The 57,671-nt window shown below is 33.5% G+C and carries 40 protein-coding genes and 1 other RNA gene (1 of these 41 cut by a window edge); 25 read left to right on the top strand and 16 right to left on the bottom strand.

Annotation, left to right across the window (positions count from 1 at the left end):
- A protein-coding gene (locus tag HM986_RS00970) for a sigma-54-dependent transcriptional regulator (RefSeq protein WP_179333216.1) crosses the window boundary here: on the bottom strand, positions 1 to 607 show its start. 746 nt of this gene lie to the left of the window's left edge; 607 of the gene's 1,353 nt are visible here — the first part of the coding sequence; the start codon lies at positions 605 to 607; the stop codon falls past the left edge of the window.
- 207 nt (positions 608 to 814) lie between these two features.
- On the opposite strand from HM986_RS00970, the gene HM986_RS00965 reads away from it, so the two are divergent.
- The 8 genes from HM986_RS00965 (at position 815) to HM986_RS00930 (ending at position 13,737) form a co-directional block, all read left to right on the top strand.
- Positions 815 to 2,065 carry an efflux RND transporter periplasmic adaptor subunit gene (locus tag HM986_RS00965; protein WP_179333215.1) on the top strand — a complete coding sequence of 417 codons (1,251 nt, stop codon included), beginning with the start codon at positions 815 to 817 and terminating at the stop codon, positions 2,063 to 2,065.
- Between the two features lie 88 nt (positions 2,066 to 2,153).
- Positions 2,154 to 2,831, top strand: a complete 678-nt coding sequence (locus tag HM986_RS00960) for an ABC transporter ATP-binding protein (protein WP_179333214.1) — start codon at positions 2,154 to 2,156, stop codon at positions 2,829 to 2,831.
- 153 nt (positions 2,832 to 2,984) lie between these two features.
- Entirely contained in the window at positions 2,985 to 5,402 is a 2,418-nt protein-coding gene (locus tag HM986_RS00955; protein ID WP_179333213.1) for an FtsX-like permease family protein, read from the top strand.
- A 58-nt stretch (positions 5,403 to 5,460) separates the two neighbouring features.
- The gene (locus HM986_RS00950) at positions 5,461 to 7,908 is read left to right on the top strand and encodes an ABC transporter permease (protein WP_179333212.1); all 2,448 of its coding nucleotides are present in this window, start codon (positions 5,461 to 5,463) and stop codon (positions 7,906 to 7,908) included.
- 149 nt (positions 7,909 to 8,057) lie between these two features.
- The gene (locus HM986_RS00945) at positions 8,058 to 10,409 is read left to right on the top strand and encodes an ABC transporter permease (RefSeq protein WP_179333211.1); all 2,352 of its coding nucleotides are present in this window, start codon (positions 8,058 to 8,060) and stop codon (positions 10,407 to 10,409) included.
- A gap of 18 nt (positions 10,410 to 10,427) precedes the next feature.
- Positions 10,428 to 11,099 (top strand): ABC transporter ATP-binding protein, encoded by a 672-nt coding sequence (locus HM986_RS00940; protein WP_179333210.1) that lies wholly within the window; start codon positions 10,428 to 10,430, stop codon positions 11,097 to 11,099.
- 110 nt (positions 11,100 to 11,209) lie between these two features.
- Positions 11,210 to 12,634 (top strand): TolC family protein, encoded by a 1,425-nt coding sequence (locus HM986_RS00935; RefSeq protein WP_179333209.1) that lies wholly within the window; start codon positions 11,210 to 11,212, stop codon positions 12,632 to 12,634.
- 119 nt (positions 12,635 to 12,753) lie between these two features.
- Positions 12,754 to 13,737, top strand: a complete 984-nt coding sequence (locus tag HM986_RS00930) for a DNA topoisomerase IB (protein WP_179333208.1) — start codon at positions 12,754 to 12,756, stop codon at positions 13,735 to 13,737.
- Positions 13,738 to 13,741: 4 nt separating this feature from the next.
- On the opposite strand, the gene HM986_RS00925 is transcribed toward HM986_RS00930, so the two are convergent.
- The 6 genes from HM986_RS00925 to HM986_RS00900 all read right to left on the bottom strand — a co-directional run bounded on the left by HM986_RS00925 (position 13,742) and on the right by HM986_RS00900 (position 16,852).
- Positions 13,742 to 14,698, bottom strand: a complete 957-nt coding sequence (locus HM986_RS00925; RefSeq protein ID WP_179333207.1) for an aldo/keto reductase — start codon at positions 14,696 to 14,698, stop codon at positions 13,742 to 13,744.
- Between the two features lie 12 nt (positions 14,699 to 14,710).
- On the bottom strand, positions 14,711 to 15,232 hold the full coding sequence (locus HM986_RS00920) for a peptide-methionine (S)-S-oxide reductase (protein ID WP_179333206.1): 522 nt from the start codon (positions 15,230 to 15,232) through the stop codon (positions 14,711 to 14,713).
- Positions 15,211 to 15,465 carry a glutaredoxin family protein gene (locus HM986_RS00915; RefSeq protein ID WP_179333205.1) on the bottom strand — a complete coding sequence of 85 codons (255 nt, stop codon included), beginning with the start codon at positions 15,463 to 15,465 and terminating at the stop codon, positions 15,211 to 15,213. The genes HM986_RS00920 and HM986_RS00915 overlap by 22 nt, the downstream gene beginning before the upstream one ends.
- 72 nt (positions 15,466 to 15,537) lie before the next feature.
- On the bottom strand, positions 15,538 to 16,083 hold the full coding sequence (gene msrA / locus HM986_RS00910; RefSeq protein WP_179333204.1) for a peptide-methionine (S)-S-oxide reductase MsrA: 546 nt from the start codon (positions 16,081 to 16,083) through the stop codon (positions 15,538 to 15,540).
- Positions 16,083 to 16,535, bottom strand: coding sequence for a peptide-methionine (R)-S-oxide reductase MsrB (gene msrB / locus HM986_RS00905; RefSeq protein WP_179333203.1), 453 nt, complete (start codon positions 16,533 to 16,535; stop codon positions 16,083 to 16,085). The genes msrA and msrB overlap by 1 nt, the downstream gene beginning before the upstream one ends.
- 77 nt (positions 16,536 to 16,612) lie before the next feature.
- Positions 16,613 to 16,852 (bottom strand): DUF7218 family protein, encoded by a 240-nt coding sequence (locus tag HM986_RS00900; protein WP_179333202.1) that lies wholly within the window; start codon positions 16,850 to 16,852, stop codon positions 16,613 to 16,615.
- Positions 16,853 to 17,161: 309 nt separating this feature from the next.
- Here HM986_RS00900 and HM986_RS00895 point away from each other — a divergent pair, with 309 nt between their 5' ends.
- A complete protein-coding gene (locus tag HM986_RS00895) occupies positions 17,162 to 17,590 on the top strand; it encodes an FKBP-type peptidyl-prolyl cis-trans isomerase (protein WP_179334362.1) in 429 nt (142 codons plus the stop codon).
- Between the two features lie 138 nt (positions 17,591 to 17,728).
- Here HM986_RS00895 and HM986_RS00890 read toward each other — a convergent pair whose 3' ends face one another.
- A complete protein-coding gene (locus HM986_RS00890; RefSeq protein ID WP_179333201.1) occupies positions 17,729 to 19,228 on the bottom strand; it encodes a sulfatase family protein in 1,500 nt (499 codons plus the stop codon).
- Between the two features lie 28 nt (positions 19,229 to 19,256).
- Entirely contained in the window at positions 19,257 to 20,018 is a 762-nt protein-coding gene (locus HM986_RS00885) for a DeoR/GlpR family DNA-binding transcription regulator (RefSeq protein ID WP_179333200.1), read from the bottom strand.
- Positions 20,019 to 20,212: 194 nt separating this feature from the next.
- On the opposite strand from HM986_RS00885, the gene HM986_RS00880 reads away from it, so the two are divergent.
- The 9 genes from HM986_RS00880 to bglX all read left to right on the top strand — a co-directional run bounded on the left by HM986_RS00880 (position 20,213) and on the right by bglX (position 36,161).
- Positions 20,213 to 21,778: a glycerol-3-phosphate dehydrogenase/oxidase gene (locus HM986_RS00880; protein ID WP_179333199.1), complete on the top strand. Its 1,566-nt coding sequence runs from the start codon at positions 20,213 to 20,215 to the stop codon at positions 21,776 to 21,778.
- 54 nt (positions 21,779 to 21,832) lie between these two features.
- Positions 21,833 to 23,329: a glycerol kinase GlpK gene (glpK, locus tag HM986_RS00875; RefSeq protein ID WP_179333198.1), complete on the top strand. Its 1,497-nt coding sequence runs from the start codon at positions 21,833 to 21,835 to the stop codon at positions 23,327 to 23,329.
- 22 nt (positions 23,330 to 23,351) lie between these two features.
- Positions 23,352 to 24,080: an MIP/aquaporin family protein gene (locus tag HM986_RS00870; protein WP_179333197.1), complete on the top strand. Its 729-nt coding sequence runs from the start codon at positions 23,352 to 23,354 to the stop codon at positions 24,078 to 24,080.
- A 91-nt stretch (positions 24,081 to 24,171) separates the two neighbouring features.
- Positions 24,172 to 26,943: a helix-turn-helix and ligand-binding sensor domain-containing protein gene (locus HM986_RS00865; RefSeq protein ID WP_179333196.1), complete on the top strand. Its 2,772-nt coding sequence runs from the start codon at positions 24,172 to 24,174 to the stop codon at positions 26,941 to 26,943.
- Between the two features lie 301 nt (positions 26,944 to 27,244).
- Positions 27,245 to 30,319, top strand: coding sequence for a SusC/RagA family TonB-linked outer membrane protein (locus tag HM986_RS00860; RefSeq protein WP_179333195.1), 3,075 nt, complete (start codon positions 27,245 to 27,247; stop codon positions 30,317 to 30,319).
- A 19-nt stretch (positions 30,320 to 30,338) separates the two neighbouring features.
- Positions 30,339 to 31,946, top strand: coding sequence for a RagB/SusD family nutrient uptake outer membrane protein (locus tag HM986_RS00855; RefSeq protein WP_218841374.1), 1,608 nt, complete (start codon positions 30,339 to 30,341; stop codon positions 31,944 to 31,946).
- A 102-nt stretch (positions 31,947 to 32,048) separates the two neighbouring features.
- Positions 32,049 to 32,852, top strand: a complete 804-nt coding sequence (locus tag HM986_RS00850) for a glycerophosphodiester phosphodiesterase (protein ID WP_179333193.1) — start codon at positions 32,049 to 32,051, stop codon at positions 32,850 to 32,852.
- A 77-nt stretch (positions 32,853 to 32,929) separates the two neighbouring features.
- The gene (locus HM986_RS00845) at positions 32,930 to 33,793 is read left to right on the top strand and encodes an endonuclease/exonuclease/phosphatase family protein (protein WP_179333192.1); all 864 of its coding nucleotides are present in this window, start codon (positions 32,930 to 32,932) and stop codon (positions 33,791 to 33,793) included.
- 10 nt (positions 33,794 to 33,803) lie between these two features.
- On the top strand, positions 33,804 to 36,161 hold the full coding sequence (gene bglX / locus HM986_RS00840; RefSeq protein ID WP_246288438.1) for a beta-glucosidase BglX: 2,358 nt from the start codon (positions 33,804 to 33,806) through the stop codon (positions 36,159 to 36,161).
- Between the two features lie 147 nt (positions 36,162 to 36,308).
- On the opposite strand, the gene HM986_RS00835 is transcribed toward bglX, so the two are convergent.
- From HM986_RS00835 to ssrA, 5 genes are all read right to left on the bottom strand, one after another.
- The gene (locus tag HM986_RS00835; protein ID WP_179333191.1) at positions 36,309 to 36,629 is read right to left on the bottom strand and encodes a hypothetical protein; all 321 of its coding nucleotides are present in this window, start codon (positions 36,627 to 36,629) and stop codon (positions 36,309 to 36,311) included.
- A 24-nt stretch (positions 36,630 to 36,653) separates the two neighbouring features.
- A complete protein-coding gene (locus HM986_RS00830; RefSeq protein WP_179333190.1) occupies positions 36,654 to 37,220 on the bottom strand; it encodes a hypothetical protein in 567 nt (188 codons plus the stop codon).
- 147 nt (positions 37,221 to 37,367) lie between these two features.
- The gene (locus HM986_RS00825) at positions 37,368 to 38,051 is read right to left on the bottom strand and encodes a permease prefix domain 1-containing protein (protein WP_179333189.1); all 684 of its coding nucleotides are present in this window, start codon (positions 38,049 to 38,051) and stop codon (positions 37,368 to 37,370) included.
- The gene (locus HM986_RS00820) at positions 38,024 to 38,368 is read right to left on the bottom strand and encodes a PadR family transcriptional regulator (RefSeq protein ID WP_179333188.1); all 345 of its coding nucleotides are present in this window, start codon (positions 38,366 to 38,368) and stop codon (positions 38,024 to 38,026) included. The genes HM986_RS00825 and HM986_RS00820 overlap by 28 nt, the downstream gene beginning before the upstream one ends.
- Positions 38,369 to 38,898: 530 nt before the next feature.
- Positions 38,899 to 39,292: a transfer-messenger RNA gene (gene ssrA / locus HM986_RS00815) on the bottom strand.
- Positions 39,293 to 39,834: 542 nt separating this feature from the next.
- Between ssrA and HM986_RS00810 the strand changes: the two genes are divergently transcribed.
- From HM986_RS00810 to HM986_RS00800, 3 genes are all read left to right on the top strand, one after another.
- Positions 39,835 to 40,719, top strand: a complete 885-nt coding sequence (locus HM986_RS00810) for a tetratricopeptide repeat protein (protein ID WP_179333187.1) — start codon at positions 39,835 to 39,837, stop codon at positions 40,717 to 40,719.
- A 4-nt stretch (positions 40,720 to 40,723) separates the two neighbouring features.
- On the top strand, positions 40,724 to 44,692 hold the full coding sequence (locus HM986_RS00805) for a choice-of-anchor D domain-containing protein (protein ID WP_179333186.1): 3,969 nt from the start codon (positions 40,724 to 40,726) through the stop codon (positions 44,690 to 44,692).
- Positions 44,693 to 44,821: 129 nt separating this feature from the next.
- Positions 44,822 to 46,711, top strand: a complete 1,890-nt coding sequence (locus HM986_RS00800; protein ID WP_179333185.1) for a cytochrome-c peroxidase — start codon at positions 44,822 to 44,824, stop codon at positions 46,709 to 46,711.
- Between the two features lie 28 nt (positions 46,712 to 46,739).
- On the opposite strand, the gene HM986_RS00795 is transcribed toward HM986_RS00800, so the two are convergent.
- The gene (locus tag HM986_RS00795; RefSeq protein ID WP_179333184.1) at positions 46,740 to 47,357 is read right to left on the bottom strand and encodes an RNA polymerase sigma factor; all 618 of its coding nucleotides are present in this window, start codon (positions 47,355 to 47,357) and stop codon (positions 46,740 to 46,742) included.
- Between the two features lie 94 nt (positions 47,358 to 47,451).
- Here HM986_RS00795 and HM986_RS00790 point away from each other — a divergent pair, with 94 nt between their 5' ends.
- The 4 genes from HM986_RS00790 to HM986_RS00775 all read left to right on the top strand — a co-directional run bounded on the left by HM986_RS00790 (position 47,452) and on the right by HM986_RS00775 (position 56,607).
- Positions 47,452 to 48,618 carry a FecR family protein gene (locus HM986_RS00790; RefSeq protein WP_179333183.1) on the top strand — a complete coding sequence of 389 codons (1,167 nt, stop codon included), beginning with the start codon at positions 47,452 to 47,454 and terminating at the stop codon, positions 48,616 to 48,618.
- Positions 48,619 to 48,792: 174 nt separating this feature from the next.
- Entirely contained in the window at positions 48,793 to 52,245 is a 3,453-nt protein-coding gene (locus HM986_RS00785; RefSeq protein WP_179333182.1) for a SusC/RagA family TonB-linked outer membrane protein, read from the top strand.
- A gap of 13 nt (positions 52,246 to 52,258) precedes the next feature.
- Positions 52,259 to 53,605 carry a RagB/SusD family nutrient uptake outer membrane protein gene (locus tag HM986_RS00780; RefSeq protein WP_179333181.1) on the top strand — a complete coding sequence of 449 codons (1,347 nt, stop codon included), beginning with the start codon at positions 52,259 to 52,261 and terminating at the stop codon, positions 53,603 to 53,605.
- 185 nt (positions 53,606 to 53,790) lie between these two features.
- Positions 53,791 to 56,607 (top strand): M16 family metallopeptidase, encoded by a 2,817-nt coding sequence (locus HM986_RS00775; RefSeq protein WP_179333180.1) that lies wholly within the window; start codon positions 53,791 to 53,793, stop codon positions 56,605 to 56,607.
- Positions 56,608 to 56,699: 92 nt separating this feature from the next.
- Here the strand turns inward: HM986_RS00775 and HM986_RS00770 are convergent, their stop codons facing one another.
- Positions 56,700 to 57,653: a T9SS type A sorting domain-containing protein gene (locus HM986_RS00770; protein ID WP_179333179.1), complete on the bottom strand. Its 954-nt coding sequence runs from the start codon at positions 57,651 to 57,653 to the stop codon at positions 56,700 to 56,702.
- Positions 57,654 to 57,671 lie beyond the last annotated feature (18 nt).

Here is a 57,671-nt window from a genome sequence, read left to right as displayed (position 1 = left end):
CATCTACTTTTACAAACGGTTGGTGTTTTCTATTAGAGTTATCATGAAGCGCACGAGCAATTAAATCTTTTCCAGTACCATTTTCACCAAGGATTAAAACATTAGCATCTGTTGGTGCTACTTTTTTTAGTTTGGTAAAGACATCAATCATAACATCGCTATCACCAATGATTTCAATAGAATTTGTGTTAAATTGCTTCTTTTTAGTGTTTTGAGAGGTCTTCTGACTTAGTATCGTAGTCATGGTTTCTACGATTTTTTCATTCTTCCAAGGTTTCATTAAAAAGTCGGAAGCGCCTTCTTTTAATCCGCGTATCGCTAAATCAATATCGGCATAAGCGGTCATTAAAATAACAGAGGTTTCAGGTTTTTGGTGTCGAATTTTATTTAGCCAAAAAATACCTTCATTACCTGTATTGACCAAACCATTAAAATTCATGTCTAGAACAATTATGTCGTAAGCAGTCTTCTCAATTTGAGATAGAATATTACTCGGATTCTTTTCGGTAACCACCTCTCTAACCAGTGGTTTTAAAAGTAAGCGTAATGCTGTTAATACATCAACATCATCGTCTATAACTAATATTGTAGCGTTTTTTAATACCATCCATACAATATTACGATATTAAATTCAGCTTATAAAAATTCAAAAAATAAAATTTCAGTAGTGTTTAAAAGTGTACATTTTCGAACATAAAGTGTATCGAAATCGGACACTTTTAGTTTTGATAAAAACAATAATGTATTGAAAATCAATATTTTGTGTTTTTGGCATCATCTTCACTATATAAAAAGTGTAAATAATAGATATATAATGGACGTTCCAATTCAAAAGAAGAAATTTTCAACTCAAAAAATAGGATTAGCTATAGGGATTATAGCAATATTAGCTTTGATCATATATGTTATTTTTCAAACCTCAGGTGGTTCTAAATTGAATGTGGATAGAGAGCGAATTTCAATTAGTACAGTAAGTGAAAATGTATTTCAAGAAAACATTCCGGTCAACGGTATTGTGCTTCCAATCACTACAATTTATTTAGATGCTTTGGAAGGTGGGCGAGTAGAAGAGAAGTTTGTTGAAGATGGTGCCATGTTGAAAAAAGGTGAACCAATTCTAAGGTTATCAAATACCGATTTGGAATTGAGTCTCATTAACCAGGAAACGTCAGTGTATAATTTATTAACCCAAATGCAGATTTCTCAAAATGCAGCGCGCCAAAATACGATTAACAGACAAAATCAATTTACTGATGTTGAAAATAATCTCATTGAAGCCGAACGTGTTTATAATTTAAACAAACGGTTATATGAAAAAGGTGCGATAGGAAGAATGGATTACGAGTCTTCTGAAAATAATTACAACTATCAGAAAGAACGTATGAAACTATCTAAGCAAGTATTATCTGAAGATACCATTTCTTCAAAATTGGAGGTTAACCAAGCTCGTAATTCTTATGCTAGAACGCAAAGTGCCTTAGAATTAATGCGAAAAAAAGTAGGAGATTTAGTGGTTAGAGCTCCAATTGATGGGCAATTAACATCTCTTGATGCTGAAATCGGACAGTCTATTAATAAAGGCACACGCTTAGGTCAGGTAGATGTGATCACTGGTTATAAAGTAAGAGTGGATATTGATGAACATTATATTTCGAGAATCTATAATGGTCAAACAGGAACGTTTACGTTGAATAATAAAACGTACACATTGGTCATTAAAAAAGTGTTTACACAAGTTACCAATGGTCGTTTTCAAGTGGATATGAAATTTCAGGGAGATGTGCCTGAAGGTATTAGAAGAGGTCAAAATCTTCAAATCAGAGTGGCATTAAGTGCAGAAAAAGAAGCGTTGTTAGTTGCGAAAGGTGGATTCTTTCAAAAAACAGGAGGGAACTGGATTTTTAAAGTCAGCGAAGATGGTAACACGGCCTATAAAGTCAACATAAGATTAGGAAGCCAGAATACAGAATATTATGAGGTGCTTGATGGTTTAAATCCTGGAGATAAAGTAGTGACATCGAGTTATGATTCCTTTGGAGATACGGAAGAGTTGATTTTGAAATAGAAACAAGAGAATAGAGAAATAATTAAGAGTTAACAACTAATAGCTAAAGGCTAACAGCTAAGGGCCAACAGCCAAAAAAACAAATATAATGATACAAATTACGGACTTAGAAAAATTCTATAAAACCGAAGAAGTACAAACCATAGCCTTAAACAAATTATCATTTAATGTTAAAGAAGGTGAGTTTGTGGCCATCATGGGACCTTCAGGATGTGGGAAATCGACCTTATTAAATATTTTGGGATTATTAGACGATCCTGATGGAGGTAGTTTTATGTTTAATGGAACAGAAGTCGCTGGTTATAATGAGCGAAAGCGTTCAGAATTACGCAAACACAATATTGGTTTTGTTTTTCAAAGTTTTAATCTCATTGATGAACTAACGGTGTTTGAAAACGTAGAATTACCCTTGATCTATACAGGTGTAAAACCAGCAGAACGTAAACAGCAAGTCGAAGCGGTTTTAGAGAAAATGCAAATTATGCACCGAAGAAATCACTTTCCACAACAGTTATCTGGTGGTCAGCAACAACGTGTGGCTGTGGCAAGAGCCGTTGTAAACAAACCCAAACTAATTCTTGCCGATGAGCCAACAGGAAATTTAGATAGTACTAATGGAAATGAGGTCATGGATTTATTAATAGATCTTAATGAAGCAGGAACAACCATTATTATGGTAACACACAGTGAACACGATGCAAAATACAGTCACAGAATTATAAGAATGTTAGACGGACAAAAAGTAACCGAAAATATATTGGCATAAATCGACTTTCATCAATCAATCAATCAATCAATCAATCAATCAATCAATCAATCAGGCGGGAAGCACTTTAGTAAATCATAAAACAATTCATCACATACTACTGAAGTGCCAAAGCCAAATCAATCAAAAAACGAACAGTAATTCTAATACATCATGTTTAAAAATTATATAAAAATAGCATTCAGAAACCTTTGGAAGAATAGAACGTTTACAGCGCTTAATGTCGTTGGACTTACGGCAGCATTTGGAGTGGCCATATTGTTGGCGATGTACGCCGTTTTTCAACTGTCTTTTGATCGCTTTCATGAGCATGGAGATGAAATCTATCAAGTGTATACAGAGGATAGTGGGTTAAATGGCATTGAAGCTAACATCTCAAAATCCGAACCTTTTGCGGCAGCACTTCGTGAAGAGGTTACAGGCGTAGAGAAAATTACACGTTATAATGGTTCTGGAGTCTTATTAACTTATCAGGATAAGCAACTCGGTATGGGCACTGCGTATGTAGATCCCGATTTTTTCGACATGTTTAGCTTTCCAATTATAAAGGGTGATAAGACAAATCCAATAACGTCAGAGTCTTCAGTTGCAATGACAGAGCAGGCTGCAAAACGCATATTTGGTGATGAGAATCCTATAGGGCAAACCGTTACGATTTTAAGAGATGAAGTAGAAGTGCCTTTTAATGTCACCGCGATTATTGAAGATTTTCCCAATACAAGTTCTATAGGTTTTGATATCGTACTCAATTTTAAAAGTCAAAATGAGCATGCTTATGCCAGAACTGTAGGACGTTGGGACATGGAGAATCATGAGGTGTATATGCAACTTTCTGAAGGTTTAAAACCTGAGCAATTTGAGAAAAGCACAGCAGATTTTACCCAATTACATTATAAAAATGAGATTGATAATGCCAAGCGAGATGGCCTTCAACCTAATGCAGATGGCCTTTACAGACAAATAAAAGTATTGCCGTTGGCAGATGTTCGCTTTGCGAATTTTAATCAAGGAGTTGTTAGTGTCAATCGTACCATGCCGTATTTAGTTTTGGGAATTTCTTTTTTAATTCTGTTTATAGCTTGTGTGAATTTTATAAATATGAGTATTGCTAAAAGTTCACAACGCTTGCGTGAGATTGGCATGCGAAAAACGCTTGGAGCCAATAAAAAACAGCTGTTCTTTCAGTTTTGGGGTGAAAGCATTTTAGTGTTTTTAATTTCCATAGGGCTAGGAATTTTATTAGCCGTGTTTTTACTACCATACTTTCAAACCTTATTTAAAACCCAAGCGTCATTGGCAACCTTACTAAACCCATCATTGTTGGTTGTGCTTGTTTTGAGTGTTTTGCTGATCACATTAATTGCAGGAGGTTATCCTGCGTTATTAATGAGTCGTCTTGGAACTTTACAAAGTTTAAAAGGAAAACTCGACGTCAATGGTAAAAACCATTTGCGAAATAGTTTAATGGTCTTACAATTCGGTATTGCTATTTTACTGATTAGTGGTACGCTTGTACTTTGGGATCAGGTGGAATTTATGAGGACTAAAGACTTAGGTTTCAACAAAGATCAGGTGATTGCTTTTCCACTGAATGGCCAACTTAACGATCAACAAGCAATAGAATTACTTCGAAATACGCTTCAAGATAAACTTAATATTGTAAGTGTTACAGCATCTAATAATATTTTAGGTTTAGGAAAAGATGGCTCGCGTTCGACTAGTATTTTAGGTTTTGAACACAAAGGTAGAGGCGTGGATACGCATATGTTAGTCGTTGATGCAGATTACGTTGAAACTTTAGATTTGAATATTATTGAAGGTCGTTCATTTCGAAAAAACTTAGCGAGTGATAGTCTTTCCGTTATTATCAATGAAGCTATGGCAAAGCAACTCAATGAAGATGATATTTTAGCCTCACAGATAGATTTAGATGATGCTGTATATTCTGTTGTAGGTGTTATTAAAGATTTCAATTTTCAGGAACTTGACCAGACGATTGCACCTATGACCTTATTTGCACTGCCTAACTGGAATTTAAGAAACGTCTATGTAAAAGTAGCTCCACAAAATTTAGAACAAGCTTATAACGATGTAAAAGCAGCCTGGAATACTATTGAGCCCAATGCCGAATTTCAAGGGTCTTTTTTAAATGAAAATATTGATAGAACCTTGCGAAATGAGCGCACTATGATTACCATGATTGGTAGTGGTTCAATACTCGCTATTATCTTAAGTTGTATCGGTTTATTTGCGATGTCATTGCTCATTGTAGCACAGCGTAAAAAGGAAATAGGAGTTCGTAAAATAGTCGGTGCGAGTGTCTCGGCCATTACAATATTACTGACTAAAGACTTTTTAAAATTAGTCGTTATCGCTTTTTTAATCGCGTCGCCAATAGCATGGTGGGCAATGCATAATTGGTTACAGAATTATGCGTATCATATAGATCTTAATATTTGGATGTTTTTAGGTGCAGGCGGCATAGCAGTAGTGATTGCCATGTTAACCATAGCTGTAAAAACAATAAAAGCGGCAACCTCTAATCCTGTAGAATCTTTAAGAACGGAATAATCATCATCAACCTGCAAGTGTTTGAAACCTTGTAAGTTTTGCTATAAAACAATACATCATGATTAGAAATTATTTCAAAATAGCATGGAGGAACCTCATGAAGCATAAGGTGTTTTCTCTAATTAATATTATTGGTCTTATCATTGGATTAAGTGCGTCGTTTGTCATTGGATTAATGATTTATTACGATGCTACCTTTGATACATTTCATAAAGATAAGGATCGTATTTATAGAGTAGTTACAGATTTAACGAGTCCTGAGGCTACTTTTTCTATTCCTGGAGTCACTTTAGCATTGGGGGATGCCATTACCGAGAATTCAAATTTTGAAACCGTTAGTGGGTTTTATATTGAACGGCCTTCAAAAGTTGAAAATAGAGAATTAAATTCCGAATTTAAATGGCCCAACTTCGTCATTTTTGCAGATGCTAATTATTTTAAGATTTTCGATTATAAATTTTTAGCTGGTAATACATCTGAAATTTTAGCGAGTCCTAATAATGTTATTCTTACTGAAAATCGAGCATCTGATTATTTTCCAAATACGAAACCGTCAGATATTATTGGAAAAACCCTAGTTTACAATGATTCACTTCATATAACGGTTACAGGAATTGTTGAGAATTTTAAAGAACGAACAGATTTTGTGTTTGAAGAATTTATCTCGCATTCTACAATTTTACAAACGCGATTAAGAGAGGATTTCCTCAATAAAAATTGGAATAACACTAACGATGCGTCTCAGCTTTTTGTAAAAGTGACTTCAAATGCGGATTTATCAGCGATACAAAATCGTTTGGATAATTTAGCAAAGGAGCACCAAGATGAAGAATCTAAAAAATATGGTGATGAACAACAATTTACGTTGCAACCATTAGGAGATATTCACTTCAACGAAAAGTATGGTATTTACGATTGGTCTAAAGGCCAGGCTAGTAAATCGCTGCTTACAAATCTCGCTTTGGTGGCTATATTTCTATTGGTGTTAGGTTGTATCAACTTTATAAATCTTAATACAGCGCAAGCTTCTCAGCGTGCTAAAGAAATAGGAATCCGTAAAACTTTAGGAAGTTCTAGAAAACAGCTTATCGGCCAATTTATGGGTGAAACATTTTTATTGGTTTTGGTGTCTGCTGTATTATCGCTATTGCTTTCTAGATGGTTGATTAATGTGTTTTCAGATTTTGTGCCAGAAGGTTTAAGTTATGAACTGATGAAATCACCTTTAATTATTCTTGGTATCGCTGTTCTATTACTTTTAGTGACATTTTTATCTGGCTTTTATCCCGCATTAGTACTTTCAAAATTTAACACGGTTTCAGTTTTAAAAAATCATTTAGCTGTCGGAAATAAAAAAGTGAAGCTCAGAAAATTCTTAACGGTTTTTCAGTTTTCCATTGCTCAAGTATTTGTAATTGCTACGTTATTAGTTGGTCAACAAATTAATTTTCTTTTAGAAACAGATATGGGTTTTAAAACGGATGCTATTGTGTCTGTTTATAGCCCAAGAGCGGAACGCGAAATTTCTAAAAAAGAGCTTTATGCCGAAAAATTAAGAGCTATTCCAGAAATTAAGTCGATTAGTATTGGAGGCCATGCACCTGCATCTATTTCTACTAATAGTTCTTCAGTCACTTATAATAATGGTGACAATGAGGTTAATTTAGACTTACAATTTATTTTTGGCGACGTCAATTACGCTAAGGTATTTGAGTTAGATCTTATAGCAGGACGAACCATCAGAAATGATACCGTAAAAGAGCTCGTGATTAATGAGACATGCAGAAAAAGACTTGGTTTTAAAAGTCCCGATGAAGCAATTGGTAAAACGGTTTTATTAGGTGATCAAAGTGTGCCTATAGTCGGAGTTATGGCAGATTTTTTCCAACGTTCCTTGCGAAGCGATATCAAACCCATGGCATATAGAGGAGATTGGTATCTACCAGATTGGAGTCAGTTTCAAGCTGTTCATATTGCTTTTCAAAATGAATCATCAGCAGATTTTAAAGGAACACTTTCAAAAATTGAAAATACTTATAAAACAGTCTATACTGAGACCGATGATTATCGCGTAGAGTTTTTAGACGAAACCATTCAGAAGTTTTATAATCGGGAGCAAAAGATGTCCAAACTTTTAAATTGGGCAACAGGTTTATCAATATTAATTAGCTGTTTAGGATTGCTCGGACTTGTGATTTATACCACCAACCGACGTGTAAAAGAAATTGGAGTGCGTAAGGTTCTAGGAGCGTCATTACTTCAAATTAACGCGCTCTTATGCAAAGAGTTTTTAATCTTGGTAGCGATTGCTTTTGTCATTGCGGCACCAATTGCGTATTACGGCATTAATAATTGGTTGCAAGATTTTGCATACAAAACAAGTATTAATTTTTGGGTGTTCTTAGTGAGTGGCTTGGCGATGATTGTCTTTGCCTTATTAGTCATCAGTGTAAAGACGCTTCAGGCGGCAAATGCCAATCCTGTGGATTCATTACGCTCAGAATAAACTGTTCATTTACGAACAAGAAGTGTATCAAATTCGAACAGTTTTAAATTCTTAATTAAACATAAAACACTGATATATAGTTGTTTGTGTTTTTGGCATCATCTTCACTATATAATGAGTAGAAGTAATCAATTAAGTCAAAAAATAGTATGATTTTAAATTATATAAAAATAGCCTTCCGGACTTTACGTAAAAATAAAGGGTATAGCTTTCTAAACATTTTCGGATTAGCCATAGGAATTACGTGTGCTAGTTTAATTTTTCTTTGGGTTGAGGATGAGGTAAGTTTTGATTCTGATTTTTCAAAACAAGATCAAGTTTACTATGTACCAACACATCAAGAATATGATGGTGAATGGAGAACGTTTAATTCTACTCCAGGACCATTTGCTGAAGCTATGAAAGCGGAAATTCCAGGAATAGTAAAAGCATCACGAACAAAGCATCGAGATTTTTTATTTGCTGTAAATGATAATGCCATCAATAGCGGTGGACGTTTTGTAGATGAAGATTTTATAACAATATTCAGTTTAAAGTTTGTAGAAGGCTATGCAAAAGAGGCTTTTAATAATCCTGAAGCAATCGTTATTACTCAAGAAACGGCAGAGCAGCTTTATGGCAAAAACACAAAAGTATTAGGCAAAGTACTTAAAGTAGACAATACAGATAATTACCTGATTACAGGAGTTATTGAGAATTTACCAAAGAACGTAACGTTTCCTATTAATTGGATTGCACCATTTGAACGTTGGAGTGGAGATAAAGAATGGACCAATGGTTATGGTAGTTTCTTCGCAGATACATTTGTTGAGTTGTCACCAGAAGCTGATTTTAATGCTGTAAATGATCAAGTCCTTGGATTACTTGAGAAAAAAACAGGAGACAGTGATTCAAAAGCATTTTTACATTCTATAAAAGATTGGCATTTAAGAGGTAATTTTGAAAATGGAAAGCAAGTTGGAGGACGCATAGATTCGGTTAGATTATTTACAATTATTGCTTTAATTATTTTGCTTATAGCTTGTATTAACTTCATGAATTTATCTACTGCACGAAGTGAGAAACGTGCGAATGAAGTTGGAGTAAGAAAAGCCATGGGTTCTGGTCGTTCACGATTAATTTTTCAATTTATATCGGAAGCTTTAATCCTTTCTTTTATCGCGACTTTGGTAAGTGTATTGTTGCTCTTTATTTTATTACCGCAATTTAACTTGCTTATTGAGAGGAATTTAGTTTTAGGATTAGCGGAACCACTACATATTATCTTTTTATTAGGAATTACGCTTGTTTGTGGAGTCTTCGCTGGCCTTTATCCAGCGTTCTACTTGTCTTCGTTTAATCCTGTTGAGGTCTTAAAAGGTTTAAAAGTCACTCAAGGATCTGCAACATTTATTAGAAAAGGATTAGTTGTTGGGCAGTTTACAATTTCAATTGTTTTTATTATTTGTACCATTTTGGTTTATCAACAAATTCAACATGTAAAAAACAGAGATTTAGGTTTTGATAAAGACCAGTTGATATCATTGAATGTCAATGGTACTATGATTGAAAAATTTGATGTCATCAAACAAGATTTAATACATACAGGAGCTGTTTCAAGCGTAGGTTTAAATAATTCAGGTATTTTAAATGGAGGCAACAATGGTTCTAACTTAACATGGACGGGCGGAACAGATACAGAAGATATACTGATTTTCTTTAGATATATCAGTTCGGATTTTTTAGAAACAGCAGGTATGAAACTTGCCGAAGGTCGTGGTTTTAGTGAAAATGTAGCAAAAGATAGTAGTAGTGTTTTAATTACCGAATCGTTTGCTAAGCTTATGGGAACTGGCAGTGCTATTGGTAAAAAAGTAATACGAGACGACACTTACACAGTAATAGGTGTTGTAAAAGATTATCTGTTCGAAGATATGTATGGACAAAGTGATCCTGTGTTATTTTTTAATTATCTGGGTGAATCTAGTTACATGTATCTAAAAACGAATCCTAATATTGAACCAAATGAGATGCTGTCTAAAGTTGAAGCGGTTATGAAAAAACATAATCCTGCGTTTCCTTTTGAGTACAGCTTTGTAGATGATGCTTTTAATGCCAAATTTAGAAGTGAACAACTCATTGGAAAACTCTCTCAACTATTTGCCTTACTAGCAATTCTTATTTCTTGCCTTGGGCTTTTTGGATTGGCCGCTTATACTGCAGAACAACGTAGTAAAGAAATTGGAGTAAGAAAAGTATTAGGTGCTAGTGTTGCAGGTATTGTGAAATTATTATCTAAAGACTTTTTGAAGTTGGTTGGTCTTTCCATTGTTATCGCAATTCCTATGGCTTGGTATGTTATAGATAATTGGCTTCAGAATTATGCGTATCGCATAGAAATTAATTGGTGGATTTTTGTAATAGCAGGATTTGTGGCTATTGTGATTGCGATGATTACGGTAAGTTTTCAAGCGATAAAAGCAGCATTGGCAAATCCTGTAGATAGTTTAAAAACAGAATAAATAAAATCAGCAATCAAAATGAAAACTATATTAGTTAGCTTAAACGAAGCCACTAGAACTGTAAACTCAGGTCGCCATAAAATTACATTACTAGATAATATCAATTTAAATGTTGAAGAGGGAGAATTCATTTCACTCATGGGACCTTCTGGTTCTGGGAAATCTACTTTGTTGAATTGTATTGGTATGTTAGATAATTTTACCGATGGAGGTTATACATTTCTTGGGGAACCAGTGCATAGCATGAAAGAAAAAAATCGTTCTAAACTCTACAAAGAATATATTGGTTTTGTGTTTCAGGCATATCATCTTATAGACGAATTAACAGTTTATGAAAATATAGAAACTCCATTGCTCTATAAAAATGTAAAATCATCGGAACGTAAAGCGATGGTAGCAGATATGTTAGATCGTTTTAATATCGTTGGTAAAAAAGATTTATTCCCAGTTCAATTAAGTGGAGGCCAACAACAATTAGTTGGTATTGCTAGAGCTTTAATCGGACAGCCAAAATTAATCTTAGCAGACGAGCCAACAGGGAATTTAAACTCGAAACAAAGTGAAGAAATTATGGAGCTCTTTGCGCAATTAAATAAAGAAGGCGTAACCATAATCCAAGCGACACATTCGGAAAGTAATGCCGCTTATGGTTCAAGAATTATTAATCTGCTTGATGGAAAAATAGTTTAGGAAAAAAAAGTTGATAATTCACTTAAGGCTCAATTTGCAATAATACATTGAATATTAGGACGTCCCCTTGAGGGGACTTTAGGGGTGTTTTATAAAATAATACAATAATCATGATACATAAACTCATACTATTTATCATCATTGTAATGATGAGTTGGGCTGGTTTTGCTCAAAATACAACGGACAAAAGTTATACTTTAGACGACTGTATCGCTATCGCTTTAGAGCATAATCTCGATTTAAAATCGACCAACTTACAAGCCAATTCAGCGAAAGTAAATTACCAACAATCAAAAGCCGATGTATTGCCAAGTCTTAATGGTAGTTTTAATTTAGGGGTTAATGATGGTCGAAGTATAGATCCATTTACCAACGCTTATATCAATCAGGAATTAACATTTTCTAACTTAGGATTGAGTTTAGATATGACCATCTTTAATGGCTTTCGGTTATTAAATTCTGCCAAACAAGAAAGATTGAATAAAAAAGCTTCAGAATTAGAAATTGAAGCAGCACAACAAGATTTAATTTTAAATGTAACCTTAGCCTATCTTCAAGTTTTAAATGCTAAAGATGTTTTAGAATTAACTAAAGCACGATTAGAAACGACTAAACAACAACTTAAAATTCAACAGGGTTTTTACGATAATGAATCAGGTAATCCAGCTGATTATGCAGATATTTTGGGACAAGTGGCGAGTGATGAAACAAGTGTTTTGGTATCTGAAAGCAGCTTAAATAATGCAAAATTAAGCCTAATGCAATTGATGAATTTAAAAGAGAATATTAATTTAGTTACCGATGGCTTACTTCTTGATTTTAATAAATATGAAGTTTCTGCCAATGCTGTTTTTGAAGAAGCTATTCGAAATTTAGCCACATTTAAAGCTAAGGAATTACGAATAGAAGCCGCAAAAAAAGGGGTGAGTGTTGCAAAATCTCAATTCACACCAGAAATATCACTTTTCGGAGGTATCAATACCAATTACTCTAGCGCAGCTGAGTTATTTTCTTTAACAGGAACAAGCATTGTTGGAACTGGGGATTTTGTAACGGTCGATGGTCAAGATTTACCAATTAGGACAGAGCAGACCAATTTTGATTCAAACGGTATTAATTACAAAGACCAATTAGATAATAATTTAAATACGGTTGTTGGTGTTCAAGTTTTTGTTCCATTATTTAATGGTTTTAGAGCTAAAAATAATGTGGCTTTAGAAAAAATTAAAGTTGAAGAATCTATCATTGAATTAGAACGTACATATGTTGACATTAAGAATGCGATTGCTCAGGTATATTTTGATATGGAAGCGGCTTATAAGCGTCATAAAAGTTTAGAGAAACAGGTGGAAGCCTACGAAGAGTCGTATCGCATTAATGATATTAGATTTAAAAACGGTGTATCTAATTTCTTAAATTATATTACAAGCAAAAACAATCTAGACAACGCCAAAGTGAATCTCTCCAATGCCAAATACGATTACTTACTACGTGTAAAAGTTTTAGATTATTATAGAGGGACTAATCTATTATGATTAGTTGAATTCGTTCAACTTTTTATCTTCAGAGTAAAGCAGATACATTTCATGGTTTTTGAGCTAATGCATTTGGTGTTAAAGAATTTACTTTATAGTTCATTAACAATAATGTCATCATGTACCAAAGAAAAAAGCATGGCAGAGGCTTTCGATATGTCGATAGTGCTGATAAAACGATAAAAGATAAAGATCTAAAAGAATGGTTTAAATCACTGGTTATTCCACCGGCTTGGACAGAGGTGGAAATTAATCCTAAAAAGTCAGCTAAGATTTTAGTGACTGGTAGAGACGATAAAAATAGAAAGCAATATATCTACAACCCTAAATATAGAGAAAAACAAGATCAAGAAAAGTTTAACCGTATCCTTAAATTTGCGGGTAAGTTAGAACGTATGCGACGCGTTACAGGTCAGCATCTACGCAAGCGTAAATTAGTTAAAGAAAAAGTGCTTGCCTGTATGGTTCGACTTTTGGAAGCGGCTTATTTTCGTCCTGGTAGTGACCGTTATTCTAAGGAAAATCACAGTTATGGATTAACTACCATAAGAAGTAAACATTTGCAAATTGAAAATGATGAACTCATATTTCAATATATAGGTAAATCTGGGAAAGAGCAAGAACGACATATTATTGATGCAAAATTAGCAAAAATAGTAAAAGAAATCGATGAGTTACCTGGTTATGAAATATTCAAATTCATTGATGAAGATGGCGTAAAACAAGACGTGAAGAGCGACCATCTTAATGAGTATATCAGAGAGGTTATGGGAGAGGAATTTTCGGCAAAGGATTTTAGAACTTGGGCTGGTACTGTAATTGCTGCTATGGCTTTAGATGAGATTGGTTATTCTAAAGAACAAGACCAAAAAGCACTTGATAGTAATATTCGTGAAGCAGTTATTAGGGTAAGCGAAAGGTTAGGGAATACGCCGTCGGTTGCACGCAGTTCTTACATTGATCCACGTGTTATTGATGAATATATTGATGGGAAAACCATTAATTATTTTCAAAAGGAAATTATACGACTTTTGAAAGTGAATGAAACTTTATCACGAGAGGAAATAGGAGTTTTATGTATGTTGAGAAAGAAATTAAAATAAGTGGTTAATTCCAACTAAGATTACTTCGTTCTTGCCAATAGTTCTCAGGATTTACAGCAAGTGATTTTAGCTGTTCAATATCGTTCGCATTTAATTTAAAATTTAAAGCTTTCAAATTTTGTTGAAGCTGATTACTGCTCGACGCACCACTTAAGATAACGCTTGGCTCTAAGCTATCCATAATAAAACGAATGGCTATGGCATCTGTACCAACGTGGTATTTCTTCGAAAGTTCTTCAAGAAGCTGATAAGAGGATTTATAAGCAGAAAATTTATCGTTCTTGAAAATTCTCCCATTTGCTAAAGCCTCTTTAATAATAATAGTTTTACCTTCTGCTAATAATTCTTTTAAAACCGAATACGTCGATTGCTCAAATATATTGAAGGTCACTTGATAGCTATCAAATAAATCCTTACCATCAAATTTAATTTTTCGAGCTTTATTAATGATTTTTATTTGTTCGGTTCCGCTTGAGGAAATTCCGATCTTTAATTGATGCGCTTCTTTTAATTCGTGCAGCCTAGAGAGTACAGCGTCATTTTTTAAAACACCACTATCTAATGTCGCTGAATGAATTTGATAAATTTTTAAATTAGGTAATAAAGCTTTTGAAACGTCCCATTGTTCGTTCAATTTGTCTATAGAATGCTCTTTAATTTCATGTTTTCCTGTAAACCCAATTTCCCAATTAGCTACATATGTGTAACCAAATTTTGTAGAGAGGTTAACATTTTTATGATTTCTAGAATCATTCCAATCTTGTAAAAACTGTTCTCCTAAACCATAAGATGGAGCCACATCAAAATCACGAATGCCAAGTGCGTAGCTTTCATCTAAAACTTTTAAAGCATTTGTTTTAAAGGCTTCAACAGATTTATTTAGTTCGGCTTCTGGTCTAATATTTATATAATCTGGTCTGCCTAAGGCGGCTAAGCCTAATCCAATTTTTGTACTGCTCATCGGTGACTGCTTTTATGTGATTTTTAAAGTTTTGGGAATAAAGTCTGAATTTATATGATTAGAAAAATCACTTAATAATAGCCTCAATTTAGGATTTATAAAGCGTTCGCAAAAGGGTTTATTAGGATTTTTTTGATAGTAATTTTGAATGGCTTCACGTGAAGCTTTAAATTTAGAAAACGGATATACTTTAGTGATTAATTGATGTTCAAATTTGGGTTGAAAGTTCTTTAGTAAAGTTTCTGCTTCTAAGTTCTGTTCGTCTGAAAACGAATAAATAGCAGAGCGATATTTTTCTCGCATGGAATGCGCAGAGGTGCTTTTATGTGTATGTAAATGAATTTCAATTAAAGTTTGAAGACTTATAATGTCTGCGTTATAATGTATAATTACGGCTTCAGAAAAGGAGCTGTTTTCATTAGTAGAAGCAACAAAACCTTGTTCTACTTTAGTCACACCATTCAACGATTGAAATACCGCTTCTGTACACCAATGACAACCTCCTCCAAATGCTATTTTAGTTTTTCTATCCATTTAATTAATTCAGAATCCGATGGGTTGCGTAATCTTTTGTTGCCTAATGTAATGGTTGGGAAGTTGAGTTTTTTATTAGTGTATAGATTTCTTAATTCTTCCGCAAAATTTTCATGTTTTATAACATCTAAAAACGAATAATCCAAACCGCTTTGGGTTAAAAAGTTCTTATAGTGTTGTGTTTTATGGCATTGGGCTGAGCCGTAGAGTTTAATTTTTAAAATTGAAGACATTACAAATTCGCTTTCTTACTTTGTAAAGCTAAAAAGCAACGCTCAAACGAAAGTTGCTCTTAGCATTTATTTTTAGTTTTGTTTCAATTTATCTGAATGCAATTTTCTAAGTTTTGCTAATTTCGGATCAATAACAAAACTACAATACCCATAATCAGGATTGTTTTCATAAAAATCTTGGTGCTCTTTCTCAGCTTCGTAAAATGTAGGAGCTTTAGATAATTCGGTAACTATAGGATCGTTGTAATATGGTATCATTTCCTTAAGCACTACTTCTGCAATTTCTTTCTGTTTTTCATTATGATAATAAATTACAGAACGGTATTGTGTACCACGATCTGCACCTTGTCTATTTAATGTGGTAGGATCGTGAGTGGTCATGAAAATGACTAAAATATCCTGATAACTAATTATATTAGCATCAAAGGTTACCTGTACAACTTCAGCATGACCAGTTAAACCAGAACATATTTCTCTATATGTAGGTCGTCCTGGAACTGTACCTCCGGAATAGCCTGAAAGAACTTGTTCTACACCTTCTACTTCCTGAAAAACCGCTTCTGTACACCAAAAGCAGCCACCACCAACTGTGGCAATTTGTAAATTATTTGTATTCATTAAGCAATTTCTGTATCTAAAATCATAGATTCTGAATTCACGCAATAGCGCAATCCGCTAGGTTCTGGGCCGTCTGGGAACACATGTCCTAAGTGGCCATCGCAGGTGTTACACATTACTTCTACACGCACCATACCGTAAGTTGTGTCTTTTTCGTACTTAATGGCATTTTCTTTGATGGGCTGTGTAAAACTTGGCCAACCTGTACCAGAGCTAAATTTTATAGTAGAATCAAACAATGGCGCATTACAGCAAACACAATTGTATTTGCCCGAGTCATAAGCTGTGCAAAGCTCACCACTGTGGGCGCGTTCTGTTCCTTTTTGTCTTGTAATTCTGAATTGATCAGGTGTTAATTGAGCTCTCCATTCGGCTTCAGATTTTTCAAGACGACGATCTGGAGTTGGATTTCCATTTACTGAAAAATTAATGATGTCTTTCCAAGTTAACATAAATGTGTTTTTAGATAAAAATAGTCGTAAACTTATGGAAATACTTACATAGTTTTCCTTTTTTGCGCTTCAGGATTTTAATTTGTTCTTAAAGATTGAATCAGCTCATCCTTTTTCATTTTGGACCTTCCTTCAATACCAACATTCTTAGCTTGTTTGTATAATTCATCTTTAGTCCAGTCTTCGTAAGGTTTTGCCTCGCCTCCTTTTTTACCAGCATTTGGTGTGTTCGCAATTCTTGCTGATTTTTCTTTACTGTAACCTTTATCTCGTAAGGCTTCATATTGTTCTTCATTTTTAATTCTTGAACGTTCCATAGCTTTTTATTTAAAATTTAAACTATAAGTTCTGAATTAAATGTAGTATGTTTTAATCCGATTGAAATAAAATTTAACTGTGTTAAAACAGTAATTATTTAGGTTTGTGATGTGAAGGTACAAGAAAAGCTCTTAGTTTTATTCCTAAATTGGATTAATTCAATTCTAAAACTTCGATTGTTTTAGATACTTAAAAGAAGTTTGAAGACGTTAAGTTTTTCTTAAATGGGCAGAAAACTTTCCTATGATTCTTTATTCTCTATAAGAAACAATAATTTTGCAGCTTATTATAATGAAAACAAGAAATTTATGAGTCAAGTAAAAGAAAATGATACTGTAAAAGTACATTATACAGGAAAATTAAAAAACGGACAAGTCTTTGATAGTTCTTTAGAGCGCGAGCCTTTAGAGTTTACATTAGGTCAAGGGATGTTGATTCCTGGTTTTGAAAGTGCGGTTATTGATATGAAAGTGAACGATAAAAAAACAGTGGATATTCCTGTAACCGAAGCTTATGGTGAGGTAAGACAAGAATTGTTTCATAAAGTTGAAAAAGCACAACTTCCTGAAGAAGTGAAGCCAGAAGTAGGTTTAGGTCTTGTATCAAAAGATGCAGAAGGAAATGAGCATCCATTTAGAATCGCAGAGGTTAATGATGATCATATTATTGTTGATGGAAACCATCCATTAGCAGGACAAGAGTTAGTATTTGATTTAGAATTAGTAGAGATCAAATAAGTGTCAGTATGTGTGCTGTCGAAGACGTGAAGATTACCTTCAGTCATAACTCTAACGCATTAGCATTATAGAATATAAAAAAACCTGTGAAGTTAAACTTTACAGGTTTTTTATTTAAGATAAAGGTAAAAAGACGATTTACTTCATGATATGTGTGTCGCACCAGGCGTCGTATGCGGTTTGAAGTTTTATTACGATCTCAGGGTGTTGAGCAGAAATATCATGGCGTTCCCCCGGATCAGCTTCAATATCAAATAATTTTAGGGTTAAATCATCTCTAATTGGAGCGATATATTGTTCAGATGGTTCACTCTTCCAATGATTTTCCTTAGCATTTGTTATTTTCCATTTTCCTTGTCGTGCGGCCCAAGTTTTTTGCCATTTCCAAACTAATAAACGCTCTTCTTTTGGTTCTAGTAGGCTAATACCATCCAAATCTTTGTCGGTGGTTGTAATGCCGGCAGCTTTTGTTAAAGTGGGTAGAATATCTAATGCAGAGACATAACGTTTTTCTATTTTGCCAGCCTTAACATGTCCTGGCCAACTTACAGCCATTGGTACTCTGATGCCACCTTCCCAAAGTGAATATTTCCCACCTGTTAGTGGCGCATTATTAGCACCTGTAAGTGGTGACCCTCCATTGTCTGAAACAAATACGATTAAGGTGTTTTTGTCTAGTCCGGTTTTGTTTAATGCATCTAAAACACGTCCAATATTATCATCTAAACAATTTAAATTGGCTAAGTAGTATTTTCGTAAGTCTTCTGTGTTTATGGCGCCGACTCTAGAGTATTTATCGTAGTATGCTGAGTAACTTCCTGGTTTATGATTTCCAAATTCTTCTAAGTTGTCTGGATCGTAATTAGGAATTTCTTTAGCATCAAACTTATCTAAATATTTTTTTGGGACTTCGTGAATTAAATGATGAACAGCACTGTAAGATAGTGTTAGAAAGAAAGGTTTATCGTGTTTACGATTTAAGTAGTCAATGGATTCGTCTGTTAAAATATCAGTAAGATAACCTTCGTCGTAACTTTTCTCACCCATATTGTGCATTAAAGGCCCTAATAGAGCACTTGTGCCATAAGGATCTGGTGTGCGATCCTTTATACTTTGAGAGTTAGCCCAATAATCATGTGCATGTGCTGAAAATCCTAAAAACTCATCATAACCATGCTGCAACGGGTATTCTCTAACATCATTTTTGTGAAAATTACGGCCTAAATCATTTTTGCCTATACGAGCGGTATGGTAGCCGGCTTCTTTTAAGTATTCAGGAATTGTTTTTACGTCGTCTGGTAATCCTGGTCCCCAACTTGCGGGCTTATCCCAACGAAACTGGTTTTTTCCTGTGATAATCCCTGCTCTAGAAGGGCTGCAAACTGGAGCTGTAACGTAAGCTTGAGCGTAAACTGTGCCTGATTTTCCTAATCGTGCGATATTTGCACTAGAAACAGAGGTGTCAAAATTATCAAAAGGAGCAAAGTCAGCATAGCCTTGGTCATCGATAACAATTAGAAGAATGTTTGGTTTTTCATTCTGCAGTGAGGCGGCCGTTATAGAAGTTTCGTTTTTCTTCTTTTCTGAATTACATGAAAATAATAAAGCAAAAACTAGTAATGCTGCGACGTGTTTCATTTTAAAAGCTGTTTAGGTTAATTCAAGTTTATAAGCCATCTACAATCGTGACTTTGATTTCTTTTTCTTCTAGTTTCTTTCTTTTTATATCAGAAATACCGCTGTCGGTTATAATTTCATCCACACGTGAAAGGTCACATATGCGAGCAAAACTCTTTTTTCCGAATTTTGAAGAATCCGCTAAAACAATCACTTTTTGAGCGGCATTTAGCATTTTCTTGTTTAATTCTGCTTCTTCTAGGTTTGTAGTGGAAAGGCCGTATTCTAAATCAATGCCATCAACACCTAAAAACAATTTACTACAAGACACATTTTGTAAAATATATTCCGCATAATTTCCAATAACAGAAGCAGAACTATGTCTTATATAGCCACCAAGTTGAAGGATTTCAATATTCTTGTCATGTATAAGGTGTAGCACCACATGAAGCGATGACGTAATAACGGTCAGCTTATTTTTTGGTTGAATGTATTTAGAAAAAGCCTGAACGGTTGTTCCTGAAGCTATTAAAATAGAGTCGTTTTCAACTATACGGCTTGCGGCCATTTGTGCAATACCATTTTTTTCCTCTACTGAGATTTTCTCTTTATCTAAAACCGTACGTTCATTAATGTATGGGTTTTCGAGAGAAGCGCCTCCATGAGTTCTGTGGAGTAGACCTTTTTGTTCCAAAAGTTTTAAATCTTTTCTAATGGTTACTGCAGAGACATTTAAAATCTCACATAAGTCTAAAACTTCAAGATGTTTTTCCTTTTCCAATCTTTTGAGTATGTCTTGATGTCTCTTCATTTAATGAATTTTGGTGCGATGCCTTTTTTTCGATGTTTTTAGGACTTATAAACAAACAAATATAATGAAACGAAACAAAATGAAGTTGATGTTTTTCATTAATCTTCATTATATACAAAATATAAGTTTCGTTTTGTTTCATTTAAGATTAATTTATTTATATTTGAAGCTAATTGTAATTCAAATACACTATTTTGTTCAAAAGAGAAACGTTATTAGGTCAATTAAAAACGATCGAAAATTGGGATGTTATCATTATCGGAGGAGGAGCAACAGGGCTGGGGATCGCTTTAGATTGCACGACTCGTGGTTATAAAACACTGCTTTTAGAGCAGGTCGATTTTGCTAAAGGAACATCGAGTAGAAGTACAAAATTAGTGCATGGTGGTGTTAGGTATCTTGCGCAAGGCAACATCGATTTGGTTCGCGAAGCACTATATGAGAGAGGTTTAATGTTGCAAAATGCATCACATTTAGTAAGTAACCAATCGTTTATAATTCCAAATTATAGATGGTGGGATAATTTTTTCTACACTGTAGGGCTGAAAGTCTATGATTTTTTATCCGGAAAATTAAGTTTTGGAAAGTCAATTAGAATAAAGAAGAGTGAAACCATTTCTAGGTTGTCTACTTTAAAAACAGATAAGTTAAAAGGTGGTGTCGTTTATCATGATGGTCAATTTGATGATTCTAGGTTAGCCGTAAACATTGCACAGAGTTGTATTGAAGAAGGTGCTACGGTTTTAAATCATTTTAAGGTAAAAAATCTTCAAAAAGACGACCACGGAATAGTTAATGGTGTTGTGGCTACAGATACCGAAACTCATGCCGAATATACTTTAAGTGCTAAAACGGTTATTAACGCTACTGGGGTTTTTTCTGATGAAGTTTTGCAAATGGATAATAAATCGGCAGAGAATAGTATTCGCCCAAGTCAAGGTATTCACTTGGTATTTGATAAGTCATTCTTACCAGGAAATGATGCAATAATGATTCCGAAAACCGATGATGGTCGTGTGTTGTTTTTAGTGCCATGGCATAATAGGGTTGTGGTTGGTACAACAGATACATTGTTGGATAGTCATAGTTTAGAGCCAAAACCTTTAGATAAAGAGATTGATTTTGTCTTAGAAACCGCAAATAGGTATCTCAACAAAAAGGCGAGCAAAGCCGATGTGTTAAGTATTTATGCCGGACTAAGACCTTTGGCGGCACCAAAAGATAAATCAGAAAAAACTAAAGAAATTTCTAGAAGTCATAAAATAATAGTTTCAGATTCAGAACTTATTACTATCACAGGTGGTAAATGGACTACCTACCGAAGAATGGCTCAGGACACCGTGGATAAGGTCATAGAATTAAAAAAGTTACCAAGTGCAAAATGCAAAACGCAAAACATAAAGATTCATGGATCTAATGGTACGGTAGATCGGGATAATCATCTTTATATTTATGGGACAGATCAAAAAGGTATTGCTCAGCTTGTTACAGAAAATCCTGAACTAGAAGAGCGTTTGCACCCGAGATTAGAGTTTACGAAAGCTGAGATAATTTGGGCTATACGACATGAAATGGCTAGGACGATAGAAGATGTGTTAGCTAGACGTGTTCGAATATTATTTTTAGACGCAAAAGCAGCTATAGAAATTGCTCCACTTGTGGGCGAATTATTACGCGTAGAATTAAATGAAACCGATGATTGGAGAGTTAATCAAATTTCAGATTTCGTACAAATTGCAGATCAATACATTATAAAATAATATTAATTTATTCCGAACTCTACTTCGGTAAACTGATAAATAAACTAATAAATTATGAGTAAATATATTCTGTCCTTAGATCAGGGTACAACCAGTTCTAGGGCAATTGTTTTTGATAAAAAAGGTCGTATTGTTTCAATAGCTCAAAAAGAGTTTACTCAATATTTTCCTAAGCCAGGTTGGGTAGAGCATAATCCGATTGAAATTTGGTCTTCACAAACTGGTGTTGCCGCAGAAGCCATTGCTGAAAATGGACTAGATGTAGAACACATAGCGGCGATTGGAATTACAAATCAGCGTGAAACCGTTGTGGTTTGGGATAAAAATACAGGGAAGCCTGTGTACAATGCTATTGTATGGCAAGATAAAAGAACTTCAGATTACTGCGATCAACTAAAAAGAGAAGGTAAAGCAGAGCTTATAAAAAATAAAACAGGCCTCGTAATAGATTCTTATTTCTCCGGAACTAAAGTAAAATGGATTTTAGATAATGTTGAAGGAGCAAGAGCTAAAGCTGAAGCAGGTGATTTAATTTTAGGAACCATTGATTGTTGGTTGGTTTGGAATTTTACAAAAGGTAAGCAACACGTCACCGATGTTACTAACGCTTCTAGAACATTAATGTTTAACATCAACACCATGGAATGGGATGATGAATTGTTAGAGTTATTGACCATTCCTAAAAGCATGCTTCCAGAAGTAAAAGCATCTAGTGAAGTTTATGGACATACCACATCTACATTTTACGATACTAAAATTCCTATAGCAGGAATTGCGGGTGATCAACAAGCTGCATTATTTGGACAAATGTGTACCAAGCCAGGAATGGTTAAAAACACCTATGGAACCGGTTGTTTTATGTTAATGAATATCGGTGAAAAGCCCATTGTTTCAAAAAACAACTTGTTAACTACTGTTGCTTGGAAAATTAATGGAAAAACAACTTATGCCTTAGAAGGTAGTGTTTTTATTGCAGGAGCTGTTGTACAATGGCTTCGCGATAGTTTAAAAATTATAAGAAATTCTTCAGATGTCGAAAGCTTAGCATCCTCTGTAGAAAGTTCGGACGGAGTTTATTTTGTACCAGCTTTCGCTGGTTTGGGTGCTCCGCATTGGAATCAGCATGCAAAAGGTACTATATTTGGTTTAACAAGAGGAAGTACAGATGCACATATTGCTAGAGCAGCTTTGGAGTCTATTGCTTTTCAAACTATGGATATTTTAAAAGCCATGGAAGCGGATTCCGAATTGTCAATTAAAGAATTGCGTGTAGATGGGGGAGCGACGATTAACAACATGTTAATGCAATTTCAATCAGACGTTTTAAATACAGTAACAGTTAGGCCAAAAGTAGTTGAAACGACAGCAATGGGAGCTGCGTTTTTAGCAGGATTAGCGGTAGGTTACTGGGAAAATCCAGAAGAAATTCAAGATATTTGGCAAACAGACAAGACGTTTAGTCCAAAAGAGGATAGAACAGAAATTGAAACTAATATTAAAGGTTGGTATAGAGCTATTGATGCTTTAGAATATTGGACTAAAAACAGTTAATCATTATTTATAATATTAAAATATGACACCATTTATAGCAGAAATCATTGGTACGGCAATTTTAATTTTACTCGGTGGGGGCGTTGTGGCCAATGTGGTACTCAATAAAACTATTGGTAACAATAGTGGTTGGATTGTAATTACTACCGGTTGGGCTTTGGCCGTTTATGTTGCCGTAGTCATTGCGGGGCCATATAGCGGAGCACATATTAATCCGGCGGTTACAGTTGCTTTGGCGATCGCAGGGAATTTTCCTTGGTCTGATGTCCCGTTGTATGTGGTAGCTCAAATGATTGGAGCTATGATCGGGTCTACTGCAGTTTGGTTAACCTATAAGAACCATTTTGATGAAACTGAAGATGCTAATTCTAAAAAAGCAGTTTTCTGTACAGCACCAGCGATTAGAAATACGTTTTCAAATTTTTTTAGTGAAATGATCGGCACTTTTGTCTTACTGTTAACCATATTTTATTTTACTGATGCAAGTATTTTGGATTCAGAAACAGTCATCGGTTTAGGGTCTTTGGGTGCTTTGCCTGTGGCATTTTTGGTTTGGTCTATTGGTCTGTCTTTAGGTGGTACCACAGGCTATGCTATTAATCCGGCAAGAGATTTAGGGCCGCGTATTATGCATGCAATTTTGCCTATTAAAAATAAAGCAACCAGTGATTGGTCTTATGCTTGGATTCCTGTATTAGGACCGTTAACAGGTGGAGCGTTAGCAGCTTTTTTAATGCTTGCGTTATCATAATCTAATATTTAAAGGTTATAATCTTAAATGTCAGTTCATAACGAGCTGGCATTTTGTTTGTTCATTATCTAAAACTATCTTTACAAAACAGATGAGACACTCCATATTTATATTATTTCTGCATGTATTCTTGATGATTCCTGCTCAAGAATTACCGCCTATTGAAAAATTTACAGCCTCAGATTACGGTGGTGATAATCAAAATTGGATGATTTCTCAGGGTGCGAATAATTATATATACGTCGCAAATAATAAAGGATTGTTAGAATTTAATGGTTCTAGTTGGGAGGCATATCCGTCTCCAAATAATACGATATTAAGAGCTGTAAATGTTATTGACGATAGAATTTATTCAGGCTGTTATGAAGATTTTGGGTATTGGGTAAAAGATGATAAAGGGTTACTGAACTATACCTCATTAATCCCGAAACTTAAAGAAGGTGGTATTAATGATGACCAGATTTGGAATATTTTAGACCTTGGTGAATGGGTGCTATTTCAATCGGGGCATGTTTTATATTTTTTTAACAAGGAAACAGAGGTTTTTAAAATTATTACGTCTCAACAGATTATTTATAAGGTATTTAATATTAATAATAACATTTATTATCATGTAGCAAATGAAGGGATTTATCTTATTAAGGATGGACAACCTAAATTAATAATAAGTGATGCTGTTGTTATAGAAGATAGGGTTATTAATATGTTTTTTGTCGATGACCTTCTGACGATTCTTACTCGGAATTCAGGTTTTTTTCAATGGAATAAAAATCAATTAGAACCATGGATGATTTCTGCAAATGAGCGTTTGAAACGATTAAATATTTTTAATAGTATTAAGCTTCAAGACAATAGTTTTGTTATTGGGACAATTTCAAATGGAATCGTAAAAATTAGTAATACTGGCGAATTTGAATATGTTATAAATCAGAAATTAGGATTAAGTAATAATACGGTTTTAACGTTGTTTGAAGATGTAAACCGTAATGTTTGGGCAGGGTTAGATAATGGTATCAATTGTGTAAATATTACGTCACCAATACAAACATTTATCGATTATGAAGGTGTTTTGGGAACTGTCTATGCTACAATTATTTACAAAGATTTACTCTATGTCGGTACAAATCAAGGTCTGTTTTACAGGCCGCTAAAATCCATTGATGAAACTTTTAGCTTTGTAAAAGGTACAGCTGGACAAGTGTGGAGCTTATATAATCATAACAATGAAAGTCTTATTTGTGGTCATCATTTAGGGACTTTTAGTATTAATGGGAATCAGGTTACAAAAATTAGTTCAGATTTAGGGGCTTGGAACTTTAAAAAAATTCCCAATCACAATAACCTGTTGCTTCAAGGAAATTATGATGGTTTATACGTTTTGGAGCATAAAAACAATGTTTGGAGGGTAAGAAACAAAATTGAAAATTTTAAAAACTCATCGCGTTTTTTCGAAATAAATAAAGCCAATCAAATCATGGTCAACCATGAGTATAAGGGAGTTTTTGTCTTAAACATGAGTTCTGATTTTACTAAGACTTTGGATATCGTTGATGTTTCAGAATTAACTATCGGAAATAGTTCTAGTTTAGAGAGCTACCAAGGGGATATATTGTATACGTCAAAAAATGGGATATTTAATTATGATGAAACGGAACATAAATTTGTTAAAAATAGTGCGTTAACTGATCTGATTGCGCCCAAAACTTTCACTTCAGGCAAAATGGTGGTTGATCAAACAGGTAAATTATGGCTATTCTTCAAAAATAACATTAGCTATATTACTAATGATAATCTTACCAATAAGCCACAAATTACGGATATCGCCATTCTTTCAAGTTATAGAAAAGGGGTCTTAGGTTTTGAAAATATACAACATATAGAGGGTGAAAAATATATTTTAGGAACTGTAAATGGTTATCTAACGCTCGATTTATCAAATATTGAAGCCCATACTCCCCATTCAATTCATTTTAATACTATAATGAAAAAGAATATTGATGGGAGTTCAAACTATTTGTCTCTAACAGAAAGTGGTTCATTTGAACATGAAACAGGTATTGTCTCATTTGGGTTTTCGGTTCCGGAATATAATAAGTTCTTAGATGTAAGATATAGTTATAAAATTGAAGGACTTTCAGACAAATGGAGTGACTGGTCGCATGCGTCGAGTGTGCAATTTGAGAATTTATCATTTGGTGATTACACGTTAGCGGTTAAAGGGAGAGTAGGGAATCAGCTTACGGAGAATACAATTGTATACCATTTTGAAGTGAATAGACCTTGGTATATTTCCAATTTAGCACTATTGACGTATGTTTTAATTTTAGTAGGTATTGCATTTTTAGTGAATAAGGTCTATAAGTTCTATTACGAGCGAATACTTAAGCACGAACATATAAAAAGTGAACGAGCACTCATTCAAATAAAGAATGAAAAATTAAATCAGGATATCGAAGGGAAAAATAGAGAGTTGGTGATTTCTACAATGAGTATCATTAAGAAAAATGAGCTGCTCAATAAAATAAAGAAGGAATTAAAACGAAATAGAAACAATAAAGATATCGAAAGTGCTATTGATTTAATTGATACCAATTTAAATAATAATAAGGATTGGAAATTCTTCAAAGAAGCGTTTAACAATGCCGATAAAGATTTTATGGATAAAATTAAGGCAGCACATCCAGATTTAACACCCAATGATTTAAAGTTTTGTGCGTACTTAAGGTTGAATTTATCCTCTAAAGAAATGGCTCCACTGCTTAATATATCCATTAAAAGCGTGGAGACTAAACGTTACAGATTAAGGAAAAGGTTACATTTAAATCACGATGACAGTTTAGTTAACTATATCTTAAAATTCTAACACCTCGACAATCACATTTTTTACCACGACTTTACCTCGACAAGCTTGTTTTTGGACTATTTTTTTGGTTTTTTTTAAGAAATTTCCAAATCGCGATGACACTAATGTTTATAACACTTAGCATGATTTTTAAAAGCTTAGTTTATAATGAATTTTGCGATGTTCGTTTTTTATCGAGGTGTAGATTGTCAAATTAGCAATTATTTGAGATTAAATTTACAAAACCTTAACATTGCATGTCATTTCTACAGATTCTGAAATGATAGTTTTGGACTTTAATTTTTAACTAAATAAATCATTCATGAAATTAAAATTTCAAAAATCGAGAATTGAAATATTCTTCTGTCTCTTTTTATTGTGCAGTTCGTTTTCGCTTATAGCGCAAACCACAATAAAAGGAAAAGTGCTTTCTACTTCAGATAATATGCCTTTACCAGGCGCATCTGTAATAGAAAAAGGAACTTCTAATGGAACGCAAACAGATTTTGATGGTGTGTTTACTTTAGATGTTTCAAATGAATCTGCTATCATAGTAGTATCTTATGTTGGGTTTAAGTCCAAAGAGGTGGTCTATAGTTCTGGAGAAATCACAGTGACGCTAGAAGAGGATAGCGCTTTAGAAGAGGTTATTGTTGTAGGGTATGGTACGCAAAAGAAAAGTGATATCGTAAATGCTGTGTCAACTACAGACCTAGAGAAAGCAACCTTATCACCAACATCAGACGTTAATGAAATGTTGAGAGGTAGAATTGCAGGCTTACAAGTTAATGTCGGCGGAGGTACATTACGGCCAGGTGGTACATCTGATATTATTTTTAGAGGACAAGGTTCTATAGAAGGTAATGTAAGTGCGATTTATGTTGTAGATGGTATTATTAGAGATGGAGGTATTGAGGATATTGACTCAGATGATATCAAATCTATTGAGTTTTTAAAAGATGCTTCTGCTCAGGCTATTTATGGCTCTAGAGGTGCGAATGGTGTTGTTTTAATAACGACTAAGCGCGGTTCTACAGGAAAAGTGAGTGTGAGCTATCACGGTTTTCTAACCACAAAAAGAATTGAGCGTAATTTTGATGTGTACAGCGGACAAGAATTAGCGCAATTAAGAAGAGAGGCCTGGAGATCAACAAGAGCAGATGATAGCTATCCTGATGATGTTGTCGATAATGTATTTACAGAAGTTGAATATGATAATCTTACAAACAATCGTTTCGTAAATTGGGAAGATGAATTAATGAGAAATGGTTTCGTTAATAGTCAGGCAATAAGCGTTAGTGGTGGTACGGAAATGACTAAGATATTTGGTAGTATTAATTACTTCAAAGAAGATGGTCTTATACCTTCATCTAGTTATACAAGAAAAACGTTACGTTTAAATGTAGATCAAAAAATATCGGATAAATTCTCTATAAATTTCGATATAAACCTTTTAAATGATGATACTGATAGAGCTGCAAATGTTAACGTAATTACCACATCTCCATTAGGTAGTGCTTATAACGCCGACGGAAGTATTACACGTTTTCCAAGTGGTGAAGAGTTGTCGGCTGTTAACCCACTGTGGAATTTAAGAGAACAAAATCACGAAGAAAAAGGTAATGATTATGTTGTTAATGTAACACCAATATGGCAGATTACTAATGATTTACAATACCAGTTAAAGGCTAATTTAACAAGAAGAACTTCAGAAAGAGGGCAATACCAATCTTCTTTAAGTTCTGCGGGTGATGATGTTAGAGGTATTGCTAGAATTGACAATCAATTACGTGAGTCGTATTTAATAGAGAATATTTTAACTTATGACAAAACCATAAATGCTAATAATAGTCTTAATGTAACCTTAGTGCAATCGACGCAAGAAAATGCATTCACAAGAACCTTTACCGAAGGTCAGGGTTTTGCTAATGAAGATTTAGGTTATAATGGTATTTCAAGTGCCATAGGTAATGTTACTGTAGAGCGCGATGGTGATCAATTTAGATATTTAGGGTATTTAGCCAGAGCACGATATTCATTATTAAATAAATATACTTTTGAAGGTACTGTGAGAGCTGATGGTGCCTCTTTAAATGGTGAAGGTAATAAATGGAGTTATAACCCAGCGGGTTCTTTTGCTTGGAAAATTCATAATGAAAACTTTTTAGAAGATGTAAGTTCTATACAAGAATTAAAATTTAGAGCAAGTTATGGTTCTTTAGTTAATGATTTAGGTCGCGCTTATACATCACTATTTACAGCAGATTTCCAACCTTATATATTTGACGAGGAAACTGGATCAGGATTCTCACCATCGACTATTTTACCTAATCCAGATTTGAAGTTCGAAAGAATCACCACTTTAAACCTTGGTTTAGATTTTTCAATATTCAATAGAACATTAGTAGGTAGTATTAACTGGTACGATGCAAGAACTACAGATTTATTATTAAGAAGAGGTGTGCCCCCAGTTACAGGATACACGTCAACATTCTTTAATGCAGGCGAAATGCAAAATACAGGTGTTGAACTTAGTTTAACAGCAAACATTTTTAATACTGAAGATTTTAAATGGTCAGTTTCTACAAATTGGTCTAATAATAAAAACGAAATATTAGATCTATATAATGATGGAGACGGTAATCCAATTACTGAAGATAATTCATTTAATTACTACGTTGGTCAGCCGGTTGGTGTTATTTATCAGTATGCGTTTGATGGGATATGGCAAGAGGGTGAAGATTTTGAAAATGCGCCTCAAGCTAATTCAGAATCGGCAAATCCTCAAACGGATTTAAGACCTGGTGACATCAAAATTAAAGATGTTAACGGAGTAGATGAGGACGGTAATATTATCGCTGGACCTGATGGTAAAATTACACAAGAAGACCGTGTGTTTATCGATCCTAATCCAGACTGGTTTGGATCATTGTCTACAACAGTATATTATAAAGGTTTTGATTTACTTGTAGATTTCTACGCTGTAGAAGGAGCTACAAAAGTGAATCCATTTTTAAATGAGTACAACAATGGTGGTACATTAAGAGGTGATTTAAATGGTGTTAAAGTAGATTATTACACGCCAGAAAATCCTTCAAATTCATTTCCACGTCCTAATAAAGATGCTGCTGATCAGTATTTAAATGCATTAGCGGTTAAGGATGCGTCTTACCTTAGATTAAGAACGGTGAGCTTAGGATATACTTTAGCAGAGGAGTTTACATCTAAATTAAATTTCGAACAGATTAAATTTTATGTGACTGCAACAAATTTATTTACAAACACAGATTATATAGGTTACAGTCCAGAGGTGAACATTAGATCTACCTTTTCAAATGCTGATACGGGTTATCCTGATGCAAAGTCATTCACGTTTGGAGTAAGAGTTAAATTTTAATTATAAAAAGAATAATATTATGAAAATGAAGTTTTTTTATTCAAAAATAAAAAGTGGATTTCTGCTAGCCACGGCGTTATTCTTTGTTGTTACTTCTTGTGAAGATTTCTTAGAAGAACAACCGAGTACCCTAATTGATGCGGATTATGTTTATACAACTGAAGGAGGTTTAAAATCTGGTGTAGTAAGTTTATATAAATTTGAAAGAGATCGTTACGATAATAGTACTGAGGATTTCATGGGGGCGGTACTTATGTCCTCTAGAGGTGATTTAACGTTTTCGAGATCTGGTTATACCGGTTTAATGGGAAGATACGAAAGAGGTACTTCTCCTGTAGATCAGGGAACTAATTTTGCGTCTTCATTGTTTTGGAAACATTTTTATAACATGGCTAATAAAGCTACCGCAATAATAAATGCTGCGGAAACTTTAGAGGGGCTAGATGACGATACAAGAGCGCAAATTATATCTGAAGCAAAGTTTTTTAGAGCACACTCGTATTTTTACTTATATAGAATGTATAATAATATTTATGTCACAACAGAAACTATTACTGTAGATAATGCTTTTGATGTTATTAATGATAAATCTACGGAGCAAGAAATTTTTGCACTTATTAATAGTGATTTAAATTATGCTATAGACAATTTAGATTGGTCAGATACATTTGGTCGTGTTACTAAAGGTACAGCAAAGCATGTAAAAGCCAAAGTTGCAATGTGGCAAGGGGACTGGACAGAAGCAAAAAATCAGGCGATATCTTTAATAGAAGAAGGGCCACATGGTTTGGTATCTAGTACTGCTGATGTATTTGCAGGTGATAGAAATAATGCTGAATCCTTATTTGTAATCCAATCTCAAGATGATTTACTTGGTGGTGGTAATACAACCATGATGAATGCAAATTATGTCACTCAATATTTTCAGATTTCTGGCATAGAATCTAATAATGATCAAGGTGGTAGAGGCTTTTCTAGAATATTGCCGAATTTATATCTATTGAATCTTTTAGCTGAAGATCCAAACGATACAAGAGATGATGATACGTATTTTAGATTAAAATATTATTACACGTCTGGAGACAGAATAGGTGAGCAGGTTGATGATTATGCGCCCATCACAGATTTAGATAACCCAAGTAGTAACTACACCACATATTACCAAAGAATGCACCCTTCTTGTATAAAATTTGCACAAGAAGATGGTAATGAAGAATCTTATTTAATAAGAGGTAATGTAACAGTTTACCGATTAGCTGAGACATATTTAATCGCGGCAGAAGCCATTATGAGATCTTCGGGTGATCCACTGCCTTATGTCAATGCTGTCAGAACTCGCGCAGGTGCTGCACCAGTAACGACTGTAAATCAACAAACAATTTTAGATGAGCGTGCTAGAGAATTAGCTTTTGAAGGGCAACGTTGGTTTACTTTAAAAAGAATGGGACAATCGGTTATTGATTTTCAAATGACCAACTACGCTGGTGATGGTGAATTTTTTCCAGCCAATTTAGGGTCTAAAGATCCTAGAGAAAACTGGTTGCCACATTTTATAAACTGGCCTATATCTCAAAACGATTTAGATCTTTTAGGTCCAGATTACCCTCAGAATAATGGTTACAATTAATAATTATTTGAATTAGTCATTCTATAGAAACAAAAGGGCAAGCGAGCTTGCCTTTTTGTTTTCTTAATATTTAGACGTTATATATTTAAAATACAATTACATATGAGATATTTAACTATTTTGTTGTGTATAGGACTTGTTTCATGCAATTCTAAGATTAAAGACACTCAAATTACCTTGGCAGATAATCCTGTGATTGCACACAGAGGCGCATGGAAAGCTAAAGATCTACCGAAAAATTCAATAGCGGCATTAAAAGAAGCGATAAGCTTAAAATGTACAGGTTCAGAGTTCGATATTCGCATGACGGCAGATGAAATTTTAGTCGTTACTCATGATGCTGATTATGAAGGTTTAGATATTGAATCTTCAACATATAAAGAACTCGCCAAGCATAAATTATCAAACGGCGAAACCTTACCAACTTTAAAGGATTTCATTACGGCAGGTATGACCAACAATACTACTACAGGTCTCGTTTGCGAAATTAAACCTTCCAAAATTGAAGGACGCAATATACTTATGGCAGATAAAGCTGTCGCTTTGGTTAAAGAGCTTAAGGCAGAAGCCTATGTGTCTTATTACATCAGTTTTAGTTATGAGGTTATTAAACACATAAAAAAAATTGAAGCTAATGCTAAGGTCTTATATCTCGATGGTTCAAAATCACCAGAAGACTTGCATAAGGATGGTATTACCGGACTCGATTATTTAGTTTGGAAATTAAAAAACAAACCACATTGGATTACAGAGGCTAAAGATTTAGGCTTAAAATTAAATGCATGGACAGCTAATAAGGAAGAAGATATTGATTGGTTATTAAGTCATGAGTTTGATTATATCACTACAGACGAACCAGAACTGGTGTTTAAGAGACTAAAAGTAACTTCTGATAGGCATGACTAAGCATTATAATTAGAGCTTTTGTTGCTCGGTATAATTTATTCTTAACAACTTATTTTCAAGATAGAAACAACAAATTAATGAAACGAATTAATTTATTTAGTATCGCTCTTATATTTTTAGGCTGTAATTCTAATAAAAGTAATCTGGAAGTTAATGATCATCCTTTAACATTAAAGGCAATGAGCTACAATATTCGTTTGGATATTGCTTCAGATGGAGAGAATGCATGGCCAAATCGCAAAGATTTTTTAAGTTCTCAAATTTTATTTTTGAGTCCAGATGTTTTTGGGGTTCAGGAGGCAAGACCCAATCAAATTGAAGATTTAAATTCCGCTTTATCAAATTACAAATTTATAGGAGAAGGACGAGATGGAAATGGAGAAGGCGAGTTTTCTGCGATTTATTACAATTCAAAAAGTTTAACGGTTGAAAAACAATCCACCTTTTGGTTATCCGATTCCCCCGATAAAGTATCTAAAGGTTGGGATGCTGCATATCCTAGAGTTTGCACTTATGGTTTGTTTTCTTCAAATAAAACGGATAAAAAGTTTTGGGTGTTTAATACCCATTTAGATCATGTTGGTGAAGAAGCGCAAAAAGAAGGTGTAAAACTTATTCTAAAAAAGATAGCTGCAGAAAATATGGAAAACTATCCTGTACTTCTTATGGGGGATTTTAATGTTGAACCAAATAGTGAGGTTGTAGCAGAGATTCTGCCAACCATGTCCGACTCAAAACAGAAGGCAATATCAAAGTTTGGCTCAGATGGGACCTTTAATGGTTTTCAATATAATAAACCAGTTACACGACGCATCGACTATATTTTTGTTTCAAAATCCTCTAATATAGAAGTGTCTAAATATGCGGTGTTATCTAGTGCAATTGATTTTAAATTTCCTTCAGATCATTTTCCTGTGTATACAGAAATTGAGTTAAAATGATTTTAGTATAATGATTAAAACTAAAAAAGCTTTCCTAGCAGGAGTCGTTATTTTAAAAGCTGCTGTTATACTAATGGTTACATATGCCACAGTAGACCGAAAAACATCAATAAATACTAATTCTGAATTTTTAAGAAACAAAACATCTTTAAGTGATAAGCAGACAGAACATAAAGTAGATTCTGTATTAACATTAATGACCATTGATGAAAAAATAGGTCAATTAATACAGTATAGTGGTAAATGGAATGCAACAGGCCCATCGACTTCAGAAAGAGATCAGTATAAGTATAATAAACTAAAGAAAGGTGAAGTTGGTTCTATGCTGAACGTAGCTTCTGTGGCTTCAATCCGAGAAACACAGCGGATTGTAATGGAAAATTCTCGATTAAAGATTCCGCTTATTTTTGCTTATGATGTTATCCATGGTTTTAAAACCATATTCCCTATTCCTTTAGGCGAAAGTGCGAGTTGGGATTTGGATGTTATAGAAAAATCGGCTGCAATTTCCGCTAAGGAAGCATCTGCATCTGGTTTAAATTGGACATTTGCACCAATGATCGACGTATCTAGAGATGCACGTTGGGGTAGAATAATGGAAGGTTCGGGTGAAGACACGTATTTAACCACTAAAATTGGAGTGGCGAGAATAAAAGGGTTTCAAGGAGATGACTTGTCGGCAACTCATACTATTGCTGCATGTGCAAAACATTTTGCTGGTTATGGTTTTGCAGAGGCTGGTAGAGACTACAATACGGTAAATATTGGTGAGTATGAACTTCATAACACCATCTTGCCACCTTTTAAAGCGGCTGCAGAAGCTGGAGTGGCTACATTTATGAATGCTTTTAATGATATTGATGGTGTGCCAGCAACCGGACATAAGTATTTGCAAAGAGATTTGCTAAAAAACGAGTGGAATTGGCCAGGTCTAATGGTTTCAGATTGGGGAAGTATAGGCGAAATGATTGCACATGGCTATGCTAAAGATTTAAAGCATGCTTCAGAAATTGCTATTAATGCCGGAAGCGACATGGATATGGAATCGTACGCCTACGAAGCTTCGTTAAAAACATTGTTAGATGAAGGTAAGGTTTCAATAGGTGTAATAGATGATGCTGTTAAGCGTGTATTGCGAGTTAAATTTCAGTTAGGATTGTTTGATGATCCTTATAAATATTGTGATGTAGAAAGAGAGAAAACTGAGGTTTATTCTGAAGAGAATTTGGTGATTGCTAGAGATGTCGCTAAGAAATCTATTGTATTACTTAAAAATGATAATCAAGTCTTACCTCTTTCAAAAGACATTAAAAGCATTGCTATTATTGGGCCATTAGCTAATGATAAAAATGCTCCCTTGGGGAATTGGAGAGCAGAAGGCGACTATAATTCTGCTGTGTCATTATTAGAAGGAATAAAACAGGCAGTGTCAAAGTCAGCAACTATATATTTTGAAAAAGGAATTGAGTTAACGATTCCAACAGTTAAGCCAGGTGAAAATCAATTTTTAAAACCTTTAGAGTTTAATACTACAGATAGATCTGGTATTAAAAAAGCCGTTGAAGCAGCTAAGAAAGCAGAAGTGGTTTTATTAGCTATAGGTGAAGATGCCTACCAAACTGGAGAAGGAAGAAGTCAGGCTGATATTGGATTTAAAGGTTTACAGTTAGAATTGTTAGAGGCTATTAAAAACGTAAATAAAAATATTGTAATTGTGCTTATGAACGGACGTCCAATGGATTTAACTCGTGCTTCGGAAATAGCTCCAACTATTTTAGAATGTTGGCATTTAGGGTCGGAATCCGGTAATGCCATAGCAGATGTTATTTTTGGAGATTATAATCCTTCTGGTAAATTGCCAGTGTCGTTTCCGCATCATGTAGGTCAAGAGCCATTGTATTACAATCAAAAAAATACAGGACGGCCTAACGGATTAAAACAAGTCACGTATTCTGCTTATAGAGATGCACCAAGATTTGCGTTGTATCCTTTTGGACACGGGTTAAGTTATACCACTTTTAAATATGATAATTTAACATTAGACCAAACTGAAATAAAAGCGACCGAGAAAATCAACGTTTCTGTCGCTGTAACAAACGTTGGAGATACAGATGGAGAAGAAGTTGTGCAATTATATATTAGAGATTTAGTAGGAAGTTTGGTTAGACCAATTAAAGAATTAAAAGGGTTTAAAAAACTAATGATAAAAGCAGGAGAAACGAAAACAGTCACCTTTACAATTAATGCAGAAATACTTCAGTTTTATACTATTAATAAAAAATGGGAAGTAGAGTCAGGTGATTTTAAGCTTTGGATTGGTGGAAGCTCTGTCGCAACGTTGCAAAAGGGGTTTAGTGTTATTGAGTAGTTTGGGTTTAGTTATATTGATAATCCTAGTTTTTAAGATGTTCAGCGAAGGATAGTGAGTTTTAAATTTACATCTCTATAGTTAACATTAATCGCGAAAACTACCTTTGTCCTTATTTTGGGTTACTTTTAGTTGAAATTTTTAAATTTAATCTTTAAAAGAGCCATATCCGATTAGGCTCCACATAATAAATAGTCCAATCAATCCTATCGTTGCGTATCCTAAAAACACTCCTGTTAAAAGTGCAAGGCTTATAATTAGTGTAAACATTTTCAGTGTGCCATTGGTTTTGCCTTTAGATTTATATCTGTCATAATGATAAGACTGATTTAGAAAAATTTCATCTGATTTTTTTAAATAATATTGAATTTCAGAATCATCAAAACCACGCTCTTTCATTTCCTTTTTTATATCTTTTGAGTCTAGACCTCTTTCTCTTAATGAGATACTGAAATCGAGTTTATTCATGTCAGTTGTAATAAAGTTAGATAATTAATTATGTGCAAAAGTGCCTATGATTTTTATTATTTTACTTTCAATATCATTAATTCTATCAGTCCAATATTCCACTGCTTTTTTTAAATCAGTATGTCTTTTCTTTTTAGTTCCAGTTGTAAATTCTCTAGGAAGGCTGAATAGAAAATGACTATTCTCATCCCAATCTTTACTTTTTTCACTTTCATTTTCTGGTTCTAATCTTGTCGTCCAAAACCTTAGATTCTCTACATAAATGACTTTTTTCTCATTGAGAAACTCAATCAATTTGTTTTTGTCTCTCGGAATATAGCCGGGACCAGTACAGCCACACGAATGAAAGGTAATCCCTGTTTCGTAAAGAGACTCCATGTGATTCCATGCTTTTGCGTCAGGCTTTTTTGGTGATTCAAAGTCAAATCCCATATTCGCGGTTATTCCGCCACATTCGGGACATTTATAAGATTGTTTTTCAAATTCTTTTGAATCTCTATCAATATCCTTCAGTAATCTTCTTTTGAAGGTCTTCCGACATTCAAAACAAGCGTAATGCGGTTTATATGTATTAATTCCGTATCGGCACATTTTCGTTTAAACGGTATTGTGTATGGTTAGTTGCGTGTTTAAGCAACTAATTTAGTAAACAAAAACGAACGCGAGAAAATTCCGAAGGAATTTTCTAAACAAGCACTTGCCAAAGCAATTAATTATACAGGGTGTTGTAGCCAGTACTTATTCGGAAATTTCTATCTTATTATCTTTTTTAGAATAATAATAAGTTAAACAAGAAAATGCTAATATAAATAGTGCAAACAAATATTTATAGACTTTTAAACTTATCTGTAAACTAGCAAAATTCATCATTCTACTTCCACTAGTTGAAATAATAATATCAGATAGTATTTTACTACCAACTATAATGGTAACCAATGTAGGAATATTTGTCAATTTTTGCATATTGAAATTTCCGGATTTATATTTTCGGTATGAGATTATTAACAAAGTAATAGTTAATAATATTAGAAAGACAATTGAAATATCATAAGTGTTAGTATTATTCAATCCAGTTTTTTCAGTAATTAGTATAATTAGGTTAGTCATTAAATCTATAATAGTAACAAATGCAAAAAACAACAAAATACCTTTTAGGTATGGAATTATTTTGTTTCTGAAATAAATTCCTTTATTTATTTTTCCAAATTCAGTACTTAAATCTTCTACGTTCCCAATTCGTTTTTCTGCTATTAGTAATGACTCTTCTGTATTTAGTCCAAGTAGTTTTAGTTCGTGAATTTCATCCCGTAAATGACTTTCTAATTCGTTAATATTATCTTTTGTCATATTTGACTTTTGGGATAATTCTGATTTCCAGATTTCGATATTTTTATTTAAGTTAAACTCGGTTCGATTTTCCATAATTTAGAGATTATTTGATTAATAGATGTCCAATTTTCTTTTTCTGCTAAAAGTTCTTTTTTTCCTTTGGTGCTAATTTTGTAATACTTTCTTTTTCTTCCATTATCAGCCGTTTTCCAATAAGATTCAATGAGTTCTTTTTTTTCTAATTTATGTAATACTGGATATAAAGTCCCATCTCCATATTCGATTTTTCCGTTAGAAATTTCTTTTACGTTTTGGATAATCTCATATCCATAAGATTCATTTTTTGAAAGTATTGATAGAATAATTGGTGTTGATGAAGCTCCAATTAATTCTTTAGATAATTTTTCCATAATAATGTTCTTTGAGAAAACAAATATACATAGAAGTTCGATGTAAAAAAATAAAAACGTAATTTTTTCACGTATTGGCTACAACAATTAAATATAAACAATAGTCCGTATCTAAATCACAGCAATTTACATAATAATTCTTTTACTTTATTCGCGTTATTTGCAAACTGTAAATATAAAACTCTGTAAGATAGAAACTTACGGGGTTTAAAAGTGGAGTCGGAGAGATTAACTGCGTTGTTCTCTAGTGACTTCAAAGAAGCAAATACAGCTGCTTGACTTTGCAAGTCAGATGATTAAAAACAACAAAATCCGCTCAAGCAGGCTTGGCGGATTTTTTTTGTTTTCACTCAAAACACAGTTGTGAGTGTTGTGGAGTCGGAGAGATTAACGTCGTTGTTCTCTAGTGAATCCCATCCTGTAAATACAACTTTTTGTGCTTTCAGCCCAAGCGCTTTTAAACAACAAAGCTCAATCAAGTAAAACTTGTTGAGCTTTTTATGCTTAAATCACAACAAAGTTGTGCTTTATTGTGGAGTCGGAGAGAATCGAACTCTCGTCCAAACAAGTAACCAAAAGGCTTTCTACACGTTTATTCTTTTCTTGGGTTTTCGACTAAAAGCTGGTTAAAGACAACCCACTTTTAGCTTAGCTTCTTAATCTCGAAAAGGTATCAAAGCACTACCTAATCTAAGTCAATTTTTACGATGCCTAAAAAAGAACGCCATTAACTAAGGCTTTCTCGAGACATTTAGCACTCCTACCTAGTAGGACGAGGCTTAATCTTACTGTAATTCAGATTATGCAGCTAAAGCGTAGTTATTCTCGCCGTTTAAAATTTGGTCTAGCCTTTTACGTGTATCAATGCCATTACACGACGTGCTTACAATCTAATTAATCTCGCTGTCAAAACCAGTCGACCCCATTTGCCTGCAAAAGCAGGAATCTCATCAAATAGAGAACCTGAATCAGGGCTGCAAAATTACTAAAAATAATAATGCAAAGGCTATACCAAACTTGTTTTATAGTGTTATTCGGTACTATTGTCAGATTGTATGGCATCTAATAGTCGTAATGACGGCCTTCTTTTTCTATTTTTTGTAAGAATTTAGATTAAATTTTACACTTCATAAATAAAAATTCTTAAGTAAAAGTTTACCAAATTATATAGCTCATTTAGGAATGTATATAATCATCAGTCAGTATTTTAGAGCATTGCTAATTTGCTTTTTAGAAGTGCATCTTAACAATTAGAATACATTATTAACATTGTCATGGTGATCATTTAAAGCAATCTTAATAGAGTGCCTCAAGTTGTTCGTTATTAGGTTTTTATGAAAATTTAAAAAACACAAAAACTCACTTAATCGTTGTTTTATGTGTTTTGGCGAGTGCGTTGATTAGCCACAAAAAGCTAACTTCTCTGATAATTTCTACATTTGTTTTGAACTTAAAAAGAACTTGTTTTGAAAAATAAATTACGCTTGAAACGACTAAATCATACTGTATTTCTTAGCACAGTTTTATTAAAAATAATAGTATTTACTGTCGTGTTTACATGTTTGTCTTCAAAAGCATTTGCTCATGGTGATTTAACTAAGCAAATATTAAAAAAAACCGAAGAAATTTCAAAAAGTCCAAACAACTTTGAACTCTATTATCAAAGAGGGTTGTTATACCAACAGCATGTGGAATATTCAAAGGCAATGGAAGATTATTTAAAATCTCAAGCATTAGGTAATACAGATAGCGTGTTACAATACAGAATTGCGGAACTCAATTATCTATCTGAAGATTATTATAATGCTTTAAATAGTATAACTGATTATTTAGATATCATTCCTACAGATGTTAAGGCGAAAAAGCTAGAAGCTCAAATATTATTCCATTTAAAATCTTATCAAGAATCTTTAAGTGCCTATCAATATGTTATGGAGCATATGGAGGATATACGGCCAGAAGATATATTAGAGTTTACAGATATAATTTTAGCTGAGAATAATGATAATTATGCCGAAGCTATAGAGACAATAGAGGTTGGTTTAGATAAGCTTGGCTCAAATACAATAGCCCTTCAGCTTAAAAAATTAGAGTATCTAAAAGAAAGTGACGACATAGAGAAAGCATTACAGCAGTACGATTATTTCATTGTAGAATATAAAAGAAAGGAATTTTGGTATTACAAAAAAGCAAATTATTTAGTTAAACAAAATAGAGCTGAAGAGGCTAATATAGCATTAAAGCAAGCTACAATCGCTATTGACCAATTGGATGCCAAGTTTAAAAAAATGGAATCTATTATAGAATTAGAAGATAAAATAAAACATTTAGAAAATTCACTTAATAACTAAAATTATGATTAAGAAAAGTACTTTTATGATAATGATGCTCTTGATTACGGCGTATTCATTTTCTCAAACCGTATCGGTAGATATTCCCATTAATGGGAGTGCGGGTTCTGCTGAAGAAAATTTTAGTGGTAGTGGTGAAGTCTACACGGGTAGTTCGGATTTAGAATTATACCACGACGGAACGGATGAACAAGTTGTTGGTCTTTATTTTCAAAATATTGGACTTCCTCAGAATGCTGTAATAACAAATGCGTACATTCAATTTCAAGTAGATGAAAATGGCGCAGGAGATGTTATTGTAAATGTAACAGGAGATGATACAGATAATGCATCTAGTTTTGTTGGTAATGCGGCTTATGGTGTGTCTTCAAGACCCTCAACTACAGCAAATGTGGATTGGGCTATTGCAAGTTGGGATGGACAAATTGGTCAAGCATCAACAGATCAAAGAACACCAGATATCAGTGCTATACTTTCAGAGATTACCTCAAGAAGTGGTTGGGCAGAAGGAAATAGTATGGTTTTTAAATTTACAGGAGTTTCCAGATCAGATGGTGCTTGGAGAGAAGCTGAAAATAATTCAGGAGGAACACCTTCATTACATATTGAATACACAGCTGAGCCTTCAGAAGTTGTTATTTCTACAGTAAATATTACAGCTAATGAAGATGATGGTACGGCTGAAGAAGCGTTTAGCGGTAGTGGTTTTGTAAGTACTATTAGTTCCGATTTAGAATTATATTATGATGGAACTACAGAACAAGTTGTAGGGGTCCGTTTTGAAAATATTAATCTTCCACAAAATGCTGTGGTAACCAATGCTTATGTTCAGTTTGAAGTGGATGAAAACGGAAATGGAGATGTCACTGTAAATGTTACAGGAGATAATAGTGACGATGCTTCTGTGCTTGGATCTAATGGTAATTTTGGCCTTTCAACCAGAACAGCAACAACAGCAAATGTAGATTGGGCTATTGCGAGTTGGGTAGGGCAAATAGGTCAGGCTTCAACAGCGCAGAGAACACCAGATATCAGTGCTATTCTTTCTGAAATTACAGCAAGAAGTGGTTGGGAACCAGGGAATAGTATGGCATTTATGTTTACAGGAGTTTCGAGATCTGATGGAGCTTACAGAGAAGCTTCTAGTGCATCAGTTTTGTTACATATTGAATATGAAACACCACCAGTTGAAATCGATATTACAGGAAACTCTATTTCTATTGAAAATGGAGATACAACACCAGATCTTTCAGATTTTACACAATTTGAAAACACAGGAATTAATGAAACATTAACCAGAACGTTTTCTATTACAAATTTAGGGGAGCAAGATCTAAACTTAACAGGTTCACCATTAGTTTCTATAACTGGTGATGCTGAGTTTACTATTCTTACACAACCAAGTTCTTCTATTGTAAGTGCTGGCGGAAGTTTAGATTTTGTAGTGCAATATGCACCAACTGCAGCAGTAACTAATACGGCAACGATTTCAGTTGCTAGTGATGATGCTGATGAAAATCCTTATACGTTTAGTTTACAAGCTACTGGTGAAACTGCTGTTATCGATTTAGATGTTTTAGGAAACGGAACATTAATTTCTAATGGAGATACGACACCAGATGTTTTAGATCATACAGATTTTGGTCCTACTTTTATTTCTATAGGAACAACAAAAACTTATACAATAGCAAATACAGGAAATAGTGTAATTACAATAGCTTCTATAATTAGTGACAACCCAGAGTTTGTGATTACTAATTCAGAGTCGACTATTAATGGTGGAATGTCTTCTACTTTTAATATCACTTTTGTGCCTACAAGTTTAGCTTTATCTACAGCAACTATTACTATAGAGAGTAATGATACGGATGAAAATCCATTTACATTTAATGTGCAAGGTGAAGGAGAAGAGGCTTCTTTTCCTGCAACAATTACGGCTGGTGATGATTGGTTCTACTTAAATGATGGTAGCGATCAAGGTACAGTATGGAGAACCTTAACTTTTGATCAAAGTAATTGGGAAGAAGGAGCTACGGAAATTGGTTACGGAGATGGAGATGAAGTTACCGATTTAGGAGTGCCTGCTACACCAAGACCTGTTACAACCTATTTTAGAAAGTACATTGATATGGAAAATATAGGAATGTATAATAGTCTAGATTTAGAAGCTGTTAGAGATGATGGGATTGTGGTTTATGTCAATAATGTTGAGGTTTGGAGAAATAACATGCCAACGGAAGGTCCTATAGCATTCGATGATGAGGCAATCACAGGAATTAGTGGGTCTGATGAAGATTTTTGGAATACACAAAATGTAAATTCTTTCCCGTTAGTTGAAGGTATTAATATTATAGCCGTAGAAATTCACCAGAGTAGTGTAAATAGTGGAGATATTAGTTTTAATTTTAAACTAACACCTAGCACATCTATTGCACCAACTATTGAAGTAGAAAGAGGCCCTTATTTACAAAGTGGAACACCTACAAGTGTGGTTGTAAAATGGAGAACAGCAGTAGAAACGCAATCTGCGGTTAAATACGGAACAGCTTTAGATATGTTAACTTCGGTAGTTTCTAATTCAGAATTAACTACGGAACATGAAGTGACTTTAACGGGGTTAGATCCTAACACTACATATTACTATAATATTGGTAATGAAGATGAAGTACTTGCACAAAGCGAAACTGGAGATATGTTCATTAAAACAGCACCAGTTGCAGGAACAGATCAATTTGTAAGAGCATGGATTTTAGGAGATCCTGGAACAGGAAGTATTAATCAAAGAAATGTTAGAGATGCTTATTACAATTACGTTTCTACAGTAGAAACAAATACAGGTCAAACGGATATGATGTTGTTTTTAGGAGATAATGCTTACAGTAATGGTACTGATGCACAGCACCAAAGTTATTTCTTTAATGTGTATGACGACATGTTGAAAAAGGCAGTAGCTTGGTCTTGTTTAGGAAACCATGATGGATTTACTTCAGATTTAGAAACTCAGTCTGGTCCTTATTATGACATATTTACATTTCCAACGGCTGCTGAAGCTGGTGGAGTTGCATCAGGGACGGAAGCTTATTATTCTTTCGATTATGCAAATATTCACTTTATAGTATTAGACTCTCATCAATCAGGTAGAGAAGTAGGAGGTAGCCAATACCTTTGGGCTCAAAATGATATTCAGAATACAACACAAGATTGGATCGTCACTTTATTTCATCACCCAGCATATTCTAAAGGATCTCACGATTCGGATTGGGAAGATAGATTGATTGAAATGAGAGAAAATTTTATGCCAGTATTAGAAGCTAACGGTGTAGATTTAGTATTAAATGGGCATAGTCATTCTTATGAGCGTTCTTACTTTATCAATGGGCATCAAGGATTTGCAAACACTTTTAACATCGATAATATAACTAATGGAGGTCATATTGTTGGAGCAACAGGAGATGGAGATGGTAAAGTTGATGGCGATGGTGCATACCAAAAAACTAGCGATGCAACAGAAGGAGCTGTTTATATTACTGCAGGTTCATCAGGACAAATATCAGGAGGAGATTTAGATCATGAAGCCATGTTTTTATCTTTAAATCAACTTGGATCTTGTGTGATGGAAATTGAAAGTGATGGTAATGGTGGACAAAACTTAACGGTTAAGTTTGTAAGAGATACTGGTGCTATTGATGATTATTTTACCATCAGTAAAACTGGTGTAACACTTAGTGTTGATGATAACGAAACAGTAGAGAAAACGATAAAAGTTTTCCCTGTACCAGCTAACGATTTACTTAATATTAAAGTAAACCTTAATGAGCATGTTACAAATGTTAAATTTTATAACAGCACAGGAAAGTTAGTTAAGGAAAGTGATAACGAAACTATCAATGTAAGTAATATGGCAACAGGAATGTATGTTATTGAAATTGCTACAGATAAGAATACGTATTACAAGTCTATAATTATTGAATAATTTACCTAACTAAATTATTTATTAAACCTCAACACAATGCTGTTAATAGCAGATTGTAGTTGGGGTTTTTAATTTATCTATAAGTTGATAAAATTTAAAGGATTTCTAAGTTGAAAATCTAAATGTAAAATGAAAAAAATAATCTTTTTAATCATCTCTGTTTTAATTTGTTCTTTAGCATTGTCTGGAAAAGATGGTACAGAACCTTTTGAAACCAATGCTATTACAGAAAATATAGAAGTCTTATACGCTTCTAATTTTTATAAATTTCAAGCAGAAGTCAATAGCTTAGTGAAGTTGACTAGTAATTCTAATAGTTCGAGTGAATTAAAAGCAATTAAAACTCAAGTTGAAAAGACAAGATTAGTCTATAAAAAAATCGAATTTATTTTCGATTACTACCAAACCTTTTATAACGGGACTTATATAAACGGAGCACCTTTACCTAAAGTTAGTGAGTATTATGAAGAAGGAAAAATTATTGAACCTTCAGGATTACAAGCCTTAGATGAAGCTGTAAATGAAGAGGCTTCAATTGAAAATATAGAATATATAAAAAAATTAGCAACCGAACTTAAAGCACATGTAGATTATGCTTCTGAGATTCATTTGCCAATTCGTATAAAGTCAAGTCAGGTTATAGAATGTATGCGTTCTGGTATGGTTAGGATTTTTACATTAGGTGTTACAGGTTTTGATACACCAGGTTCTGTAAATGCTTTAAAAGAAAGTTATGTGAGTTTGCAAAGTATGGAAACTGCATTTTTATATTTTGAAGAAGACATACAACCCAAAGCTAAATCTAAGTTCAGATCTATAAAAAAACATTTTAAAAAAGGGAAAAAGATACTTAGTGATAATGTTAGCTTTAATGATTTTGATAGAATGACATTTCTAAAAGAAGTCATTAACCCTTTGTATGCAGAATTGTTAGCGTTTCAAAATTTAAATAAAATTACACTTGAACCTTATAAAAAACACGCTCAGAATTATAAAGCGGTTAACCTTTTTCAATCCGATTTTTTAGATACTAAGTTTTATTCAGAATTGGTGTATTTACCATTAGATAATCCTAAAACTATTCAGTTGGGTGCGTTGTTGTTTAAGGACACTAAGCTTTCTAATGGTAATATAATGTCTTGTGTTAGTTGTCACGATCCTAACAAAGGTTTTACAGATGGTTTACCAAAAAGTTTAGCCAATAAGAAAGGGTTTTATACATCTCGAAATTCACCCACCGTTATCAATTCAGGTTATGCGTCGCGTTATTTTTGGGATTTGCGATCTTATGATTTAGAACGACAAGTCGGTCATGTTATAGATAATGATCTAGAGTTTAATACCACTTTTAAAGCCATTGTAAAGAAATTAAAAACAAATCCTAATTATTTAAAGTTATTTAAAGACGCTTACGGCGGTATTGATAAGCAAGATATAAATGAACGTTCTATCAGTAATGCAATTGCAGCTTATGTAAATTCTTTAAAATCTTTTGATAGTCCATTCGATAAATATGTTAGAAACGAGAGTAATGATTATCCTAAAGATGCCTTACGTGGATTTAATTTATTTATGGGAAAAGCAGCTTGTGGTACCTGTCATTTTGCACCGATGTTTAACGGAACTGTTCCGCCTTTTTATTTAGAGACAGAGTCTGAAGTTTTGGGTGTTACACAAGGTTTCGATACTATTAACCCTAAATTAGATACCGATATGGGGCGCTATGCTAATGGGTTAGATATTGATAAACAACCTTATTTTAGAAACTCTTTTAAGACTGTTTCTGTTAGAAATATCGCTTTAACAGCACCATATATGCATAATGGTTCTTTTAATACTTTAGAAGAAGTGTTAGAGTTTTATAATCTAGGTGGTGGTGCAGGTATGGGCTTAGAGGTTGAAAATCAGACTTTATCTGATGCGCCGTTAGATTTAACAACTCAAGAAATTAAAGATATTATAGCCTTTATGGAATCTCTTACGGATACGTCTAGTTTTAAAACGGATCTTGATTACTAACTATAAAGCAAAATGTAGATATAATAAATTAAAGGGTGTTAGATTTATTTAAAAGTTTGTCAAAACTCCTACCAAAAAGCAAGAATATAATATTGTTGGTATTCTCCTTTGTGTTTTTACGGATAATCGAAAATGCTTTTGTTATTTGAGCTTCTACTGTTTTAATTGAAACGTTTTGGTATTCTGCAATTTCAATATTAGTTAATCCTTCTTGTTTACTTAATAAAAAAGTCTGCTTGCATTTTGGAGGCAGATTTTCTATTTCTGTTTTTACTAAATCAATTAATTTTTCAAAACGAGGTTTATTATCTTCTTCTTCCAAAATAGTATCAAGAGCATCAATATATTTTTTCTCAAGAACCATTGTAGATTTCATTTTACGATATTGATCTATAAATTCATTATAGGTTAATTTGTAGAGAAACCGGTGTATAACAAATTCACTTTTAAGTTTATGGCGTTGTTGCCATGTGCGAATAAATACATTTTGAACTATATCTTGAGCCAAATCATGATCATGCGACAAACTAAAAGCATAAACACATAATTTTTGGTTGTACTGCTTCACTAAAAAAGTGTAGGCATTTGTGTTTCCGCTTTTTAGCGCCTCAATTAACTTTGTATTATCTCTTGAAAAATCTAGCATTATGTAAAATTTCAACGGTAAATTAATAAAAATTTTAAGAATAAGTAAGGGTAGTGAAGATTTCCTTCGTTATAGTATAAAGAAGTTGGAATAGATGATTTCAAAAAAAATAAAAAAGATAATAGTAAAGTACCTTACAAATGAGGCAACTTCAAAAGAATTAGATACACTAACATTATGGTTAGATAACCCTAAAAACGAGAAGTTGTTTAATGATTTTGTAAAAGTTAATTATGCTATTAACTATAATATGAAAACGTATGATTCTAATAAAACAGAATTACATGTTTTAGAGTTTATAAATAAAGATAAAAGGACTAAGCGTATGGCTAAGAGAAAGATATCTTTATTAAAATATGCTGCATTAATACTTGTTTTCTTGTCTTTAGGTTATGGTTATCTAGAATTGTATTCAACCAAAAATGATAAACTTATTTTTCCAAATGAAGTTATAACGCTTAAGTTAGATAATGGAAAAACGAAGACTATTGATGACAATGATTCTAATGATATTGTAGATGAAGAAGGTAATGTTATCGGAATACAATCTGGAAAGAAAATTGAGTACTTTACTAAAGAAAAAAAATCAGTATTAGTTTACAATACGCTAACGGTTCCTTATGGTAAAAAGTTCGAAGTTAAATTAGCAGATGGTACAATTGTAAACGTAAACGCAGGATCCTCATTGAGATACCCAGTTAATTTTGTTGAAGGAAAAAACCGAAATGTATTTTTGGAAGGTGAAGCATTTTTTAAGGTTGCAAAAGATGCTAAGCACCCATTTGTAGTTAATGCAAATGAAATAGATGTGCGTGTATTAGGTACAGAGTTTAATATTTCGTCGTATCCAGAAGATGAAAATATAAACACCGTTTTAGTAGAAGGTTCTGTAAATGTTTATAAAGCTAATGCGGTTTACAATGAAGAAAATACAACATTATTAAAGCCGGGGTATAAAGCGGCTTGGAGTAAAGTGGATAGTGAAATACAAGTTTCTGAAGCGGATGTAGAGACACATTTAGCTTGGCTAAAAGGTAGACTTATTCTTAAGGAAGTAGAGTTCAAAGCTATTTTAAAGAAACTAGAAAGACAATATAATGTCAAATTTGTAAATCATGATAAATCATTGGAAAATAGATTTTTTACAGCAAAATTTGATAATGAGGATATCGATCAAGTGATGGAAAGCTTAAGCTACTCAGGGAATTTTACGTATCTATTTAATAAAAATACAATTATCATTAATTCTAATAAAAAATAATGCCTATGCTATAAACTTAAAATGTAAATATTTCTATTTAAGTAAATCTACTTTTAATTTTATTATAGTGGCTCAATCTTTAAGCTATAACGAAAAAATCGGAAAATGTTGGAGCATTTCCCGATCTAAAAAAAGTGATTTACATGTCTAACACATTAAAATCAAATCAAAAGTATGCAAAAAAATATCATTGAGATAGGTGAAATGCTATATCTCCCTAAACTAAGTTTAAAAATGAAGCTCACTTCCATTTTGCTTTTTTTTACTTTATTGCAAATCCATGCAACATCAAATTCCCAAAATGTTAAAATATCATTGGATTGTAATGAGATGAAATTAGAATCTATTTTAAGTCAAATAGAGAAAAAGACTGATTTTAAATTTTTGTATGAAAAAACTATTTTAGATAAAGATAAGCTTCTAAATATTTCTACAAAAAATGAGAAACTATCGAGTGTTTTAAAAACGATATTTGATAATACGGACATCGATTATCGTATTGTTAAAAAGCAGATTGTTTTACGTAGAAATCAGGAAAACCCAATCAAATTGAATGCGTCTGTAGCTCAGAGTAAGATTACAGGAACAGTAAGAGATAAAAATGGGATGTCACTACCAGGAGCAACAGTACTCGAAAAAGGTACAAATAATGGTGTTATTACTGATTTAGATGGAAATTACAGTTTAAGCATATCTCAAAGTGCTGTGACAATGGTCGTGTCATTTATCGGATATGAAACAAAGGAAATTGAAGCTAAAAATGGTGATATTATAAATATAGTATTACAAGAATCAGTTACAGGGCTTGAGGAGGCGGTTATAATTGGTTACGGGAAAGTTAAAAGAGAAAATTTAACGGGTTCTGTAGGGACTGTTGATATGAAAAATATTACAAGTCAGGCACCTACTGTAAATCTAGATAATGCGTTGCAAGGACAGATTGCGGGTGTTAATGTTACAAGCTCATCAGGACAGCCAGGTGCAGCAGCTAGAATAAGAATTAGAGGAACCACTTCTTTATTAGGATCAAATCAACCCTTATATGTTATTGATGGAATTCCTGTAGCTCCGAATAGTAATATTCCTACAGGCGGCTCAGAAGGTAATAATTTGGGGTCAGAATTAAATCAAGAAGGCATTAGCACACCTATCGGTAATATTAATACTTCAGATATTGAATCTATCAGTGTTTTAAAAGATGCATCTGCAGCTGCTATTTACGGATCAAGAGCGGCTAATGGAGTTATAATTATAAACACAAGACAAGGTACATTTTCTAGTAAAACAAAATTTCAACTTAATATCTCTACAAGTACTCAAAGTGCGCAAACCTTAGATGTTTTAAATGCGAGTCAGTTTAGAAATATTTTAACAACTGCTGTAGGGAGCGGCACAAGAGATGATGCATTTACTAGGTCGGTATTGGATGGTTCTTATTTTGGTGATGCAGATACAAATTGGGAAGATGAGTTGAGTCCTGGGGCTCCAATATCTAGTAACTATAATTTAAATATACGTGGTGGTTCAGAAAAGTCTAGATACTCTATGACATTAGGAGTTAATACTCAAGATGGTGTTTATAATAACACAGGGTTCAATAGATATAATTTTTCGACTAATCTTGATACTAAAATTAATGACAATTGGACCTTTGGTTCTAAGGTAAATATATCTTCTTCTGATCAAGACGCTGTAGACGGAGGACTTACACAGCTCATTTATGATTTTAGACCAGATGTACCAGTTTTTGATACAGATGGAAATTATTCTTTTTCACCACAGTATACGCAAGAAAATCCAGTAGCCCGTTCTAAAGCACTTAATAATAATAAAACATTTTTATTATTAGGGTCTATATATACAGAATTAAAACTGGCAGAAGGATTAAATTTTAAAACTTTATTCTCTTTGAATTATAATGATGGTAATCAAAAGAGTTTTTATCCCGAATTTACGTTTGTTGGTGGTTGGGATCGTAATATAGGTAATGGAGACGGTTATGCCCAAGAAAGTAGGAGTCGTAGCGCAAGTACGTTATTTCAAAATACCTTATCCTATGATAAATTGATCGGAAAGCATAATATTAGTGCAGTTATCGGAGCTTCTTTTGAAAAGAATAAAATATCAAATGTAAAAGTTTGGGGAGAAGGTTTTTCTAATGAGGTATTAACAAATATATCGAGTGCTACCGTTTTTTCAGATGGATCATCATATGAAACTTATTCAGGGTTAGCCTCTTATTTTGGACGTGTTAATTATGATTTTGATGACAAATATTTATTGACGTTATCTGCAAGAGTAGATGGTTCTTCAAAGTTTGCAAAGGATAATCAGTATGCGTTTTTTCCTGCAGCAGCTGCGGCTTGGAGACTTTCAAATGAAGAGTTTTTGATAAATGTTGATTTTATTGACGAATTAAAATTGAGAGCAAGTATAGGAACTACTGGGCAACAAGATTTTGGAGATTACGCGTGGCGAACGCTTTTTGAAGGAGAAGATTATGGGCCAGATCCATCTGTTATTATAACCCAATTAGGGAATGATAAATTAAAATGGGAGAGAACTGAACAAATAGATTTCGGTCTTGATTTCACTCTTTTTAGAGGAAGATTTAGTGGAGGTGTCGGATATTATTCTAAAGAAACAAAAGATGCTTTATTTACCTCAATAACGCCAGGAAATACCGGTTATAACAGGATTATTGCTAATATTGGTAATACCAAAAATTCAGGTGTTGAGCTAGAACTAAAAGGAGACATTATAACCTCTAAGAATTTTAATTGGAATGTATCATTCAACATCAGTAAAAACGAAAATAAATTAACCAAAATCTCTGATGATTTTAGAGATGAAGATGGCTTCTTAACAGGTTTTCCAGGAGGAGGACGCTTAAAAGAAGGAAGTCCAATAGGATTAATTTATGGTTATGTTGCTGAGGGTCTTTTTCAAGATCAAAATGCTATCGATGCTTTAAATGCAGGTTCGCCTTCAGGAGTTTATCAAAATATTCAAACCGCTCCAGGTGATTTAAAATTTAAAGATTTAACAGGGCCAGACGGCGTCCCAGATGGTATCATAACCAACTTAGATCAAACAGTTATAGGAGATACGCAACCAGATTTCTTTGGAGGGTTTAATAATACATTTCAGTATAAAGGGTTTGCATTGTCTACCTTCTTTACGTTTTCAGTAGGTAATGACATTGAAGCTTTTGGTTTAGCTAGAGGGACAAATTTTGGAAGTACATTTATTGGTGAGAATAAGGAAACTAGTGTTTTAAATGCATGGACTCCAGAGAATAGAGACACCAATATACCTCGATCGGTTTATTACGACCCAAATAATAATGATAGAACATCTTCTCATTACGTTTATGATGCTTCTTACATTAGATTAAAAACGTTAAGCTTTAGTTATACGTTTTCGAAAAAGGATATTGAACAACTTCAATTTTTAGATACGATGTCTATATTTTTCTCTGCTCAAAACTTATTTACAATAACGGATTATCCCGGTGCAGATCCAGAAGCTTCTAATTTATTTAATAATGATATTAGTTCTGGTAGAGATAATAATCGTTTCCCTATTTCAAAAGTATTCACAATGGGATTAAATATTGCATTTTAAAAAAAATTAAATTATGAAAAAAACAATTATTTATAGTCTAGTTATATGTCTCTTTACATCTTGCGAATTAGTTGATGTTTTAGAAAATGATCCCCCAAACAATTTAGTAGAAGAAAACGTGGTGCAAAGCGAAACAGATGCAAGAGCGCTACTAAATGGTGTTTATACAACAATAACATCTAGAATTAATGATAAATATTATATGTTTTCAGAGTTAATTCCTAGTGCCATGATAGGATCTATGAATGGTTCTGGAGCAGGAACAAGTCATATTCAGTTTTCTAGTAATTCATTAGAATTTGATAATATCTACGTTAGAGATTATTGGTTAATGTTTTATAAAACAATGGATATTGCAAATAATACCATAGAACAAACCAACCAACTTTCTGAGGATTTAATTTCAGAGACTTCCAGGAAAGAAATAGTTGGAGAAGCACGTTTTTTGAGAGCAATGTCTACGTTTGATGCACTTAGATATTATGGTCAGTTTTTTGATGAAAGTAGTAATTTGGGTGTTGTTTTACGAACGGAGCCTAGCAATTTTGTTACTAGAAATAAGGCAAGAAATACGGTTGCAGAATGTTATGAGCAAATACTATTAGATTTAGATGCCGCAATTTTAGATGCACCAGATTATTCAGTGACCTATCGTGCCTCAAAAACAGCAGCAAAAGCTTTAAAAGCAAAAGTGTTGTTATATCAAGGTAAATATGGAGAAGCCGCAGCTTTAGCAGACGAAGTGATTAACGATGGTACAACAAGCTTAGAGCCCGATTTTGAATCTGTTTTTAGTCAAGGTTTAAATTCTTCAGAAATGATTTTAATGACGTATCGAGATGCAAATTCAGATACAGAAGATAACAATCGTAAACGCTTTTATTCTGGTATTCCTCCAACTGATAATTGGTTCACTACTATTATGGATACGGATCCTAGAAAGGATTTTACTTATAACGATTCTGATATTTTGAAAACAAATAATGAAGCGGTGTTTAGACCTACTTATTTCTTACGTCTTGCAGAGATGTATTTAACAAAAGCAGAAGGCTTAGCTTTTAGTGGAGCATCTTTAGTTGACGCTAGTACTCCGCTAAATGTTATTAGAAATCGCGCAGGTATTGGTAATACTTCAGCTGCAAATATCGAGGAACTTAAAGACGACATTTTTAATGAAGTCGCACGGGAGCTTGCGTTTGAGAATGGAAGTGAATGGTTTGCTGCTATTCGTTTTAATAAAGCAATGACGCTTAAACCTTCTATAATAAGTTCTAACCAGTATATTCTGCCTATTCCTGAAGAGGAAATAAATGGTAATGGCTCCATTACATTCACAGATCAAAATCCTGGTTACGAATAACAAATATTGATTAGTCTCAATAGATTACCCTAGCAGAGTTTTAATGTTCTTTTCGAAGAATTTAAGACTCTGTTTTTACAAACGATTTAAGATTTTACTACGATGGATACTTACAAGTTAAGCTACCCATTAGAATAATATTGAAAAATTTTAAGGCTCACAAATAATTTTAATAACAACAATTCATGAAAAATAGAACAGTAATTTTAATAACACTTTTGCTCTTTTTAAGTTTTAGTCTGTCGGCTCAAATGAAGGATTTAAAGCGTAAAATACCTACAGACCCAACAGTAAAAATAGGCAAACTGGCAAATGGGCTAACTTATTATATAAAGCAAAACGCAAAACCTAAAAATAAAGCAGAATTAAGACTTGTTATCAATGCAGGTTCTATTTTAGAGGAAGATGACCAACAAGGTTTAGCGCATTTTGTAGAGCACATGGCTTTTAATGGAACTAAAAGTTTCGAGAAAAATGAACTTATTAATTATTTACAAGGCCTTGGTGTTGAATTTGGGGCTGACTTAAATGCGCACACTGGTTTTGATGAAACGGTTTATAAATTATCTGTGCCAACCGATGAAGAAACGTTTAATACGAGTTTACAGGTTTTAAGAGATTGGGCAGACGGTATTACCTTTGAAGATGAAGAGATTGATAATGAAAGAGGAATTGTGGCAGAAGAGCTTAGAGCCAGAAGTGGTGCACCAATGCGTATGTATTATCAGTCTATCCCCAAAATAACCAATAATTCGAGATATGCTCAGCGATTACCAATCGGTACAACAGATGTTATTTTAAATTCTGAATATGATGCCATGAAGCGTTTCTACAAAGATTGGTATCGTCCAGATTTAATGGCTTTGGTATTAGTGGGAGATTTCGATGTGCTTAAAACAGAGAAAAAAGTAAAAGAATTATTCGGGGGTATTCAACTTACTGATACCCCAAAAGAAAGAGTTTATTATGAGATCCCTGATAACAAAGAACCTGTTATTACTGTAATTACAGATAAAGAAGCTTCGGGTGTGAGTATTTCTTTATATAGCAAAAAAGATGAAACAGAAGTAGTAACACTTAATGACTATCGTAATGAGGTCTTAAAATATTTGTATTCCGCAATGTTACGTCAAAGATTAAATGAAATTGGACTACAACCTGATGCACCTTTCTTAAGTGCAATAGCAGGTATTGGTAATTTTTTAGGGAATAAAGATGCTTTTTTATTAAAAGCGAGTCTTAAAGAAAATAATATACCAGAAGGTATCGAAGCATTATTAGTAGAGAGTGAACGCGTTAAAAGGTTCGGATTCACTAATACAGAGCTTAATCGTTTTAAAGAACAGTTGTTAAACGGTGCAGATATGCGTAGAAAAGAGACTGGTAAAATTTCAACAAAATATTATATAGAACAGTATATAGATAATTTTACAGATAATAAAGCCATTCCCAGTGATGAATTTATTTATCAGTTTTATAAAGAAATTTTTCCAACGGTTACAGTCGAAGAGATCAATAATTTAAGTAAAGAATGGATAAAAGAGGATAATGTGGCAGTCGTATTAAATGCTATTGACAAAGAAAATTTAAAATTACCTACCGAAGAAGACATTGAAGATATACTTAAAAAGGTTAGTCTACAGCCTCTTGAAGCTTATGAAGACGAGCTTAGTGATATTAAATTAATGACCAATGAGCCAAAGCCTGGAAAAGTTATTAGCGAAACCTATAACGAAGATGTTGATGTTACGACGTGGAAACTAGCAAATGGAATCACTATAATTGCTAAGCCTACTAAATTTCAGAACGACTTAATTTCCATGAGTGGATTTAGACCCGGAGGGAGTTCTTTGGCTCCAGATTCTCTATATGTTTCAGCTAGAAATGCAGGAAATATTATTGGCTCTAGTGGTGTTAATGGAATATCTGAAACAAACCTCAACAAATTGAATATGGGGAAAACAGTAAAAGTTACTCCAAACATTACGTTCTACGATGATTTGTTCTCTGGTTCAAGTTCGTCAAAAGACTTAGAGACCATGTTGCAAATGGTCAATTTGTATATCACAAACCCGAACAAGGACGAAGGTGTTTTTAATTCGAAAAAAGCAAACTTAAAATCCATTTATAAAGATCAAGATAAAAGTCCAGGGAATTTCTTTGATAATCAGATAAGTGAAATTATGACCAAAGGCCATCTTAGAGGAATGCCTTTAACAGTACAACAGATTGAGGATGGATTAAATATCGACGAGGCATTTGAGTTTTATAAAGAGCGTTTGGCATCAGCTAATGGGTTTACCTTTGTTTTTGTTGGTAGTTTTAATCTTAAAAACTTAAAAGAGTTTACAACAAAATACTTAGGAAGTCTGCCATCGGATCTAGAAAAAGAGAGCACATGGAAAGATATTGGAATGCGCTATACTAATACAGTTGTTAAAAAGACGTTTTTAAAAGGAGTTGAAGATAAAAGTATTGTAGACATGCGATTTACTAATAATTTTGACTTTTCTCTTAAAGAAAAGACGAAGCTAAGTTTACTTGGTAAATTGCTTAAAATTAAACTTACTGAAGAAATGCGAGAAAAAATGTCTGGTGTTTATGGCGTACAAGTTGCTGGTTATGCATCCGACATACCTTACGGTTGGTATAGAATGAATATACGTTTTACTTGCGACCCAAATAATGTAGAGAAATTAGTGAGTAAAGTTTTAGAAGAAATTGAAAAAATCCAAAAAGATGGAGCTACAGAAGCGGATCTGCATAAAATAAAAGAGGCTGAATTAGCTAATTATAAGGAGTTCTTAGAAATCAATGCCTACTGGATAAATAAATTAAGAGAAGCAGTTAAATATGATTTAAAATTAGAATCTATTTTAGACTCTGAAGCAGAAATAAATAATATTGACTCTAATATGTTTAAAGATGCAGCTAATACTTATTTTAATATGAGTAATTATGCCGAGTTTATTTTAAAGCCAGAAGCTTCACATCAAGAATAAAACCATTCAAAAGCATATTTTATTAAAAACCCAGTGAATCTCATGATCCACTGGGTTTTCTTTATAAACTCTTCTATAGATATATTTTTGTGTTAATCCTTTGTAACTCTTAACGTCTGGGTGTTATTTTCTGAAGAAACTTTTATTAAATAAAGCCCTTTAGATAACTCAGATAAGTTAACAGATGAATCTGTAATAGCATCTTTATCAAAATTAGCTACCGTTTGCCCTAATAAGTTAAATACAGTAACGTTGTCAATAGCTTCAGAAGATTTAATGTTTAAAATTCCAGAAGTTGGATTTGGATAAATACTAGTTGCTTCAAATAGATTATCCTCAATAGATAATGTGCTGTCCGTAGTAAAACTCCAAACAGTACCAGTAGTTGATCCCATGCAATTGGTGGCATCTACACTCCAATAATATGTTGTCCCTGGTTCTAAATCGGGCATAGAATCACCATTTTCAAAATCAGTGTAAGCTTGTGTTGGAGGATTTACAGTGTCTAAATAAAATACACTTGTATCTTCAGTCGTAGAAGCTGTCCAATTAAAAGCTACAGAAGCATCAGTTGTTTGAAGTTCTATGTTAGATGCTAAATCAGTAGGACTAGGTGCTGTTGCCAGCTCCGGGGCAGTATCATTAGGGCAACAAGTTACGCATTGAATAGTGGTAAATGTAGATGTATCATCATTACCACAATCAGCATCAATATGCCAATAAATAGTAATTTCTGTCACTCCAGCCGGTGCTGTAAAAACTAAAGGATTCATACCATGAGCAATTACAGTATCATCATTTTCTGTAACAGTTATATGTATAGGGTTATCTCCAGAAACAGAATATTCATAGCCTGGTGTAAGATTTCCAATTAGAGAATATTCTGAATTTGGCCAAGTATCAAATACAATAGTTTCAGCATAACCGGTATTTTCCATAGCAACGGTTCCGCCTGGCCAATGTCCGCCAGAACCATCAAAACATTGTGCATTTGTAGTCATAGTCATTACAACACATGCCATAAGTAATAAAGTAATTTTTTTCATTTTTTTTTGTTTTAGTTA

The sequence above is a fragment of the Winogradskyella costae genome, assembly GCF_013403865.1.
Lineage (GTDB): Bacteria > Bacteroidota > Bacteroidia > Flavobacteriales > Flavobacteriaceae > Winogradskyella > Winogradskyella costae.
The sequence above is the reverse complement of the archived record's forward strand: the minus strand, read 5'-3'. Positions and strand labels throughout refer to the sequence as shown.

Excerpts from the sequence above, each read along its gene's own strand:
- msrA (WP_179333204.1), bottom strand. The coding sequence starts at position 16,083 with ATGAATACAAATAATTTACAAATTGCCACAGTTGGTGGTGGCTGCTTT.
- HM986_RS00785 (WP_179333182.1), top strand. The coding sequence starts at position 48,793 with ATGCAAAAAAATATCATTGAGATAGGTGAAATGCTATATCTCCCTAAA.
- HM986_RS00945 (WP_179333211.1), top strand. The coding sequence starts at position 8,058 with ATGATTTTAAATTATATAAAAATAGCCTTCCGGACTTTACGTAAAAAT.
- HM986_RS00860 (WP_179333195.1), top strand. The coding sequence starts at position 27,245 with ATGAAATTAAAATTTCAAAAATCGAGAATTGAAATATTCTTCTGTCTC.
- HM986_RS00965 (WP_179333215.1), top strand. The coding sequence starts at position 815 with ATGGACGTTCCAATTCAAAAGAAGAAATTTTCAACTCAAAAAATAGGA.
- HM986_RS00920 (WP_179333206.1), bottom strand. The coding sequence starts at position 15,232 with ATGGATAGAAAAACTAAAATAGCATTTGGAGGAGGTTGTCATTGGTGT.
- HM986_RS00825 (WP_179333189.1), bottom strand. The coding sequence starts at position 38,051 with ATGGAAAATCGAACCGAGTTTAACTTAAATAAAAATATCGAAATCTGG.
- bglX (WP_246288438.1), top strand. The coding sequence starts at position 33,804 with ATGATTAAAACTAAAAAAGCTTTCCTAGCAGGAGTCGTTATTTTAAAA.
- HM986_RS00900 (WP_179333202.1), bottom strand. The coding sequence starts at position 16,852 with ATGGAACGTTCAAGAATTAAAAATGAAGAACAATATGAAGCCTTACGA.
- msrB (WP_179333203.1), bottom strand. The coding sequence starts at position 16,535 with ATGTTAACTTGGAAAGACATCATTAATTTTTCAGTAAATGGAAATCCA.
- glpK (WP_179333198.1), top strand. The coding sequence starts at position 21,833 with ATGAGTAAATATATTCTGTCCTTAGATCAGGGTACAACCAGTTCTAGG.
- HM986_RS00770 (WP_179333179.1), bottom strand. The coding sequence starts at position 57,653 with ATGAAAAAAATTACTTTATTACTTATGGCATGTGTTGTAATGACTATG.
- HM986_RS00870 (WP_179333197.1), top strand. The coding sequence starts at position 23,352 with ATGACACCATTTATAGCAGAAATCATTGGTACGGCAATTTTAATTTTA.
- HM986_RS00865 (WP_179333196.1), top strand. The coding sequence starts at position 24,172 with ATGAGACACTCCATATTTATATTATTTCTGCATGTATTCTTGATGATT.
- HM986_RS00780 (WP_179333181.1), top strand. The coding sequence starts at position 52,259 with ATGAAAAAAACAATTATTTATAGTCTAGTTATATGTCTCTTTACATCT.
- HM986_RS00955 (WP_179333213.1), top strand. The coding sequence starts at position 2,985 with ATGTTTAAAAATTATATAAAAATAGCATTCAGAAACCTTTGGAAGAAT.
- HM986_RS00820 (WP_179333188.1), bottom strand. The coding sequence starts at position 38,368 with ATGGAAAAATTATCTAAAGAATTAATTGGAGCTTCATCAACACCAATT.
- HM986_RS00845 (WP_179333192.1), top strand. The coding sequence starts at position 32,930 with ATGAAACGAATTAATTTATTTAGTATCGCTCTTATATTTTTAGGCTGT.
- HM986_RS00850 (WP_179333193.1), top strand. The coding sequence starts at position 32,049 with ATGAGATATTTAACTATTTTGTTGTGTATAGGACTTGTTTCATGCAAT.
- HM986_RS00925 (WP_179333207.1), bottom strand. The coding sequence starts at position 14,698 with ATGAGCAGTACAAAAATTGGATTAGGCTTAGCCGCCTTAGGCAGACCA.
- HM986_RS00805 (WP_179333186.1), top strand. The coding sequence starts at position 40,724 with ATGATTAAGAAAAGTACTTTTATGATAATGATGCTCTTGATTACGGCG.
- HM986_RS00800 (WP_179333185.1), top strand. The coding sequence starts at position 44,822 with ATGAAAAAAATAATCTTTTTAATCATCTCTGTTTTAATTTGTTCTTTA.
- HM986_RS00835 (WP_179333191.1), bottom strand. The coding sequence starts at position 36,629 with ATGAATAAACTCGATTTCAGTATCTCATTAAGAGAAAGAGGTCTAGAC.
- HM986_RS00885 (WP_179333200.1), bottom strand. The coding sequence starts at position 20,018 with ATGAAGAGACATCAAGACATACTCAAAAGATTGGAAAAGGAAAAACAT.
- HM986_RS00930 (WP_179333208.1), top strand. The coding sequence starts at position 12,754 with ATGTACCAAAGAAAAAAGCATGGCAGAGGCTTTCGATATGTCGATAGT.
- HM986_RS00895 (WP_179334362.1), top strand. The coding sequence starts at position 17,162 with ATGAGTCAAGTAAAAGAAAATGATACTGTAAAAGTACATTATACAGGA.
- HM986_RS00950 (WP_179333212.1), top strand. The coding sequence starts at position 5,461 with ATGATTAGAAATTATTTCAAAATAGCATGGAGGAACCTCATGAAGCAT.
- HM986_RS00935 (WP_179333209.1), top strand. The coding sequence starts at position 11,210 with ATGATACATAAACTCATACTATTTATCATCATTGTAATGATGAGTTGG.
- HM986_RS00830 (WP_179333190.1), bottom strand. The coding sequence starts at position 37,220 with ATGTGCCGATACGGAATTAATACATATAAACCGCATTACGCTTGTTTT.
- HM986_RS00790 (WP_179333183.1), top strand. The coding sequence starts at position 47,452 with ATGATTTCAAAAAAAATAAAAAAGATAATAGTAAAGTACCTTACAAAT.
- HM986_RS00795 (WP_179333184.1), bottom strand. The coding sequence starts at position 47,357 with ATGCTAGATTTTTCAAGAGATAATACAAAGTTAATTGAGGCGCTAAAA.
- HM986_RS00775 (WP_179333180.1), top strand. The coding sequence starts at position 53,791 with ATGAAAAATAGAACAGTAATTTTAATAACACTTTTGCTCTTTTTAAGT.
- HM986_RS00960 (WP_179333214.1), top strand. The coding sequence starts at position 2,154 with ATGATACAAATTACGGACTTAGAAAAATTCTATAAAACCGAAGAAGTA.
- HM986_RS00855 (WP_218841374.1), top strand. The coding sequence starts at position 30,339 with ATGAAAATGAAGTTTTTTTATTCAAAAATAAAAAGTGGATTTCTGCTA.
- HM986_RS00890 (WP_179333201.1), bottom strand. The coding sequence starts at position 19,228 with ATGAAACACGTCGCAGCATTACTAGTTTTTGCTTTATTATTTTCATGT.
- HM986_RS00940 (WP_179333210.1), top strand. The coding sequence starts at position 10,428 with ATGAAAACTATATTAGTTAGCTTAAACGAAGCCACTAGAACTGTAAAC.
- HM986_RS00915 (WP_179333205.1), bottom strand. The coding sequence starts at position 15,465 with ATGTCTTCAATTTTAAAAATTAAACTCTACGGCTCAGCCCAATGCCAT.